Source organism: Chloroherpetonaceae bacterium (assembly GCA_025056565.1).
Taxonomy (GTDB): Bacteria; Bacteroidota; Chlorobiia; order Chlorobiales; family Thermochlorobacteraceae; genus Thermochlorobacter.
This window is the reverse complement of sequence record JANWWA010000002.1, coordinates 1-57,671: the sequence shown is the minus strand read 5'-3', so window position 1 is coordinate 57,671 and position 57,671 is coordinate 1. Positions and strand designations below refer to the sequence as shown.

The window sequence follows — 57,671 nt, the reverse complement described above, 5'->3', positions numbered from 1 at the left end:
ACTTACGGTGCAGGGTCTGCTTCCACCTTTCGCGTAGATAGCTTCCATGCACTGCAGCAAGCACTTTGGCAACTGAATCCTTCTGAGCAAAACGAAGTGATTGCAGAAGAATTTCTCACAGGTGAAGAGCATTCGCTGGAGACCGTGATGCAAAACGGTAAAGCTGTTTGGCAATCGGTTACGCGCTATTTGCCCAGTGCCTTAGAGGCAATGCAAAATCAGTGGATTCAATGGCGAATTCTGTCTCCTCGTGAAGCTGAAAGCGAGCGTTATGCCGATATTCGTGCTGCTGGTGCTGCAGCCCTGAAAGCACTTGGCTTAGATACGGGCATTTCACACTTGGAGTGGTTTCGCCGACCAGACGGTAGCCTTGCAATTTCAGAAGTTGGTGCCAGACCTCCGGGCGCACAAATTCTGACGCTGCACTCTCGCTCACACAGTGCCAATCTTTACGCAGAGTGGGTTCGCCTTATGATTTACGGAGAATTTAATGTGCCAAAGCAACGCTATGCCAGCGGTGTTGCTTTCCTCAGAGGACAGGGCAGTGGCACGGTCAAGCAAGTCATCGGTCTTGACGATGTGCAAAGAGAACTCGGCACAATGGTTACTGATATGTCCATACCACAATTTAACATGCCGCCAACTGGCACATATGAGGGTGAAGGCTTCATTATTGTTCGGCACGAGCGCACTGAGGCAGTCGAGCAAGCCCTGTCCTACATTATCAACACTGTGCGCGTGTTCTTAGGGTAGCTCCGTCAAGAGTAGCGCAGCCACTTAGCAATCTCATTTAGAGAGGGCTTTTTGCCATACATCAACACCCCGACTCGATAAATTTTTGCTGCAATCCACACCGCTGCATAGAATGTTGCTCCCATCAGCACGAAACTCAGTAGCACTTGCCACAGGGGCACATCGGTTACGCTTAGCCGCGCAATCATCAGAATCGGCGCAAAGAACGGAATGAGCGATAAAATGACCGCCGTTGCCGAGTCTGGCTTTGAGATTACCGACTGAATTACCAGCATCGGAATAATTGCTAACAGAGTAATCGGCGTCTGCAACGCTTGTGCGTCCTGCGTGCTCTCAAATGCAGAGCCTGTTGCGGCATAGAGTGTAGCGTATATCAGATAACCTAGCACAAAGTATAGCACAAAATACAGCAGCAGCTCAGGCGAGAGAGTGAAATTAATTGGTGGCGCAGCAGACGCGCCCAACCTTAGCGATAGTCCCGAGAGCGCTAAGGCGACCACAATCCAGATACTGTATTGCGTCAGCGCCACTAGCCCTACTCCTACGATTTTGCCAATCATCAGGTCAATTGGCTTGACAGAAGAAATTAGCACTTCCATCACCTTGCTTGCTTTTTCATCAATTACCGCCGATGAAATAACTGCCCCATAGCCTAACAAGGTCGCATAAATGAGCAACGACATTATGTAGCTCACAAGAAAACTGCCAATGCCCGAGTCTTCGCTTTTCTCACTGCTGCGCTGCGCACGGAAAATCACAGGTTGCTCCAACCTTGCAATTTCATCGTCCGAGAACCCTTTTTCTTTCAGGCTGAGACGCCTTACTGCCATCTTAACGCTGTTCTCCAAGCGCTCCATCAAATCGAAGTCCGTTACGCTTTTGCCTCGATAAGTTGCCAGCACTTTTCCCGAAGAATCTATCTGTAGCGTGAGTATGCCGCTTGGTGGCGCTTCTTTGCTTGCAAGCTCTTGCTCTCTTAGATAAATTTCTTTTTCATCTGCCGCACGCGCTACTGTAATGCGCATACTTTTTTCCTGCTCGAGAATTTGCCGAAGGGGCTGCTCCAGCCTGCCTGTTTTGTCTAAAAGAATAAGATGCGTGCCAGATTTATCGCTTAGCAGTCGCAGCACCAGCGGCACAACAATAAAACTTGACATCAAGACTGGAATGAGCACGGTTGCAAGGATAAAACCTTTACTCCGCACGCGCTCCAAGTATTCTTTGCGAATTATGACACCAATTTTGCTCATAGGCGAAGAGGTTTTCACTTTACGCCGCCCATCAAGTTACGAATTGGTTTTACTAGCAAAAAGAGAATGAGCGACGAGATACCAGCGGTTGCAAAGACCGATAAGAAAAGCTGCGGTAGCGGGAAAGTTTCAAAGAGACTGGCTATTTGCCCACCGGCAAAGTTACCGACCGATGCCCCAAGAAACCAGACGCCCATCATTTGTCCTGCCACGCGCTCAGGTGCTAATTTGGTTACAGTGGAAAGCCCAACTGGACTGAGACACAGCTCTGCAATAGTGTGAATTAGGTAGACCATCACCAGCCACATCGGGCTGACACGCATTCCTTCAGGCGCACTGGCTAAGGTGAGGGCCGGCGGCACCAAAATCACAAAACCAATACCTGCTCCCAGCAAGCCCAGTGCAAACTTAACAGGGCTTGAAGGCTCCAAATTCCGCTTTGCTAGCCAAATCCAGAGCCACGCAAACAGCGGCGCCAGCACGATTACAAACAGTGAGTTCAGTGATTGGAAATAGGAAGATGGGAAATTGAAGCCAAAGAGTGTATTGCGCGTGTAGCGGTCAGCAAAAAGATTGAGGCTTGAACCAGCTTGCTCAAAGGCGGACCAGAAGATTGCTGCACAAACAAACAACACTCCAACTACAATGAGGCGATTGCGCTCGACAGGTGTCCATTCCTGCGCAAACAGGGCCGCAAAGTAACCCATCGTTACAACGACATATCCTACACCGATAATAAGGCTGAGATTATCCGCATTAAAGTCCAACATTCCTGTGCCAAACACTACTATGCCCAAAGCCAGCAGTATCAGGGTGCCACCGATACCAAAGAGAAGTTGCTTTTGTGGTTGCTGTGCTCCACCGTCTCCCTGCGTGCGTGGCGGTGGCGCGCCTGCATTGCCAAGAAAATGACCTGTCAGCACAAACTGCACCAGTCCTAGGAACATTCCAACGGCTGCGGCTCCGAAACCCCAATGCCAGCTTGAATTAGGGTCAATTCCCCAGCCTGTTAGCAATGACTTAAATTGCTCTGACTGCGCCAGCGTGCCACACACCAGTGGTGCGGCAAACGCCCCAAGATTGATACCCATATAGTAAATCGAAAATCCTGCATCACGGCGCGCATCTTCAGGCGCATAAAGCTGACCGACCAGTGCACTAATGTTCGGCTTAAGCAAGCCTGTGCCCAGCACCACTAGCACTAACCCCACATAGAAGCTCACAACGCTTGGAATCGCTAAGGAGATATGCCCACACATAATGATGACGCCCCCAATGAACACTGAGCGGCGCAACCCTAAGAACTTGTCCGCAACCCAACCGCCGGGCAATGAGAGCAAATAGACGAAGGCAGTATAGATAGAATAAATTGCACCCGCATTGCGAGCATCGAAACCTAGTCCACCTGACGCTACTGGTGCTGTCATGAAGAGAATGAGCAATGCTCGCATTCCGTAGTAGCTAAAGCGCTCCCACATCTCAGTAAAGAAGAGTGTCGAAAGCCCACGCGGGTGTCCGAAAAATGCTGTGTCGGCACTTGTGCTAACAAGAGGCGCTGTAGTCGCAGCTTGTGTTGAAGGCATTTTGAGTGTTGTTTTGTTGTCGAGCTTTTCTGGGCGAAAGTAAGGATTTTTGTGCTTAGGCAAAAGTATGGCATCCTGCTGCTCCAAACTTCGGTGCTCACTCACCTCTCACGCCGATTTAGCCACACTTTTCACCTGATTTGACCACAATTGCTTCTCTTAGAATTGGCTTAGAGATTTAATATCTTTCAATTAAGCTGCGTCTAAGCAGCAAATCTCTATCACTAACACAACAACAAGGAGGACAGAATGAAACCTCGCTACAGGCGACTTACCCTGTACTGGCTCTATGTTCTGCTGACCACACTTATTGTTACCAATCTTCAAGCGCAAGAGACAGGAGATATTCGTGGTGTCGTTACTGATGCAGCAGATAGCTCCCCGATTATTGGCGCCAGCGTTTTTATCCCTGACTTGAAACTTGGCACCACCACAAATGTGAATGGCGAATTCATCATTCGCAAAGTGCCCGTTGGCACATATAATGTCGTAGCGCGCTACGTCGGCTACAAACCTCAAACCAAACAAGTTACGGTCAGGGCAGGCACTACAGTTGAAGTTGCCTTCAGCCTTGTGCAGAGCAGCGTGCAAGCTGATGAATTAGTTGTTACTGGACAAGGCACGGTCACTTCTAAACGGCAACTACCCGCTCCAGTCGAAACCATTTCTTCAAAAGATATTGAACGCACATCGGCGCAATCTATTGACCAGCTTCTTCAAGGGCAAGTGCCTGGGCTTTCTTCGTTCAATGCACAAGGGTTGCCGGGCACAGGTGCACGCATTCAAACGCGTGGCATCAAAAGCGCCCTCTCCAACACGACCCCTGTGATTTACATTGACGGCATTCGCGTCGACAATGGAGACAACTTTCGCCTAGCAAACGGCACAGGGGGCGCCGTCTCATCTGCATTAGCCGATATTGTTGTAGGCGATATTGAGCGCGTCGAAGTCATCAAAGGTGGTGCAGCCTCCACGCTCTATGGCTCAGAGGCCGCTAACGGTGTCATTCAAATCTTCACCAAGAAAGGCAGACCCGGAGAAGCAAAAGTGCGCTTCACCACTATCAACGGGGTCGATATGCCTGAAACGCGTTTTACTTTTGAGGAAGCTACGCGCACTACGCTCTACCGACCTGCGTTTTTTAACCGTCAAGCACTGAACATTACAGGTGGCAGCGAAGCCTTAACCTACAACGCTTCAGGCAGCGTGCAGCATACGCCCGGTGTCTTCAAAGGCGATGAACTCTCCAACACGCTCTACAACTTTACAGGCAGTCTTCGTGCCATTCTTTCGCCTAAGAGCGAAATGGAGTTCTTTGCGACCTACACACGCAATCAGTTTGGGCGTGCTTTGCTCAATAATGCCTACGATGCGTCACCGCTCTCTGCGATGGAAGCAGGTTCGTTTTTTGCGCCGGGCAATTATGTGGCAGGTGCGGGCTTTACGCAAAACCGCGATAGCATTTTGCAGTTTTTGCTTTTGCCAGATATGCGTGAGACGGTCAATCGCTTTACCAGTGGTCTCACCTTTGGTGTAACCCCCATCAAAGAGTGGACAAATACTTTCCGTGTCGGCGTGGATTATCGCAAAAATGAACAGCGCATTCTGTATCCAGTTGCAGCAATTGCCTCAGGGATTATTTCGCCACCCAGCTCACTTTCACGCTCCGAGCGCGACTATCTAACCTTGACGATTGAATATGCTGGCACGCTCAAGCTGCCTGACCTTGGTATCGTCTCGCAAACGCTGTCTTTCGGCGCACGCGGCTTTCGCGTCGAAGACCGAGAGTTCGATGCCGATGGGCAAAACATTGCGGCAGGCACAGATGATTTTGACAACGCAGCGATTATCAACTCACGCGAAAGCAATCAAGCTCTCTTCAACGGTGGCCTATACCTGCAAGACCAAATTGGCATCGCTGATAATCTCTTTATCAATCTGGCAATGCGCGTCGATATTAACACCACTTTCGGTGCTGATGTGGGCACGCAGTTTTATCCTACTGCCGGCATTGCCTACAACATTGGCGATGAAGCCTTTTTCCCTGCTGGTATTAAGGACATTCTTTCTAGCTTGAAGTTGCGCGCCTCATATGGGCGCACTGGCTTTTTCCCTACACCTTTTGCCCGTGACCGCACCTTTACTGTGGCCCGCAACACTGCCACCACGGCTGGCATTAACTTCGGCAATCCGGGCAATCGCAACTTGGGTCCTGAAATTACAACCAGCATTGACTTCGGCTTTGATGCTGGCTTTTGGAACGACCGCATCGCTGTTGAGTTTAGCTACTACACGCAAACCACTGACGCAGCGCTCTTTGATTTTCCGCAAGATCCGTCAGGTGGGCGCATTACGCAGTTGCAAAATGTCGGGCAAATCCGCAATCGTGGTATTGAACTCTCGGTGCGTGCAGCCGTCTATCAATCACCGACATTGGATATTGCCGTGCGCGGTGCCGTCTCGACGGTTGATAATCTCTTGGTGAGTTTGGGTGGCTCTGCACCTTTCACAATTGGTGGTTTTGCTTTTCTCCCGATGCGTGCCGAAGAAGGTTATCCGCTCGGCGTCTATCAAGTTACGGTGCCCAAACCCGACGCAGATGGGCAATACACAGGCGATTTTACAACTGAACTTTACGGCTCACCTACTCCGACAGTATTTGGCTCGTTTGGCGTTGACTTTACCATCTTCAAAGATCTCACCGTTTCGCTCTTTGGCGAGTTTGCGGCTGGGCACTACACGCTCAATCAAGCCTTAGACACCCGCTTCTATCAAGGTTACAGAGACCTGATTGGCGAGCCTATTCCCAGCAATGCCACACCGCAACAGCGAGCTGAAATTTCACGTCGCAACTACGAGAACGGCAAGCTGCCAAATGACAACTATGTGACGGATAATGCCAGCATTTTACTGGTGCAGCCCGCCGACTGGATTAAAATTCGTGAAATCTCTGCACGCTATCGCGTGCCGCAAAGTCTTATTGGTAACCTTCTCAGCAGTGTGGTTTTGAGTTTCAATGTGCGTAACCCATTTGTATTCGGCACGCGCGCTACAGGTGTAGATCCTGAACTTGGCACAGTTCGCTCTGGTCGCCAAGTGGATTTAGGGGGTGTAGCCAATTTGGCTGTCTCGCCGCCGATTCAATACCGTTTCGGCATTGAAATTACACCATAATGCTTCGCAAACTCACCACAACCAAAAAGTTTAAGGAATTAACAATGACTCAGACTCGCTTAAAAGTCATTACTCTGCTGCTGATGCTGAGCCTTGCGCTCAGTAGTTGTTACTTAGACCCTACAGGGGTTCAGAACCCATCGGTTACTGAGGAATCGCTGCTCTCGAATCCGAAGGGCGCAACGACCACGCTAATCAACGGCCTGCGCCGTCAATTTGCCTTTGCCTTAGGCGCAACGATTATTACAACGGATATTGTCTCCGACAATGTCGACCATGTGTTCGTTACGCTCTCACCGCTTATTGATGATCCGCGCTCAATTACACCGCTGGACTTAACCATTAACACCACTGGCTCAACAGGGTGCTACTTCAACTTACAGCGGCTCAAAGCACTTGCTGACTTTGGCTTAAAGGAACTTGTGCCGCGCGATCCAGACGCAACGCCTGCACAAGTTGCTGAGATTCGAATGTATAGGGGAATGGCACTTCTGATGCTAGCAGAGAACTTTACGCATTTCCCACTCACTGAGCTAGGGCGACCTGTACCAGCTAGCGTGGCAATTGATTCAGCTATCGTTGAGTTTAATGCTGTGCGTGCTCTTGCTCCTGCACGGGAACAGCAAGTTCGCATTGCACTTGCGCGTGCCTTTCGCTTAAAAGGCGACAAAGCTCAAGCCCGTGCAAACGCTCAAGCCGTCGACCTCTCGCCTACCAATACCAGTGGTATTCTGACAGCTTCTTTCACGGAAGGCATTCTAGATAACGACGTACAAGCATATGTTTTCTTGCGCACCTCAGAAGATATGCAGCCTTTGCCACGGTTGGATTTCCTTGATCCCAAATACCCTTATCGCGATACACCGCTGCAAGCCCTGAAGCCTGAAGAAGCGCCACTCATTTTGGCAGAGATTGCGATTTCGGACAACAACCTTGCCGAAGCGCGAAATCAAATGAAGGCGGCTATTGCGCTTGCACTTAGCCGACCGCCTGTGCGAAATCGTGCCACTGGTGATACGCTCATTAGCGACCCTGACCGTCGTCGTCGAGGGCGACCAAGTAACCCAGCCTTTCGCGTACGTGCCACAGGCGACCCCACGCGCGGAGATACCACCGCTCGCGCTGGTCTCATTCTGCGCCGTAACGGCAGCCTTGTGCCTATTTATAATCTCTCACGCACCAGCATTCGCAACGCTGATATTGATGCCCTTCCGCCTAATGATGTGCGGGCACATCTCCGTATGCTATATCTTCTGCGTCAGGAAATTTTCTTCCTCGAAGGCCGACGAATGAGCGACTTAGGCATTCGCCTGCCTGTCATGCAGCGCCAGATTGAAGGTAATCCGAATATGCCTGCTGGCAGTCCGGGCACAAGGGTTGTCGTGCCCGACTACATTCCGCCGGGCACCGAGTTAGATGCCTTCACGATTGATGCTGCAGCAAACCTTGTTACAGTGCGGCACGATATGAACTTTATTCTGGCGCAAAACAAGGTTTCACCATTCCCAATTCCATAAGCGGCTTTGGGGTGTTTATTTAAAGTCCCGCTTCGGCGGGACTTTTGCATTTCTCCCCACTGTGCGTCAAGCTATGATGAAATGAAATAGTGGCGCTCACTGTTTAAAGGTGTAGCGCTTATCCTTCTCAAAAAATCGGACACTCCAATTATGCTTGATTTCACATTCAAAACCATCACTGGTGAAACCAAAACATTCTCTGACTACAAAGGCAGAGTGATGCTGGTCGTGAATGTAGCCTCAAAGTGTGGCTATACGCCGCAGTATCGTGGTTTGGAAAAATTGCACGAGACCTATTCGCCCAGAGGACTGAGTGTGGTTGGCTTCCCGTGCAATCAGTTCGGTGCACAGGAGCCGGGCACCAATGAAGAAATTTTGCGCTTCTGCACGACGAACTATGGCGTGCAGTTCGACATGATGGAGAAAACTGAGGTAAACGGCCCCAATGCACATCCCTTCTACCGGTGGCTAACAGAAAACGCCAATCCACCGGGCAGAATTAAGTGGAATTTTGAGAAGTTCCTATTAGGTCGTGATGGAAGTATCTTGGCTCGTTTCGAGAGCAGCGTCTCGCCTGAATCCGCACAACTAAAACAAGCGATTGAACAGGCGTTGGCTAATTAGCGCAGAAATCGAAACCGCAATTGCGGCTCAGTGCCTTTTGTTTCTTGTGGCTGGTGTTTTACCTTTGTGTTTACTCAGTGTGGAGCTATTATGCTGGAGTCCTACTTACCCATCTTTGTGATGATTAGCCTTGCGGTTGCAGCAGGCATTGCCTTCTCCGCACTAGGCGTGGTGATTGGCCCCAAGCGCAAAACTCCGCAAAAGCTTACCACATATGAATCAGGAATGGAGCCAGTTGGCACAGGCAAGCAGCGCATTTCCGTTAAGTATTACCTTGTGGCAATGCTCTTCATCATCTTCGACATTGAAGTGGTCTTCATGTATCCATGGGCAACGAGTTTTCGCGAGCTTGGGCTTTCGGGCTTTTTACCGATGCTCACTTTTGTGCTGTTGCTTCTGGCTGGCTATCTCTACATTTTGAAAAAAGGTGCTCTGGAGTGGGACTAAAACGGCAAACGGTTACTGAGTGTTTCTCAAGCATAATCTTGTTGACAAATCAATCTGGTGAGAGCTATGACGCCGAATAATCCTTTTGGAGATGGGTTTCTGACCACGACTTTAGATGCGATAACCAACTGGGCTCGCTCCAACGCGCTCTGGCCAATGCCAATGGGACTTTCTTGCTGTGCGATTGAAATGATGGCTATGGCTGGCCCAAAATACGATGTCGCACGCTTTGGCTCAGAGGTGTTTCGTATGTCGCCACGCCAGAGCGACCTGATGATTGTTGCCGGCACCGTAACTTACAAGATGGCACATGTGGTCAAGAAAATCTGGGACCAGATGCCTGAACCTAAGTGGTGTATTGCAATGGGCGCTTGCAGCTCCACAGGCGGTATGTTTCGCTCCTATTCTGTGGTGCAAGGCATTGACCAATTTATTCCTGTCGATGTCTATGTGCCAGGCTGTCCGCCTCGCCCTGATGCAGTCTTACACGCCTTGATGGATATTCAGGAGAAAATCAAGCGTCAGCGTTACTCTTTCCGTGATGCCCTCTTGTCGGAAGAAAGGTTAGCCACGCTTGAGCAGCAAACTGAGCAAGACAGGCTTGTCTTGCAGAAATAATCTTCGGCGCAATACTCCTTGCGCTTAGGTATAGGCGTATCTTGCAGCACTCTTTGCTTCAAGTTTTTCTAGTGCAACTTCTTCTAACTTGTTAAGCACTGATGAAAGACATTCTTCAGGCGCTACAAGCTAAGTTTAGTCACGCCATCAGGGAAGTGACAGAGTTTCGTGGCGAAACCACGCTCTTGGTCGAAGTTGCTTCCCTTGTTGACATCTGCCGCGCGCTGAAAGAAGAGCACGGGTTTAATTACTGTGCAGACATTTGTGGTGCTGACCGCTTCACCGACGATGAGCGCTTTGAGGTGATTTATAACCTTACCAATCTCAATAAGCACTGGCGTATTCGCCTAAAAGTGCGTGTCAGCGAAGAAAACCCCGTTGTGCCAAGCGTTACTAGCATCTGGCCAGCTGCAAACTGGCATGAGCGTGAAACTTACGATATGTACGGCGTGCGCTTCGCTGGGCATCCTGACCTGCGCCGAATGTATATGCCGGAGGATTTTGAATACTACCCTCTGCGCAAAGATTTTCCGCTCATCGGAGTACCGGGCAGTATTCCTTTGCCTGCAATTGACCGCAAAGCCCCAAACAAAGAGGCAGGAGAGCGCTACAATCGTGGCGAGCAAATCTAACTCATACACTCTGCCCCTGTAATCCAGCCTCCAATCTGCATAGGCAACCTCCAATTCAGCAGCACTATCACAGTTTGCTCTACCAGCGGTTATAGTTCGGTTACTTGCTCATCTCACCTTGCACTGGCTTTTAAGCAAGCACAGTGTCAACTTAACTCTAACTTATTACTATGAAAGCTCTCTCTTTTATGTTGCGTTTTGCTGCTGCGCTGCTCTTTGCAGTGCCACTTCGGGCGCAGACCGATGTGCCTGTAGAGATTGTCTCATACAGCTTGCGTGAGTCTGGCGTAGGCTTTTTGATTGTGGTTGGTGAGGTGCGCAATACTTACCCCAATCCACTTTGCTTTGTGCAAATCGATATTGAGTATCTCGATGAGTCAGGTAAGCCAATTGGCGTTGACCGCTTTACAGCTAAGGACGCTGGCACAATGGCTCTTGACCAAGTAATGGCTTCTCGCGGCGTCATTCCGCCCGGCGAAACATCTCCTTTTGAGCGCGTGCGTGACGCGAGCAAAATCAAGGGGAAGGTTGCTTCCTGCAAAGTCACGGCAAAAGGCTTACGCTTGAAGGAATCCAATGCTGCTGCAACAATTACGAATGTGCAGGTTGCACGCGAAGGGAGTGACTTTCGCATTACAGGCACATTTAACGCTACTGGTAAAGCACCGTGCAAGAACCCAGTTGCTGTAGCGGCTGGCTACGACCAGAATGGCAAGATTCAAGTGGTCACCACGACTTACCTTACCAGTGACGGCACATCTCGCAGCACACCACTTCGTCAAGTAGATGCAGGTAAGAGCCAAGCCTTTAACTTATTGCTTCCAAACCGAACAGGCACGGTCACCAGTGTCAAGGTCTTCCCATCGTTTGAGTGTGATTAGGTCGTGCTGAAACTACGCTTACGGTGCGTCTGCTATGCTGGTGAGTTACCTCACCCCCACTCTCTCCTTCAAGAGGAAAGATAGACGATTTCAGCTCAGTTGGAATCGGGGGTGAGGTCTGGGAAACTTTGCACCGTTCTCTCGTTCTTATCGCTGAGCGTCTTTGTTCTCGCTACATTACCTGCTGGTTTTCTTTCCTAACTCTTCAATGCTCAGACTCTTTCAATTGCTGCTGCAGCGCTGCACGCACGACATCTCTGGGCAGCTCCTGCCCTGTCCAGATCTTAAAGGACTTTGCACCCTGTGCCAGTAGCATTTCAAGTCCTGAAATGATTCTGGCGCCGTGTGCTTGTGCCTCATACAAGAACGGGGTCATTTGTGGTCGATAGACAAGGTCGTAAGCAATCTTTTCAGGCGACCAAATTTTCCATTCGGCTGGAAACAGCCGGGCTGTTTTTAGCTGTGGTAATGCGGTGCTGTCGGTGCCAACAGGTGTCGCATTAATCAAAAGACGCGCAGTCCCCAGCACTGACTCGAGCGACGCTTTGTCGATGGCACACGCTGACAGTTTTAGACTTTTACTTCGCCGCTCAAAGTGTTCTTTCAGCAACTCAGCTTTCGCCTCATCGCGCGCAACAATCCAGACTTGCTTTGGTTTGAAGAATTGCCTCAGGGCCTGCACCACGGCTCGCGCTGCTCCGCCTGCTCCAAACACGACCACTTCGCTCCCATTGACCTGCGACTTAAAAGGCAGTAGTGGCTCAGCAAAGCCGAAAATATCCGTATTGTATCCAATCCACTGCCCATCTTGGTTCAAGAGCGTATTCACCGCTTTTACTTCCGATGCTTCGGCGCTCAATGCATCAAGGTAGGGCACAATTCGCTCTTTGTAGGGAATCGTTATATTGAAGCCTAAAAACCCTAGTGCTTTTGCACCATCTAATGCTGCAGTTAGCCGTTCAGGCGGATAGACTTCAAACAGCGTGTAGAAGTAAGGCAGGCCTAAGTGTTCGAACGCTATGTTGTGCAAAAATGGAGACAGTGAGTAACCGACTTGATGTCCTATCAAACCCAAAATTTTTTTTGCGTGCTTCATTATGCCGACTGACGGTTACTCACCGTTTCTATGCATCATTTGAAGCCCAAAGCCTCTCGAATCGCGCGATGCTTGTAAAGGTCGGGAAAGAACTTCTTGAACCAATCACGTGTGCGACTGTCGAGCGTAAAGGCGCGGTGCAAGGCTCGCACGGTATTTTCCGTATCGCCTAAGGCTTTGTAAGCACAGGCTAACTCAAAATGCACATCTGCCAGCGATGGCTCCAGTTCAATGACTTTCTTCAACGCTGTAATCGCTTCTTCGTGCCGCTCTATTTCCATCAGAGTGGACGCATAATCATACCAAACCTGCACATTGGTATCGTCTAATTGCAGCGATTGTCGGTATGCGTGTAGTGCATCTTCAATGCGGTCAAGCCCATATTCAATTTCGGCGCGGGCATACCAGTAATCAGCTGAGGTGCTGTCTAATGCAATTGCACGGTTGATGCATTCGCTAGCACGGTGCAACTCATTGAGCATATCATATGCACAAGCCAAGCCATACCATGCATCAGCATAGTCAGGCGAGATGTCTACGCACTTTTTGAGATATAGGATTGCCTCACGATAGTTGCCTAACTCATCATATGCGGTTGCGATGTTGAAGAGCGTTGCCACATCGTCGGGCTCAATGCGCAGTGTTTGCTTGTAGCTATCAATCGCTTCGTGCAAATTACCCATTGCTGCCAGCACATTGCCACGATTATACCACGCTGAAGCAAAATCGCTTCGGATTGCTATTGCCATATCGTAGCTCTGCACCGACTCCTGATAGCGTTCAAGTTTACTTAGCACAATTCCGCGATTATACCATGCATTGCTATTGTATGGATCTAAGTCAATATGCTTGTCGTAGCAGAAAAGACTTTCTTCCAGTTTGCCAAGCATATCTTTGCAGTATCCCAGTTCATACCATGCCTCTGGATGTTCGGGATTGAGCTCGAGGCAGGTTTCCAACTCTGCTTCAGCTTCTGCGTAACGCTCTAAACGTTCCAAAGAGATAGCACGGCAGAAATGAATCTCATCGTCTATTGGCGACAGCAATGCCGCCCGTTCATAGACCTCCAGAGCCGCTTCAGGTTTGCCAAGGTTATCAAGAGAGATGCCTAGGTGCATCAGTGTATCGAGGTCTGACGGATTAAGGGCTGCGGCTCTCTCGAAGGCTTCAACTGCACCTGCATAGTCTGACAGATTCGCCAGCGCAATTCCTTTCCGAAACCATGCATCACCGTTGTAGGGTGCAATGTCCACCAGATATGATGCTACACGCAAGGCACGATGGTAGTCTCCTTCTTCAATCAGAATGTTTGCAGCTTCTTCTAACTCATCAGGGTCGTGAACTGTCTGTAACAAATCTCGGTCAATCAGGCTCTGGAAGCGCTTTACAAATTCTTCACGGTCTTGTAGAGGCAGGTGTTCCGAGTCACTATCGAAGAAGTCCCTTTCGTCCATATAGCTGTCTTGAGTTGGAGTTTAGAGAGCATCTCTTGCAGCGCAATGCTTGCGCGCTAGGAATATACGCAAACAGGATTCGGAATTAAAACGATTCCCTGTTATGTTTGGTAACACGGCGTGAGAAAAACGCCGTTACCCTTTGCAAATCGAGTCGATTGTGTTTATTATCTCTACGTGAAAGTAGCGCTGCACGTGCAGCGACAGAGAGCGTCGCAGCGATTGAGCCCTGAGCGTTTGCGGTTCAAGCTATTAGCTCTTGGGCTGCTTAGGGTGTCAAAAGTGCACTTTCTGACCACTTGCTCAGGGAGAAAAAGAGAACTGACTTAACGTTGAGAGCTGAATTGGTTACTGTTTTACTCTTTTATGCTCCGTTGCGTTTCTTTAAGGGAAGTGCATCGCTCTATGTCGAGCGCTTTGCAAGCGCGTCAGCAGTTGCAGCAGATTGCGGGAAGCAAATTGCTAAACGAGAATATTATGACGATTAAACTGACAACAATCTATGGAAGGGAATTTCTCCAATAGGGTTCAAGATGTTATCCGATATAGTCGCGAAGAAGCCTTACGACTCGGCCATGACTACATCGGCACCGAGCATCTTTTGCTAGGGATTATTCGTGAGGGTGAAGGCATCGCTGTACGCATTCTCAAGAACTTAGGTTGTGACCTCTATAAGCTCAAGCGCGCAGTCGAGGACACGGTGCGCTCGACAGGTGGCACGCTTACGCTAGGCAATGTGCCACTTACGAAGCAAGCGGAGAAGGTTTTGAAAATTACCTATCTCGAGGCCAAAATCTGTAAGTCTGACATTATCGGAACGGAGCATTTGCTGCTTTCGCTGCTTAAAGATGAGGAGAATTTGGCGGCACAAATTCTGGCGCAATTTGGCATTAGCTATGCGACCGTGCGTGAAGAGTTAGAGAATATTATGAGTGGCAAAACTGGCGGTGCAGTTACAGCCGCTGTTGCTGGCGGGTCATCTGGCGGTAGCGGTCAATATCAACAACAATATGAATCACGAAAGATGGAAAAGTCAAAGACACCCGTTCTGGACAATTTCGGGCGTGATCTTACGAAGCTTGCCTTAGAAGATAAGCTCGACCCGATTATTGGGCGCGAAAAGGAAATCGAGCGTGTCGCCCAGGTGCTGTCACGGCGCAAAAAGAACAACCCCGTGCTTATCGGTGAGCCCGGCGTTGGCAAAACTGCTATTGCCGAAGGGTTAGCTTTGCGCATCGTGCAACGCAAAGTCAGCCGTGTGCTTTACGATAAGCGCGTTGTGGCGCTTGACCTTGCTGCGCTGGTTGCAGGCACAAAGTATCGCGGTCAGTTCGAGGAACGAATGAAAGCCGTAATGAATGAGCTGGAAAAGTCGAAAGACGTGATTCTCTTTATTGATGAACTTCACACCATCGTCGGTGCTGGCGGCGCATCTGGCTCACTTGACGCTTCTAACATCTTCAAACCTGCCTTAGCACGTGGCGACCTGCAATGCATTGGCGCGACTACCTTGGATGAATACCGTCAATACATTGAAAAAGACGGTGCTCTCGACCGCCGCTTCCAAAAAATTATGGTAGAGCCTACCTCGGTTGAGGACACCATTTCAATCCTGATGAACATCAAGGAGAAATACGAAGCGCATCACAACGTCCGATACAGCCGAGAAGCAATTGAAGCTGCAGTGCGCCTTTCTGACCGATACATTACCGATAGGCACCTGCCTGACAAAGCCATCGATGTAATGGATGAGGCTGGTGCACGCGTGCACCTCTCTAATATCCATGTGCCCAAAGAGATTCTTGACCTCGAACAGAAAATTGAAGACATCAAAGCCCTGAAAAATCAGGTGGTCAAGTCGCAAAACTTCGAGGAAGCGGCACGATTGCGCGACCAAGAAAAGCGCCTCATTGAAGCTCTCGAGCGCGCCAAGAACGAATGGGAAAAGTCTACTGCTGAGAAAATCTTTGATGTCACAGAAGAGAATGTCGCCGCCGTCGTCGCCATGATGACTGGCATCCCAGTTATGAAGGTGGCACAGTCCGAGACCGAAAAACTGCTCAAGATGCCCGAAGCTCTCAAAGCAGAGGTTATCGGACAAGATGAAGCGATTGAGAAAATCTCCAAAGCTATTCAGCGCACCCGTGCAGGGCTTAAAGACCCCAACCGCCCGATTGGGTCGTTTATTTTCTTAGGCCCAACTGGCGTAGGCAAGACAGAGCTTGCCAAAGCCCTCACACGCTACCTCTTCGACAGTGAAGAAGCACTGGTGCGTATTGATATGTCAGAGTATATGGAGAAGTTCTCCGTTTCTCGCTTGGTGGGTGCACCGCCCGGTTATGTGGGCTACGAAGAAGGCGGTCAGCTTACAGAGAAAGTGCGCCGCAAGCCATACTCAGTGGTGCTTTTAGATGAAATCGAAAAGGCACACCCCGATGTATTCAACATTCTTCTTCAAGTCTTGGACGATGGTATTCTGACCGATGGATTGGGGCGGCGTGTTGATTTTCGCAACACAATTATCATCATGACTTCCAACATTGGCGCACGTGACATCAAGAATATGGGTATGGGAATGGGCTTTACGCAGCCAAGCGAAAAAAGCAAATACGAGAACATGAAATCCACGATTGAAGACGCTCTAAAAAAGGTCTTCAATCCCGAGTTCCTCAACCGCATTGATGATGTGATTGTGTTCCGCCAGCTCGAAAAAGAGCATATCTATCGCATCATTGATATTGCTGCGGACAAGCTCTTCAAGCGCGTGCGCGATATGGGCATCACGATTGAGTTCACCAAGTCTGCTAAGGACTTCCTTGTCAATAAAGGCTACGACCAGCAATTTGGCGCTCGTCCTTTGCGCCGTGCGCTCCAGAAGTATGTTGAAGACCCAATGGCGGAGGAAATCCTGAAAGGTAAATTCACCGAAGGTAGCACGATTAAAATCAAATACAGCAAAAAGACAGACAGTCTCGTTTTCGTCGATACCACAAAAGAAACGGCTGACAAAGAGACAGACGAGACTGTCGAGGAGAAGTAATTGCTCAGTGCCCCTTTTGCACAAAAAGCCTGCTTGCGGCAGGCTTTTTAACTTTTAGAGGATGATTTGGAAAATCTTGCCAAGAAGCGTATAATTTGAAAACTTGTTCTATTGTCATCACGAAAGGCAGAGGGACGCGCCCTGTGAAGCCTTAGCAACCGTTCAGCTTCCAAGCGGCTGAAAAGGTGCTAATTCGCGCCTATCTATACGATGGGGGAGATGACAGAAAGACGCTATTGAAATGCCGAGAGCTATAAGCCTCTTTCTGCGCCCGTCGGAAAGAGGCTTTTGTTTTTCTCTTGCTGCAGCTCCTCTTTCCTGTGCAAAAGTGCGCTTGTTTCCTCGCCTGTAATTTTTTCTAACACACAACATTCTAACAATTAAACCACTACTACTATGTCAGCTGGAAACGGAAAACCGCGCCAATATCGCTTTGAGACCTTGCAGGTGCATGCGGGTCAGTCGCCTGACCCCGCTACCAACAGTCGCGCTGTGCCAATCTACCAGACTACCTCATATGTGTTCAACAGCTCGGAGCATGGGGCGAACCTTTTTGCGCTGAAAGAGTTTGGCAACATTTACACGCGCATTATGAATCCCACCAACGATGTCTTCGAGAAGCGGGTTGCGGCTCTCGAGGGTGGGGTTGCCGCATTAGCCACCGCAAGCGGGCAGGCTGCTCAACTGCTTGCTATTTCCACTATCGCACAAGCGGGCGAGAATATCGTCTCAACCAGCTATCTTTACGGCGGCACATACAATCAATTCAAAGTCTCCTTACCACGCCTTGGTATTCAAGTAAAGTTTGTCGAGGGCGATGACCCTAGCGATTTCAAAAAACTGATTGACTCCAAAACCAAAGCCCTCTACATTGAGACGATTGGCAATCCCAAGTTTAATGTGCCTGACATTGAGGCGATTGCCAAAATTGCGCACGAGGCTGGTATTCCTCTTATCGTCGACAACACTTTCGGGGCAGCTGGTTATCTTTGCCGTCCGATTGAGTGGGGCGCAGATATTGTAGTCCAATCTGCAACGAAATGGATTGGTGGTCATGGTACCAGTATCGGCGGTGTGATTGTCGACTCAGGTAACTTTGACTGGGGCAACGGCAACTTTCCAGTTTTCACTGAACCCAGTCCCGGATACCATGGTCTTAGGTTCAACGAGGTATTTGGCAAAGGCAACCCGAATGGATTTCCGAACATTGCTTTTATTATCCGCGCCCGTGTTGAAGGCCTACGCGACTTAGGTCCTGCACTTTCACCCTTTAATGCATTTCTCTTTCTGCAAGGCTTAGAGACGCTCTCGCTGCGTATGGACAGGCACTGCGCCAATGCACTGGCACTCGCAAAGTGGCTTGAACAACACGAAGCCGTTGAGTGGGTCAGTTATCCAGGTTTGGAATCACACCCCTACCACCAGAACGCAAAGAAATATCTACGCAACGGGTTTGGTGGAGTGCTGTCATTTGGTGTCAAAGGCGGGTTTGAAGCAGCACAGACTGTGATTAACAACGTGAAATTGGCTAGCCACTTAGCTAATGTTGGGGATGCTAAGACGCTTATCATTCACCCAACGGCTACCACGCACCAGCAACTTTCGCCCGAAGAGCAGCGCTCAGCAGGTGTAACCCCTGAACTTTTGCGCGTCTCTGTCGGTATTGAGCACATTGACGACATCATTGAGGATTTTGATTATGCGCTGTCGAAAATTAAGGTAACTGCATAGTGTGACTTCGCAGGCGTGCTCTCTTTCAGCAAAAGAGGGCACGCGTCTTTGAGATGAAGACCGATAAGCTCATCTACTTTCTCTTTCAGGTCGCACCGCAAGGCTTCTTCCTGCTAATCGGGCAACCACCTGACAAAGCCAATCGCTACACGGTGCGAGCCGTCGAGCTCAAGGAAAAGGCGTTCCGCATTGATGCCATCTTTGAGCCCATTGATGCAAACGAGACGACATACTTTGTAGAAGCCCAGTTCCAGTTAGATGAGAGCTTCTATGGGCGGTTTTTCAGTGAAATCTTTCTGTATTTACATCAGTATAAGGTCAGGCGCTGGCAAGGCGTAGTGATTTACCCTAATCAAGCAGCCGAGCAAAAAGATCTGGGCGCGCATCAGGCAGTCATCGCACGCCTTGAGCCAGACCTGATTCGGCGCATTTATCTCGATCAATTGCCGAGTGTGGAGCAACTGGATACACCGCTGGGATTTTTTCGCTGGTCATTGAGCCAGACTCGACTGCTCCAGCGGTAGCCAGAGCTCTTGCTGCGCGCTCACCCGACAGCCTTAACATCGTGCAGCAAATTCTCTTTGCTAAATTTGCTAAAAAGAGCAGAAAGGAGATTCTAGAAATGCTGGGTATTACCGAAGAGATTTTGCGAGACACACAAGCTTTCCAAGAGATTTTAGCCGAAGGGCGGGAAGAAGGGCGTGCGCAGGGGCTAGCACAGGGAAGGGAAGAAGGTAAGTTAGAGGCTGTGCCTATTTTGCGCGAAATGGGTCTTAGCGACGAAGTCATTGCAGAAAAGCTCAATCTTCCTTTGGAGAAAGTAAGGAGTGTGCCCTTGCGCTAAACTATCTGAAAAAGGTCTCTATGTGCATCACTTGGATATAGCAGCAACCCCTCTTCAGTGCCTAAAATGCCGCATACCTGTAAAGACCATTGCAATGTTACGTTCATCGGCTGCAGCGATGACCTCTTCATCGCGCACTGACCCTCCAGGCTGGATTACCGCGGTCGCCCCTGCTTCTGCTGCGACAATTAGTCCATCGGCGAAGGGGAAAAAAGCATCACTTGCCACGGCTGACCCGCTTAGGTCGAGACCCGCTGTCTCTGCCTTCCACCGAGCGATGCGAGCGGCATCCACGCGCGACATCTGCCCTGCTCCAATGCCCAGTGTTTGGGCATTCTTGGCATAGACAATCGCATTTGATTTTACATGCTTAGCCACAATCCATGCAAAGAGCATATCGCTTAGTTCTTGCTCTGTAGGTTGGCGTTTGGTTACGACGCGCAGCTCGTCACGCAGCACTGTTTTCACATCACGCTCTTGCACCAAGACTCCCATTGCTGTACCACGCAATTCCCAGCCTGGACGCCGCACCGTCTTTTTTTGCCGAATCAGGCGACGGTCTTTTTTCTTCATCAAAAAGTCCAAGACACCTTCATCGTAGTCTGGTGCAATGATGATTTCAGTAAAAATTTCATTGATGGCTTCTGCGGTTTTCATATCCAATGGATGATTGACCGCTACAATGCCCCCAAACGGCGCTTGCGTATCGGTCGCAAATGCTTTGCGGTAGGCTTGCTCGAGTGTAGCAGCCTGCGCTACACCACACGGATTTGTGTGCTTGATTATTGCCACGGTTGGCGGCTCATTTTCAAACTCATTGATAAGTGAAGCGGCTGCGGAAATGTCCAAAATGTTGTTGTAGGACAGCTCTTTGCCGTGCAGTTTTTCAAAGTAGTTACCAAAGCCTACTTCTCCTTCGCTGGAACGCAGCTTGTAGAAGGCAGCACGTTGATGTGGGTTTTCGCCATAGCGCATCTCGATTTCCTTAGTCAGCACCAGCAAGTAGCTTTCTTCTGCCTGTTTGCCGTTCTGCGCTGCTTTTCCGTCTTCCAGATTGGCGAGATATGTAGCGATGGCTTGGTCGTATCGTGCAGTTAGTGCAAACACTTTCTTTGCCAACTCAAAGCGAGTTTTTTCACTCGTTGCGCCTTTGCGTCTTTTCATCTCCTCGAGCACGCAGTTGTAATCTCCTGGGTCTGTGATGACCGTTACAAACTTGTAGTTCTTGGCTGCACTGCGTAGCATAGCGGGGCCGCCGATGTCAATGTTTTCAATGGCTTCTTTTAGTTTTACCTTTGGCTTTGCGACGGTTTGCTCAAATGGGTAGAGATTGACGACTACCAAGTCGATATGCTTAATTTTGTGTTTCTTTACTTCCTTTTCGTGTGCTGCATTGTCGCGCAGTGCCAGCAGCCCACCGTGAATCATCGGATGCAAGGTCTTGACTCTGCCATCTAAAATTTCAGGAAAGCCAGTCAGTTCAGTAATTGGCTTGGCTTTAATGCCAGCGTCCAAAAGGGTTTGGAGCGTGCCGCCCGTTGAGAAAATCTCTACTCTAAAGGCTGCCAGTCCTTTGGCAAAGTCCACAATGCCTGTTTTATCTGAGACGGAAATGAGTGCGCGCTGGATTTTGGGATTTGGCATTTTTTGTAAAAAGATTGTTTTTTTCTGCGCAACCGTTTCGGTTCTGCTGCGCAAGGCTTGCATAATTTAAGCAATGAACCTCTTCAAAAAATCAGACATTGTGCGGCTGGCTGTTTTTTGCTCTGGCACTGGCTCAAACTTCAAGGCGCTTTACCGAAACATTCAGGAGAGACATTTGCCCTGTGAGATTGTGATGTGTCTCTCGAACAACTCACAGTGCGGTGCGATGGCGTTTGCACGTGAAGTCGGCATTGATGCAGTGCATCTTTCCGCTAAAACGCACCCTGTGGAATCTGAGTATGTTGCAGCGATGCTTCACGAGCTTCGAGCGCGAGCTGTAGATTACATCTTGCTGGCAGGCTATATGAAGAAAGTGCCACGAGCAGTGGTCGAGGCATACCCCAAACGAATTCTCAACATTCACCCAGCGCTTTTGCCCAAGTTCGGCGGCGAGGGAATGTATGGGTTAAATGTTCATCGAGCCGTATTGGCATCGGGTGAGCGTGAGAGCGGTGCAACAGTGCACTTCGTAGAGGCTGATTATGACACTGGTGAAATCATCTTGCAGCGCCGTGTGCCTGTCTTCCCCGACGACACGCCCGAAACACTGGCTGCACGTGTGCAAGCTGTTGAGCATGTGCTTTACACTGATGCACTGGAAAAAGTTTTGCAGCACTCGTGATATATTTCCGCTCACTATCCACAATCAACAAAACCACTAACGCTATGCATAGAAACCTTGCTCTGCCTTTCTTTGCTTTCCAGTTCTTTCTTTTAGCACTTGCCCAATTGTTATGGGCACAACCCGACACCAACTTTGTTAGAGCAAACTATCAAAAGGCTGAATACCAAATTCCAATGCGTGATGGAGTAAAGCTCTACACCATCGTCTATACGCCCAAAGATGCTTCACCCACGAACACTTATCCGATTCTAATGCAGCGCACCTGCTACAGCATTGCACCCTACGGCAAGGATAACTATCCGCAAGAAATCGGTCCGTCTCCGATTATGATGCGTGAGAAATACATCTTCGTCTATCAAGATGTGCGCGGACGGTATATGTCAGAAGGCAAATGGACGAATGTTACGCCGCATATTCCGAACAAGAAGTCGGAGAAAGATGTCGACGAATCCAGCGATGCGTTTGACACCATTGAATGGCTCTTGAAGAATATCCCTTATCACAATGGACGTGTAGGATTATGGGGAATTTCATACCCAGGCTTCTATGCCATTGCCAGCGCTCTTTGCAATCACCCTGCGCTCAAAGCTGTCTCACCACAAGCGCCTGTAACGGATTTTTTCTTCGATGACTTTCATCACAATGGTGCCTTTACGCTGCAATACTTCATCACCTACCCAATCTTCGGTATTCAAACGCCCGGCCCAACCACCGAAGATTGGTGGGCTAGTCAGATGATTGCAGAGCCTTCTACTCGTGATGGCTATAAGTTCTACCTTAGTCTTGGCTCGCTCAAAAATGGCGACAAGTATTACCCCGACAACTTTTTCTGGAAGGAAACGGTTGAGCACCCTAACTACGATGAATTCTGGCAGAAGCGCAACATCATTCAGCATTTGAAAGACGTTCGACCAGCTGTGCTCACAGTAGGAGGCTGGTTTGATGCTGAAGACCTCTACGGCCCGCTTGCCGTCTACAAGACGATTGAGAAGCATAACCCAAACACGTTTAACATTCTCACAATGGGACCGTTTGGGCATGGGCGCTGGGCAAGAGAGACAGGACATACCTTGCACGGCGACATTTACTTCGGCGATAGCCTTGCCACATTCTATCAGCGAGAAATTGAAGCCAAATTTTTCCGGCACTTCCTCAAAGAAGCTGGGGACGGCAAAGTAGACTTGCCAGAAGCCTATTTGTTCGACACAGGCAAAAAAATCTATCGAAAGTTTGACAAGTGGCCTGTGCCCACTGCGCAGAAAAAGGCACTTTATCTGCACCGAAACGGTCGGCTTTCGTTTTCACCGCCTAGTGAAGCCAATGCTTTCTCGGAGTATGTCAGCGATCCAATGAAGCCTGTGCCTTCTAGCGAGGTGGAAGCTGAAATGTTTGGCTTTACGCCCTTCCTCTATATGTCGGAAGACCAGCGTTTTGCCTCAGCAAGACCTGATGTTCTGGTGTTTCAAACCGATGTGTTAGAGGAAGATGTAACCTTAGGTGGCGAGATAACTGCACGACTTTTCGTCAGTACCACTGGCACAGATGCCGATTTTTTCATTAAGTTGATTGACGTCTATCCTGACACTGCGCAAAATCACCCTTATTTGCCCAATAAGCGTGTGCTGCTTTCAGGCTACGAACAAATGGTGCGCAGTGAAGTTATGCGTGCTCGTTTCCGAAAGAGCTTTGAAAAGCCTGAGCCGATGAAGCCTAACCAAATCACGGAAATTACCTTTCGCTTGCAAGATGTGTTGCACACATTCAAGAAGGGGCATCGCATTATGATTCAAGTGCAAAGCACGGCGTTTCCGCTCTTTGACCGCAACCCACAGAAGTTTGTGCCCAACATCTACAAAGCTGACGAGAAGGATTTTATCAAGGCTACGCATCGTGTTTATCACGACCGCAAAAATGCCAGTCGCTTGGAAGTGGAAGTCCTTGACTAAGCTACGCTTGCGATTTGAGTAAGTTCCTTGATCAACCGCCCTCTCTAAGCTGAAGAGGGCGGTTTCGTCTTCTGTGCCATCCGCATCACCTTCCCGACACGCTGTTAGTGGTTTCAACTTCCGAGTAGTGCAACCCTTTTGCAGGGGTGTGAGAACGACTTTTCGTATTTTTGCTTTCTTATTTCGAGAAAAGCCATGAAGGTTCTCAAATTTGGTGGTACCTCCGTCGGCACACCACAGAGCATTGAACAAGTTATTCAGCTCTCGCTGGAAGCACGCAAGCACAGCAAAATTGCGGTCGTTGTTTCTGCTTTCAGCGGGGTTACCGATGAGCTTCTCTCGCTGACGCATCTTGCGGCAGAAGGCGATGAGCAATACCGCACAAAGCTGCAACAGCTCGAGAGCCGTCATCTTGATGCTGTGAAAGCCCTTATCCATGTGCAGCGTCAGAGCAGTATTCTGGCTGGTGTCAAAAAAATGCTCAATGAGCTGGAAGAAGTGCTCAATGGCGTGTTCCTTATCAAGGAATACACGCCGCGCACAATGGACTTTATTTTGAGCTTCGGTGAGCGACTCTCAGCTTACATTGTTACCGAAGCCTTCAAAGAGCAAGGTGTCGATGCAGAATACTTAGATGCGCGCTTGGTTGTCAAGACTGACGACAATTTTGGCGCAGCGCGCGTAGATGCCGAGACCACTTACCAAAACATTCGCTCTTACTTTGGGCTGCGTCCCGCGCTGCAAGTCATTACAGGCTTCATTGGCTCGACGCCGCAAGGTCAGACCACGACTTTAGGGCGTGGCGGCTCAGACTACACGGCCGCGCTTTTCGCTGCGGCTCTCGGCGCAACGGAAATTCAAATCTGGACAGATGTTAATGGCTTTATGACTGCTGACCCCCGCAAAGTGCCCGATGCGTTTCCAATTCCGCAAATGACTTACAACGAAGCCTTGGAGATGTCCAACTCTGGTGCAAAGGTGCTTTATGCTCCCACCATTCAACCTGCAATGAGCGCTGGTATTCCGATTCGCATTCTTAATACTTTTAATCCTGCGTTTGAGGGCACGCTAATTTGCTCAGAGTTGCCCAACCGTCCTTTCCCTGTCTGCGGCATTTCTTCACTTGATGATGTGGCACTCTTGCGCGTAGAAGGCACAGGACTTGTGCGCGCATTAGGCTCTGCCAAGCGGCTTTTCGGCGCACTGGCTGATGCCAAAGTAAATGTCATTTTCATCTCACAAGCCTCTTCGGAGCATTCAATCTGTGTAGCAGTTGCACCAAAAGATGCAAAGGCAGCCAAAGCGGCGATTCAGAAAGAGTTTGCGCTTGAGATTGCGGCTGGCAAGCTGCACGATGTTGAAGTAGAAACCGACCTTTCTATCATTGCCGCAGTTGGGGAAAATATGCGGCGCCGCACAGGGATTGCTGGCTGGTTCTTTCAAACATTAGGCAAAAATGGCATCAATATCGTTGCAATTGCACAAGGCTCTTCGGAGCTAAACATTTCTGTTGTGATTGATAAGCGCGATGAATCCAAGGCGCTTAATGCCCTGCACGAAGCCTTTTTCCTGTCAGAGAAAAAAACGCTCAATGTGTTCTTAGTCGGCACAGGGCTAATTGGCGGCACACTGCTGCGGCAAATCAATGCCCATCGTGAGACGCTACGCAAGGAAAAATCGCTTGAAATTCGCGTGATTGCCCTTGCACGGCGCTCACAGATGGTTTTCAACGAGCGTGGTATTAATCTGAATTGCTGGCAAGAGACGCTGCGCACACAGGGCGAGCCAACAAACCTTAAAAAGTTTGTTGCTAAAATGAAAGAGCTGAATCTCCCTAACAGCATTTTTATTGATTGCACTGCTAGCGATGAAGTGATTGAACACTACGCCGAGATTCTCTCTTCCAGTATTTCAATTGTTACGCCAAATAAGCGTGCAAATTCTGGACCATTTGAATCGTATCGCACCCTTAAGCTCCTTGCCATCAAAAATGATGTTAAGTTTCTCTATGAAACCAATGTTGGCGCAGGCTTGCCTGTTATCAACACTTTGCAAGATTTACTCAACAGTGGGGATAAAATTTTGAAAATTGAAGCCGTGCTTTCTGGCTCACTTAGTTACATTTTCAACAACTTTACAGGCTCACGGCTGTTCAGCGAGGTGGTGCGGGAAGCCAAAGAAAAAGGCTACACTGAGCCAGACCCACGTGAAGACCTGAGCGGTATGGATGTAGCGCGCAAAGCTCTTATTTTGGCAAGAGAAATTGGCTGGCCGCTGGAGCTACATCACGTTGAGGTTGAAAACTTCCTTCCACAAGCCTGCTTAGACGCTCCTTCGGTTGAGGATTTCTTCAAGGAGCTGGAGCGCGCCAACCCGATTTTCGAAGCACGCAAACAGCACGCTGCCGCGCAGCACAAAAAGCTTTGTTTTGTTGCTTGCTTGGAAAACGGCCGTGCATCGGTGCGCTTGCAAGAAGTCGACAGCTCACATCCTTTCTACACGCTCTCTGGTAGCGACAATATCATTTCATACACGACGGAGCGCTACTACGACCGTCCGCTTGTGGTCAAAGGTCCTGGGGCCGGTGCAGAGGTTACTGCCGCAGGGGTCTTTGCGAATATTGTCTGGATTTCAAACTATCTATCGTAAAAGTGCCGCTATGCACGAGGATGCCATCGCAGCGTTTGCGCCTGCAACCGTCGCTAATGTGGGGGCAGGGTTTGATATTCTTGGCTTTGCTCTGCATCAGCCCGGCGACATTGTGGTTGCTCGCTTCAACCAAGTCGGCACGGTGCGCATTACGCAGCTTACAGGCAACAGTAGCAAATTGCCGCGCGAAGCCTCGCTGAATACAGCGGGCGTGGCTGTTATTAAGTTACTCGAACACTTGAGCATTCGTCAAGGCATTGACCTTGAGCTTCATAAGCGAATGCCTTTAGGTAGTGGTTTAGGCTCCAGTGCAGCGAGTGCAGTTGCCGCCGTTGTCGCGGCCAATGCACTTTTAGGCTCTCCGCTTAAAAAAATTGACCTTTTGCCCTTTGCGATGGAAGGTGAGCGCGTGGCTTGTGGCGCAGCGCATGCCGATAATGCTGCCCCGTCGCTGCTGGGTGGCTTTGTGCTAATTCGCAGCTACGCCCCGCTTGATGTCGTAGAGCTGAACACGCCAGAACGACTTTATGCGGTCGTGGTGCATCCACATATTGAAGTTAAAACGCAAGACGCTCGCGACATTTTGAAGAAAACGCTTTTGCTTAAAGATGCAATTGTGCAGTGGGGCAACATTGCTGGATTGGTTGCAGGGCTCATGAAATCTGACTATGCGCTGATTGGTCGCTCACTTAGTGATGTGATTGTTGAACCAGTGCGTGCCATTCTCATACCGGGCTTCTCGGACGTCAAAGCCGCTGCGCTTCGGGCCGGTGCGCTCGGCTGCAGCATTTCGGGCTCAGGACCTTCTGTGTTCGCATTGGTGTGCGATGCCCACATTGCTGAGACCGTTGCGCAAGCGATGCAAGATGCCTTCGCAGAGCAAGGCATTTCCAGCGACCGCTACATTTCCAAAATCAATCAGGAGGGGGCATACGTCTTGCCTTATTCACAGTATGCGGCTTTATAGCTCTAATCGCAAAGTGCCTTCAGTTTCTTTGCAAGAAGCAGTATTGCAAGGATTAGCGGCAGACAGCGGGCTTTTTATGCCTGAGCATATCCCCGTGCTACCTGCAGAATTTTTTCGGCGCTTGCCATCGCTCTCAATCCATGACATCGCATTTGAAGTGTTGCAGCCTTTTGTGGGCGGAGCTATCCCTCCCGATGAGCTTTCTTCCATGCTTGAGCGTACTTTCAACTTTGATGCGCCGCTGGTGGAACTGGCAGAAAACCTGTATGCGCTCGAGCTTTTCCATGGACCGACGCTTGCTTTTAAAGACTTTGGCGCCCGTATGCTTGCAGAGTGGCTGCGCTACTTCCTTCGCAAAGAAAAGCGTCCACTTCTGGTGCTGGTGGCTACTTCGGGCGACACGGGGAGCGCAGTCGGGCACGCTTTTCTCGGTATGCCAAACACGTATGTGGTGCTGCTCTACCCGAGTGGAAAGGTCAGCACAATTCAAGAACAGCAACTTACCACTATTGGCGGCAATGTTGTCGCTGTAGAACTCCTTGGCACATTTGACGACTGCCAACGACTTGTGAAAATGGCTTTTCTGGATAGCGACCTTCGGACACAGTTTCTTTTGTCGTCCGCAAACTCTATCAACATTGCACGCCTTCTGCCGCAGATGGTCTATTACTTTCGCGCCGTAGCGCAACTGCGCCGTCCTGACTTGCCTACGGCAATTGCAGTGCCCAGTGGCAACTTCGGTAACCTCACTGCGGGACTTTTTGCCAAGCGAATGGGGTTGCCTGTTCAAATGTTCATTGCTGCAACCAATCAAAATGATGTCGTGCCAACTTATCTGCGCACAGGGCGCTTTGAGCCACGTCCGTCGCAGCGCACGCTTTCAAATGCGATGGATGTAGGCAACCCGAGCAACTTTGCCCGAATGACGGAGCTGTATCCCACACTGGACGCTATGCGTCAAGACCTCTTCGGCATTAGCTTCTCTGACGAAGAAACCGCGCGAGCAATTCAGCAGCTTTACCAGCGTTACGGCTATCTTTCCGAGCCACACGGTGCAATTGGTTACTTAGGTCTATGCGCTTATGCTGAGCAACAACCCATGCCGATGAATCGGATTTTTCTTGCCACTGCACATCCCGCCAAGTTTGCTGACATTGTTGAGCCGCTTCTCTCTGTAAAGATTGAAGTGCCTGCCCGCTTGAACGCTGCACTTAATAAACCTAAGCAAGCTGTGCGCCTTCCTAACGACTTTTCCACCTTTAAGGCTTGGCTGCAGGCACACGCCACAACCTACGCCAAGCCGCTTTGATGCGTAGTTACAGCCAGAGCGATTATGCTTACGGCACTGAGACTCTACCCAACACCTTTCTTGGACGCTGAACAGGCTGCTCCGAGAACTTGATAGCTGCTTGCAAGCGCGCTGTAACGGGCGGCAGTGCAGCTTTGCGGTCCGTAAAAATTTCTGCAATGCAGTCGCCTGCTTGCACGGTGTCGCCCACTTTTTTCCGAAATACAATTCCTGCTTTGGGGTCAATGCGGTCGTCTTTTTTCATTCGATTTGCACCTAAGAGCGTGGCGGAAAAGCCTACTTCTAGCGCATCAATCTCAGCAATCCAGCCACTCTGTGAGGCTGCTATTTCAGCGCGATACTTGGGCTTAGGGTAAGTATGTGGGGCTTTCAGGCACGAGACATCTGCGCCTTGCGCCTTTGCAATTGCAAGAAATTTCTCAAAGGCTTTTCCGTTCTGCAACTGTTGCTGGCTTAGCTCAATTCCCTCTTGTAGCGACTCGCATTTTCCGCCCAGACGCAACATCTCACCCGATAAGGTGAGCGTTACTTCCAAGAGGTCATCAATTTTGCGCCCCTGCAAACACTCCAGGCACTCTTTCACCTCCAGCCAATTGCCAACCGCGTAGCCCAGCGGTTCATTCATATCAGTGAGAAATGCCGAGACGCGCTTTCCGTAATGCTCGCCGATCCTTACCAGCATCTGCGCAAGCGCACGCGCCGCATCTGGGTTCGGCATAAACGCTCCTTTTCCTGTTTTCACATCCAGCACCAGCCCATCTAAGCCTGATGCGATTTTTTTGGACATAATGCTGGTTGCAATGAGCGGAATCGATTCAACTGTTGCCGTTACATCACGCAAAGCGTAGAGCAATTTATCTAACGGCGCCAGTGCGGCCGTCTGACCTATTAGTGCGCAGTGATGTTGCTTGAGCATGCGGCGATATTGCGAAAGTGAGAGCGCGACATTGAAGTGCGGAATCGACTCGAGTTTGTCTAAAGTGCCACCCGTGTGTCCTAAGCCGCGCCCTGAAATCATCGGTACCGCCACGCCCAATGATGCGACGATTGGAGCCAGTATCAACGAGGTTTTATCTCCGACGCCCCCAGTTGAGTGCTTGTCAATCTTGGGCACGGGAATTCCTGACAGATCGGCTACTTTGCCGCTATGAATCATCACATCGCAAAGCCGCAGCATTTCGCATTCAGATAAGCCTTGAAAGTAAATTGCCATCAGCATCGCCGACATCTGGTAATCTGGCAGTTTGCCTTTCAAGTAGGCAAGAAAAAATTGCTCGACTTCAGAGTCAGACAGCACTTGCCCATCGCGCTTTTTGCGAATCAGTTCAACTGGGTTCATTGCGTTGCTACGGTGCTGCGCAGTTTTTGCTAATCGGTTTGCCAGACTAGATTTGGTGGTGTTTGCCCAGCAAAGGCGGCTATCAAGTTATCGGCACAGAGTCTTGACATTGCTTCTCGCGTCTCGACCGTTGCCGCCCCAATGTGTGGCATCATCACCACGCGCTCAAACTCGAAGAGTTCAGCTGTTACAGTTGGCTCAAACTCATAGACATCGAGTCCGACACCGAAAAATCGTCCTGCGCGCAGTGCTGCCACCAAATCGGCTTCGTTGATGATGGCTCCGCGAGCTGTATTGATGAGTATGGCGTTGGGCTTCATCTTTTCGAATTCTCGTCTACCGAAAAGATGACGCGTGCTCTCAGTCAGCGGGGTGTGGATGGAGACCACATCACTTTCTTGCAACAGCGTCTCGAAACTTACTTGCTGACCTAAGTCGGTTGTCAGGGGGGTGCGTTTGGTAAAGAGTATTTTCATTCCGAAGCCTTTAGCGCGTTGGGCTACAGCTTGCCCGATTCGGCCGAAGCCCACGATACCCAGTGTTTTTCCACGCAGGTCTATGCCCAAGTTTCGCAGCGTCGCCCATCCGATAAAGCTCTTGCCGTCGCGCATCAGGCGCTCAGCTTCGCGGTAGCGACGTGCCACTGCCAGTATTAGCATCATTGTTATGTCCGCCGTCGCATCGGTGAGCACATCAGGCGTATTGGTCACGAAAATACCTTTTGACCTTGCATACTGCCAATCAATGTTATTGAAGCCCACACCAAAGTTTGCAAAGATTTTCACGCGCGAGGCGGCATCGATGATGGCACGGTCAATTGAATCTCCAATTGAGCAAAGCACCGCATCAGCGTCTTGCACGCGTTGCCGCAACTCTTGATGTGTGAGCAGTCGCCCAGTTGTGTTCTGTTCAATCAGAAAACCAGCTTGTTCTAAGCGCTGTAGTGCAGAAGGACGAACTAAGTCTGTGGTAATTAGTAGCTTCTTCATTGCTTTAAGCCAGGAAAAGTTTAACAAAAAGTGGCGTGAGTAGTGCAGTTAGAATTCCGCATAGCGAGAGTGCCAGTCCTGCAAATGCGCCTTCGATTTCTCCCTCTTCCATCGCTCGCGCTGTGCCAATGCCATGCGATGCTGCACCAATAGCCAGCCCAATCGCATACCGACTCTGAATGCGCAGTAGGCGTAGAAACGGCACGCCAATAATGCCGCCCAACACACCGGTCACAACAGAAAATGCAGCCGCTAATGGCGCAAACCCACCCAGTTTTTCTACAACTGCCAGTGCAATCGGTGCAGTGGCTGACTTTGGTGCAATCGTAATGACCAGCGTCTTCCCCATGCCCAGTAGCGCCGCTAACCCTGCTGCCGTGATTATGCCTACAAGACTTCCTACTGTAACCGAAGAAAGAATCGCTAAGCGCTGTGCTCTGATGTCCGTGAGCCGTTCATAGAGTGGCACTGCTAAGGCGACCACTGCTGGCGCTAAGAAAAAGGAAATCAGCTCACCACCTTTCATATAATCTTGATAGCTGATTCCAAATGCATTGAGCAGCGCAATCAATGTCGCCATCGAGAGCAGCACGGGATTGAAGAGCAAAAAACGCGTGCGCCCATAGAGCCACTGTGCCCCTACAAATACGACCAGCGTCAGTGCCACGAAAAAGAGCCGTGATGACAAAACCACTCGCCACTCTTCCATCATCGTTCCCCTACTCACAGCATTTTTTCTAAGCGCTCTTGCATCAGTGCAACAACTGCCATTACTGCCAGCATACTGAGCACAATCACCAGTAAGATGACCCACACGTATTGGCGTAGCGGTTCGGCATAGAGCATTAAACCTACGCCCGGCGGCACGAAGAATAGCGATAAATTCCTCAGCAGCACATCGGAGGCTGGCTTAATCCACTCCAGCTTGACCGCCCCCACAGAAAGGCTTAGCAGCAAAAGCAGTAGCCCGATGATACTTCCTGGGATTGGCAATCCCAGCGTTCGCGAAATGATTTCGCCCGCTAACAGCAGAAGAAAAAGGATAGCAAAGCCTTGAACCATTTTGAATATGTGTTTTTTGTTGCTGGCTTGCGCAGCTCTTAAGTTACATCTGCGCCCGAATGGTCTATATTGAATTAACAAATCACTGCCTCTTCTGCAAAAGCCCATAGCACCAGCTTTTTTTAACAGAGTGCTCAAAATGGGGTTTTAATTTTTTAGCGTGTTTTTTACTTTCTTCTCAGTTCTTCCTCACTGAAGTTTTGTAGAAAGGAGTTGTGGTGTATGCGCACAGGTTCTTGCGTCAGGGGTGATGTCTTTCTGCCTTCTTCCCGCCCCTTGCCTCCTATCCACTCAAAGCAAATCAATTTGGTGCTGAACTATATTCGCAAACATCTCTGCGAATCCTTGCCTATTAAGATACTTTGCAAAGTGGGCTGTATGAGCCGCGCTAACTTATTTCGCAAGTTTAAGCAGGAAGTTGGGCTAACGCCTATTGCTTTCATCAACCGTGAGCGTGTGCGGCGCGCTGCGGAGTTGCTTTTGCGCACGTCTCTCAGAGTTGCAGATATTGGCTATCAGGTTGGGTTTAGCAGCGTTAGCTACTTTACGCGGTGTTTCAAAAAATGTATGGGCATCACGCCGAGTCAATACCGATTGCAACTTGCAGCGATAAGCTGAGTGCAGCTCTACTCTGCATTAGAGCAAATTGAGTGCTTGCCTCACCCCCTGATTCTGACACGGCTAGACCGTTCTCTTCTTTTCACAAAAAGGAGTTAGGGGGTGAGGTCTACAGTGCTCCCTTTGTGCCAAGCCTTGCTTAAAGCGCGATGATACGCCCTGCAGCCCGTCGCGTCGGTGACTTTGTTTCTCGTAGCCCTATGCCCTTCATTTTGGCGAATTGCTTAGGCAGCATAACTTTGCAGCCTACTTAGCCAATCTGAAAATAATGCGCCCTGCGCATGGCATTATGCAAAAAGCCAAGTTACCGATTCTTTCGTCCTTATTTTTTTTCTGTTTGGTATGCGTTTTGCCCCATTTGTTGGAGGCGCAACCACGAAAACGAAAAGTGATCGTAGATCCTACGCCCACATCTTCTCCAGCAGCCAGCAAGCCGATTAGCGCTGCTAAAGCGACTAAGCAAAAGCCTCAGGAGCTTATCAAAACCCCCAGTCAACTGCTAAATGCAGCGATTGCACAGTATCGCAGCGAGAATTATGCGATAGCAGAAAGTCTACTGGTGCGCTATGTTGCGCTCTCGGCTGAAGAGCCGCTTTCGGGACGTGAGCTATCGCAGCTTATGTTAGCCAAGACGCGTTTCAAGCTCGGGCAACGCGCAGAGGCAAAAGCCCTCTTAGAGGCGCGCGTGAACTTTACCAGTGAACCCACCCGCCTTGAAGCAGATTTCGACGCAGCAGTTATTGATTTTTATGAAGGAGCTTATTTCAGTGCTGCGAAAGGTTTCTTGCGCCTTGCAGGTTCAAATTGGTCGCCATCGGTGGAAAGTGCGCTTCGGCGCAAAGCCGCTATGCATCTCTCGCTGCTGGCAACAGCGTTTCTCAGTCCATCTGAAATCACTTTGCTGCTTCAGGCAGCAGAATCGCCATACTTGCGAGCCTTACTCTTAGATGCCCTAACCTGTCGCACACTCGCTAATGCATCGCCATCAGATAGCCTTGTTCGCCTTTATGCTGACTTTGAAGCCCGATTTGCTTCCTTGCTTTCACCAGCCTATCGCACCCTAATAGAGACACAGCGTCAGCAACTCACTTTGCGTCGTACAGCTGGCGCGCGTCGCCTGAAAGTTGCTGTGCTTCTGCCTCTTACACTTGATGTTTTCGACGGCACTGACCTTCCCAGCTTTGGTGAAGCCATGCTCTTTGGCGCTTTGCAAGCCGTTTCTGCCTACCACCAGCTTGCCACGACTGCATATCTGGACTTGTTGATTGAGCCTTGCAATACTGATGATTCGCTATCGTTGCGTGCGATGCTGGAGAATTTGATTGATCGGCGCGGTGCGCAGGTTATGTTAGGTCCTGCTTACAGTGCTCAAGCCGTGAAGGTCTCGCAAATCTGTGCAGCCAAAGGGATTCCGATGCTCACGCCCACTGCCACTGACGAAAATATCACGCGTGGGATTCCGACCAGCTTTCAGCTTAACCCCACTTATGCTGTGCGCGGCAAAGTTATTGCAGAATACCTGATGCAGACTTTAGGCGCTAAGACATTCGGCGTGCTTGCACAAGATAGCACCTACGGCAAGCAGATGGCAGAAGGTTTTCGCGAAGCCGTTCAAGCTGCAGGTGGAGAACTTAAGTTCTACGGTATTTTGCCTTCTTCAATGAAGGGCATTGCGCAAGCCCTTGCCCCACTTAAGCTAAAAGCAGACCCCAAGAAAGGATTTCCTGAGACCTACATTGACGCGGTCTATGTGCCCCTTTCCAATTTTGAAGCAATTGCGATTGCCGTCGAGCAGCTCAAGTTCTACAACATCAAGACGCGCATTATTGGCTCGGGCGATTGGCATGACCCTGTTCTGCTTAGCCAGTATCGCCAAATTGGCGACAGTGTCATCTACGCTATTGACAGCCATGTTTCACCCGACCGCCCAGAAACGCAGCGCGTCGCCAATGTCTTTAAGGATAGATGGGGCACTGCACCAACCCTGCCTTTCTGGTTTGGCTACGATGCGATGGATTTCCTGATTGCCGCCACTGTGGAAAAAGGCATTGTGGAAACCTCGCTATTAGCCAATGCAATTCGTAACGCGCCGCTCTATCACGGTCATCGTAACGATATCTTCTTCGGTGGTGGCAATGTTAATCTCAGGATGAACATTATGAAGTTTCAAAATGGCACCCTCACTCAGTTGCAGTAGGGCTGGCATTAGCGTGGGAAAGGTAGCGGTCTCCAGAAATCCACATCGATGTTGACGCTGTCGGTAAGTTGATTGGGGCGCACAATCAGTGGCTTGCCACGCGGGTTCTCTGGGCTGCCGCCATAGACGCCTACGGGTCGCCAGTCGTTTGGGTTAAGCACAAACCCCCGAAAGTGTTGCGCCACAGCCACATACTCATAGACTCCTGCTGCGATAGTGCGTTCATAACGCAGTGCTGGCACATAGAACGGGCGCAGAAACATCGTATCCGCCAAAATGTTCAGGTCAAGGAAAGTCTCTGGACTTGGTGCAGTGCGATAGACCACCAGCAAAAGTTCTCGCAAGCTATCAGGGCGTAAGCTATCTGGCACTGGTGGTGGAAAGTTCTTGAAGGTAATGACGCCACGAAAAGTGCCTCGGCCTGTGCTTTCTGCTTCTCGATACGCTGGCGTGAGTCCTTGGTCGCACGCTGTCAGAAGCACCAGTATGCCCACGATGCACTGAATCCAGACCCTCGACCTATCAAGTTGCGACATTGGACAGCGGCACGATTTTCATTGAAATATCCATTGCACTCACACTATGTGTCAGCTCACCCGCCGAGATAAAATCTACACCCGTTTCCGCAATTGCACAGAGCGTCTTTTGTGACACGCCGCCAGAGGCTTCTAAAAGTGTCGTAGGGCTTTTTGCGCGTGCAAACGCTACAGCTTTTTTCAAATCTTCAATTGAGAAATTGTCAAGCAGAACTATATCTGGCGCAAACCGCAAGGCCTCTTGCAGCTCTGCGTGAGAGCGCACCTCTATTTCTATTTTGACATCTAAGCGTTTTTGCTTGCGGTATTCTTTTGCGCGTCGCAGCGCTTCTGCCACGCCTCCTGCCGCATCAATATGGTTATCCTTGATGAGCATCATATCATAGAGTCCGAAGCGGTGATTGTGTCCGCCCCCAATTCGGACGGCCTCTTTGTCAAAGTAGCGCAAGCCTGGGGCAGTCTTTCGTGTGTCAAGGAGCTTGGCGGGAGTGTGAGCAATGAGCGCCACCCACTCAGCTGTCTTAGTTGCAATGCCTGACATTCGTTGCATAAAGTTGAGCACAGTGCGCTCACAAAGCAACAGCGTCTCTGTGCTGCCTGTGATTTCTGCAATTACATCGCCTGCCTGCACATGCTCCCCATCTTGCTTTCGCACCACCACGTTCATTTTGTTCTTGGACATTGAAAAAATCTTTTCCATCACCCGCACGCCTGCAATCACTCCAGCAGATTTTGCGCAAATGATGGCACGACTGCGGTGCGACTTTGGCACGATTGCTTCAGTTGTGATATCGCCCTCGTAGAGGTCTTCGAGCATTGCTAGCTCAATGGCTTCCGTTTCGCAGTGGGTGCGAAATTCAGCAAAGGCGTCGGCAGGCAACGGACGGCTCATCGTGCACAGCGGATTAAAAATCCAGCGAGCGGAGATTCTTGAAGTGCCCATTTGAGCGCACCCGCCGTTTGATTTCTTCTGTGCGCTCAATGTCTGGAATAATTTTTTCAAAGTGCTCAATCAGCATTTCCAGACGGCGATTTTCATTCGTCATTTCCAAAATGCGCTGCTTTTGCAACACATCAAATCCTGCGGAATGCGCTACTCGAAACGAGACGCGCTCATTAAAATCGTACTCCTCGACGGTTGTCTCGCCTTGCAGAAGCTCAATAAACTTCAGGTGCAAGGTAATGACACGCTGACGCAGCGCCGTGTCGACTGGCTCGCCGTCGTCATCAAAAAATTCTACCGCCGCGCGCATATACGGCTTGTCTTTGTAGGTCTCCAGCATTCGATAGCGCATTACGCCAACTGTAATGATGTCCAAGCGACCGTCTGGATACTCTCGGACAATCTCTTCTAACTCAACTGCGCAACCTATTTGGTAGAGCTTATTGTTATAAGCTAACGAGACACCAAATGGCTTGTTTTCACTGCGGCAGTAAGCAATCATTGCTTTGTATCGTTCCTCAAAGATGTGAAGCGGCAAGGTCTCTTCAGGGCAGACTACCACAGGTAGCGGGAAAATCGGTATGATGCTTTTCTCAGCCATAGTTTGTTCTCGTCAGTCGTTGCGAAAGAACTACAAAGTTAGCCAAGCCTGCTTGCAATATCAAGCATTTACGGCCGCTGCCAGCAGCTGAAAAGGGCAGACTACCTGCTTATTCACTGAGGTTCGATTGAGTTTCACTTGAAAGCTCACATCTGCGAGACCTGACGAACACTGTGAGAAGGGATTACCTCTCAATCAATTGCAGGGACTTCCAAGCAAATGTTACATTTCGCCAACAAACGCTCCAGCCAATTTCGTATTCAGCCAGCGTGGCGTGAAGCGCTCTGCAAATACAAGCAAGTTGTTCAGCCAACCTGTCACGACCACTGTTTTGCCCTGCTCAAAGGCTTTGATAGCTGTACGCACCACTGCTTCTGGCGATTGAATTGGTAGCTTAAAGCCCGTTTGCTTGTAACCAGCACGCTCGAAAAAGTGTGTTGCTGTGCCGCCCGGACAGAGTGCCATCACACGTACTCCCGTGCCAGAGAGTTCTTCCGCCAGCGCTTCGGAAAAGGAAAGCACAAAGGCTTTCGTGGCTGCATAGACACACATATTTGGCGTGCCTTGAAATGCCGCTACTGATGCTACATTGATGATGCCCCCTGATCTGCGATGCAGCATCGCAGGCAAGAAAAGGTGGGTAAGTTTGACCAGCGACATCATATTGAGCTGCATCATAGATTCAATTTCACTAAGGCGCTGATGCACAAAATCGTTGCTCAGTCCCACACCTGCATTGTTGATGAGCAGGGCAATCTCAAGGCGCTGCGTTTGGCAGTAGTCAAAAAGATGCTGTGGTGCGTCGGGGAGTGATAAATCTTGTGAGAAAATTTTTACTTCAACTTGAAAGGTGCGGCAAAGTTCATTGGCTAAGGCAGCCAGTTTATCAGCAGAGCGTGCAACCAGCACAAGCGGACGCCCCTTAGCTGCATACTGCCGAGCAAAGGCTTCACCAATTCCGGTTGAAGCCCCTGTGATAAGCACAAAGGACATTGTGAATCCTGTTTTTTCAAAATAGACGGTGCAGGCGTATCTTGCAAACCTTCTGCAAGGCTATGAGCACACAGTCTTCTGCATCATACTCAGAACTGGTGGAAAATTATCTTCGCCTTGCGATTCGTTTCGATAAGCACCTCTGCGGGTTTGTTGACGCGGCATTTGGCAGGGCTGCCTACTGGCGCAAGGCACTTGAAGCAGAGCCTGCTCTTCCACTTTCTGAGCTGCACCAGCAGGCAACCATGCTCCTTTCGGCTCTTTCTGGGGAGCAGAGCGAGCGCGCGCAGTATCTCTGGCAGCAGACACAAGCCATCAAAACAATGATTGAAAAAAAGCAGGGCATCACCTTTCCCTTTCGAGAAGAAGCACGTCTCTGCTTGGGTATCACACACATCGCTTGGCAAGAGGAATCGGAAATAAGCAAGCATCTTGAACGCCTTAGCCAGCTCCTGCCTGCCAGTGGCTCGCTCTCAGAACGTTTCGTAAAGTGGCGTCAGCGCTTTGAGCTAAAAGGCGAAGCCATTGAGCGCTTTATTCGCGTTGCGCTCGACGAAGCCAAAGCTCGTGCTCATCAGCTTTTTCCCTTGCCTGAAAACACCATTGAGGTGCGATTGGTGCATAATAAGCCTTGGGCGGGATACCACTGGTATCAAGGCGGCTTTCATTCCATCTATGAACTCAACATTGATGTGCCCACTACCATCTGGAATCTGTTACACACCACCACGCATGAGGCTTTCTGCGGACACCACACTGAAGCAATTGTCAAGGAAGCCGAGCTGGTTAATGCCTGTGGCTACGATGAGTTTTCAATTAGCCTGCTTGGCACGCCTGCTAGCCTGCTTTCAGAAGGCTTGGCGGAAGCTGCTGAGTTGCTCATCATCGGCGGTCTGAGCGACACGATTGAGTGGCTGCGCGCGCATAAAGACCTGCACCACTGCACACTGACTGACGAGGACGCCGAAATTCTCGCTGTCTTAGAAGGTCTGGGACGGAAAGCCACCGTTAATGCAGCGCTTCTTATGCACGAGCAGCACTACAGCGACGATGCGGTATTTCTTTACCTGCGCCGCTTTTCGCCCAGCGAAGATGAATTATTGCATCGCATCATTGCGCGCCTGCGCGACCCAGATTACCGAACCTATATGCTGACTTACCCAATCGGAAAAGAGCTTGTCTTACAACGCTTGCAACAATCGTCCAATCCCACGCAAACATTCTATGAAATGCTCAAAGCCGTCTATTGTCCACTTTCATAAGTCCATCACACGCCTCTTAGCGCAAAGCTGGATTTGGCTGCTCACCTTCTGCCTTGTGGCGTGCCACACTAAGCCGAAGCCCAACGGCAGACTTTTACCTGTGAAAATCAACGACAAGGTGGGGTTCATTGACCAGACAGGGCAAAAGATTGTAGAACCCATCTACAGCGATGCACAAGAGCCGTCAGAAGGTATGGCACTGGTGATGGAAGAGCCTGAGAAATTTGGCTTTGTTGATGCCACAACCGGTGATGAGCGCATCCGTCCACGCTTTCTTTCAGCATGGAGCTTTTCAGGTGGATTGGCACAGGTACGCATTGGGAAAAACATTGGCTATGTCGACAAAACAGGCGATGTGGTGATTGCCCCGCGCTTCGAAGATGGACTTAGCTTTTCTGAAGGATTAGCCGCCGTGCAAGAAAATGGCAAGTGGGGCTACATTACGCCTTTGGGACTGTATGCCATCAAACCACAGTATGAAATGGCTTGGTCCTTCTCAGAAGGCTTGGCTTGGGTCAAACTGGGCGGCAAATGCGGTTACATTGACAAAACAGGCACAATGGTCATTAGCCCACGCTTTGATTTAGCACGTTCATTTTCCGATAGCCTTGCTGCGGTCTGCATAGAAGAGAAGTGGGGTTTCATCGGTCCTGATGGTCAGTGGCGCATTCCACCTACCTTTGACCAATGCGGGGCTTTCAGCGAAGGGCTTGCCCCTGTAGCCTTCAAGGACAAGGCAGGAAAACTCAGGTGGGGCTACGCCAACAAACTGGGTAGACTCACCATTGACACCACCTACGAAGGTGCACGCGAGTTTTCCGAAGGCTTTGCTGCTGTGCGCAAAAACGGCAAATGGGGACTTATTGACAAAGGCGGCAACGAAATGCTCTCATTCGAGTATGACTTCATCGGTCCATTCAAAGATGGAATTGCCAAAGTGCAGACGGGTCGTCGCATTGGGTACATCAACCGCTCTGGCAAATTTATCTGGGAGCCAACTTCCTAAAGCCACGCCACTGAGCATCGCTGAAGCGAAGTCCCGCTCAGACTTTTTGCCTAACCCCGATTAGGTGGCAGTAAGTTGCTTCGTTTGCAAACTTGCTTTATTGCAGCAAAACTCTTTTCTTGTTCTATCTCACAGAACCCAAATCTGGAGGCATCAGTATGTCGGCACAAGTTCTCTCTCCTGTGCATATTTCGCCTGAGATGGTGCATGAACGGCTCGCACAAAGCATGCTGGTTGACGGATTAGAGATGGTCTTGGATTTGGAGCGTAGCAAAGGCAGTTACCTTTACGATGCTCGCACACATCGCGCTATGTTGGATTTTTTCACCTTCGTCTCCTCTGCACCTGTGGGGGCTAATCATCCAAAGATATGGAGCGATCAGGCTTTTTTGAACAAACTACTTTATGCGGCGGTGGTCAACCCCTCCAACTCCGATGTCTACTCGGTTGAGATGGCAGAGTTTGTGGAGACCTTCCGGCAACTGGCTATGCCCAAAGGTATGAAGTATGTCTTTTGGATTGCTGGTGGGGCTTTGGCTGTAGAGAATGCACTTAAAGCTGCCTTTGATTGGAAGGTGCGAAAAAATTTTCGCAAGGGCTATCGCACGGAACGCGGTCACCACGTCATTTACTTTCGTGAAGCCTTTCACGGGCGGAGTGGCTACACGCTTTCTTTGACCAACACTGACCCCGTCAAAACCGACCTTTTCCCAAAGTTTGCTTGGACACGCATTCAGAATCCCAAAATTACTTTTCCGCTCACAGATGAACGCCGTGAAGCACTCGAACGCATTGAGCGCGCAGCCATAGAAGACATCAAGCGTGCTTTCCACGAACACAAAGACGATGTGGCAGCTATCATCATTGAGCCAATTCAAGGTGAAGGCGGCGACAATCACTTCCGCCGCGAATTTTTCCAAGCCCTGCGTGTGCTTACTTTGGAAAATGACGCGATGCTCATCTTCGACGAAGTGCAGACAGGCATTGGACTCACTGGCACAATGTGGGCGGCTGAGCAAGTGCTGGCTAATCCCGTGGCTGAGCCATGCATGCTGCCCGACGGAGTAACCTGCACCTTTCGTAACGACGGCGGTTGCACGATGCACGAAGATTTATGCCTGCCTGATATGATTGCTTTCGGCAAGAAAACCCAAGTGTGCGGCTTTATGGCCAGTGCCCGCATTGATGAGGTGGAAGATAACGTTTTCCATGTGCCAAGCCGCATCAATTCAACGTGGGGTGGCAACTTGGTCGATATGCTACGCTGCAAAAAGTATCTTGAGATCATTGAAGAGGAACGCTTGCTCGAGAACGCACGCCAAGTGGGCGCCGCCTTGCTAAGAGAAATACAAGGGCTGTCGGAAGAATTCGGAGGCGTTGTAACCAATCCGCGCGGGCGTGGGCTAATGTGCGCATTTGACTTGCGCACCAAATCAGAGCGCGACCGCTTCATTCGTCAAGCCCACAAAAACGGGTTGCTCATTCTGGGCTGCGGCGAGCGTTCCGTCCGATTCCGTCCGCCTTTGAATCTTTCGCTTAGTGAGATGCACGAAGGTATGTCGCTCATTCGAAAAACGCTCAACGATGTGCTGAGCGCCGAGTCAGCCTCGCAACAGTGAGACCTCATTTGTGCTTCAAGTGAGCGGTGCTTACACACCCCTTGTCGCATTCTCTGCGTGCATAGTTGGAATCGCTAAGCCAGTCCAGTGTGTTTTGTGTATGGTATAGCATAGAACCGTTACGTGCTCGCTTAGCGTTAGCATAGGCAGCTAAGATATTGAGGCAATGCTGAAGGTTAATGAAATCTTTTTCTCCATTCAAGGTGAGTCAAGCCGAATGGGCTTGCCGTGCGTCTTTGTGCGCCTTACGGAATGCGACTTGCGCTGCACGTATTGCGACACGGAGTATGCCTTTTATGAAGGCGAGGAACGCTCACTGGAAAGCATCATTGAGACCGTGCAATCCTACGGCTGCAATCTTGTGGAAATTACGGGCGGCGAGCCACTGCTTCAAGATGAGGTCTATCCACTGATGAGCCGCCTTTGCGACTTAGGCTACGATGTGATGCTGGAGACTGGTGGGCACATTTTAGTCGACAAGGTTGACCCACGTGTCAAGAAAATCATCGATATGAAAACCCCTTCATCGGGGATGCTGAAAAGAAACGACTATCGCAACTTGGAGATTGCCTCACCCAGTGATGAAATCAAATTCGTCATTGGCTCTCGACTTGATTATGACTGGTCGAAAAAGGTGATGGAAGAATATCGCTTGGCTGAGCGGCTGACGGTGCTGATGTCAGTGGTCTTTGGCGAGCTTTCGCCACAAACGCTCGCAGAGTGGATTTTAGCTGATCGCCTTCGCGTGCGCTTTCAACTGCAGATGCACAAATACATCTGGAGCCCCGAGACGCGCGGCGTATGAGCGAGTGCTTGCAATTGTGCACTGAAGCGCTTACTTTTAGCCAAGCAAGGCAAAAGGGTACTGAGGAAAAGAAGAGTTTATTAGACACTTTAAGCATATTTCGCAGGAACATTACACTGAAGTATCACATTTGGAGTATGAGCAGTGCAAATTTGTCCTTCCCTTCTCGCGCCGTTGCGCGCAAGTTTTACCAGAGCCTTACCGTCTCCCTTGCGATACATAAGCCTGTTACGCTTACGCTATTCGTTTCAGCCGCTGTGCGCTTCATAGAGTTCATCATTTGCGTGTGTTTCTTTGCGCACACGGCTTCACCCTACTTTGTTACTCCTATCCCAACCCCGCTAAATGGAGAAGAAAGTTTCTTATATGCCCATTCTATCATTCGGCAATATGGCTTCTTTGCAGGGCAACTTGCAGTGCTGGCGATTTTTATTGCCTCTCATCCTGCACGCTACCGACCCTTTATTTCCCTGTTAGCGCTGTCGCATCTGCTGGTTGCAGGACTTGGCGTCTATGTCTACCTTACACAGCATCTTCTCCTTGCGCAGTTGCTTCCATCTTTGTGCTTGAATGTGCTAATCGCTGGGGCGCTGTGGCGCTGGCAACCAGAGCCGCAACCGCTACCTAACAATCTTGATGAGATGGCCTTGTGCACAATTTTTGGGTTTTCTCTGCCCGCGCAATGGCAGCAAGGTAGCTTGCGACTGCTTTGCCTCATCGCTGGTGGGCTTTGGGTGCTCTGGGGATTAGGCTCTACTGTCTTTTGGGAAATCGGGACGGCCCAAATTAGCAGCGACCGCACAATGGCACAAAACCTGCTTGCCGCCATGCAAGCCAATAGCGTGGTGCGAAACCAGCAAGGCATGATGCTGCTTAGCATTGGCTTGATAACGGCTTGGGCTGCACGGCACCCTTTCGCATACCAGAAAATCATTGATTTCGTGATGGTTCAGCAAGTTATCAATGCGCTGAGCGCAGTTGTGGAGCTTTGGTTCGGTGCAATTATCTGGTCTCAATTTTTGACGGTCTTTTCAGCGCAAGTGCTCACCTTGACGCTCTTCTGGATACTGTATCCGTTGCGCACCATTGAAAAGACGAAAAGCGAGTTGGCGTCACTGAGTCAGGGTCAAGTAGTATGAGAAGTGTGGCGTCGGAAGAAGAAGCCAGAGCATTGCGACGGCAGCGGCGTCTGGTGCAGGTTATCTTTGTTGCCATCAATTTGATTCTGGTTGATAGCCGTTTGCCGAGCGTGGTGTGGGCAGTGGTTGGTGGAGCATTCTGGCTGGCGGTGGTCGTTATCACAATTACGAATGGACCGATTGTCTGCAGTTGGGTGTGCTGGCTAGGCGCTGCACAGGATTGGGCAGAACCACTAGCAAAGCGCCGATGGAAACCAAATCCCAGCTTTTGGCGACCGTTTGTATTGCTGGTCGCTATTTTTTGGGCGCCTGTTTCATGGCTCATTCGTCCTGAGGTAATGTATTCACTTACAGCCCCTTTCGGTTTCGATTACACGGCTTTGGAAGCGCACATCTTGCAGGCAGTGTTTTTCATCGTTGTGGGGTTGTCAGTAGCTGTTTTGGGTAAGCGTGGAGCGTGCATTGCATTTTGTCCGTTGCTGCTGGTCGCACGCCTGATGCGCCTAAAAAACTGGCTACCGCAGTTGCGATTCTCCTACTGGCTTCGCAAACCGATTATCATCAACGGAACGCCTGCGCCCTAAAAGTTTTTCCTGTTCTTTCTTTCACTAACATTTAACCTGATAAAATGGAGGTAAGTAATATGAATCGTGAAACCAAAATCAAACTGCTTTCTGGCTTGATGTGGGTGTTAGCAGCGTGGGAGCTGCTGAATGCCTTAGGCTCTACCATTTTCCTGAACTGGGGAGCGGCACTTTATGGCTGGCAAAACTATGCTGAGAATGCACAGTCAGCCATCGTGTTCCACCAGTATGGAATGGTGCTTTATGTTCTGGCGGTTGCTTACGCCATCATTGCGACCGATGTGGTCAAGTATGAGAAATTGCTTTGGATGGTGGTCGTAGAGCAGGTCGCTGGCGCAATTACCTCGACCGTTGAGGTGCTGAATGCACAGCAAATTATCAGCTGGTCAAATTTTGCGCTGGTGCATGTGCCGCAGGTTATTATTGTTGCACTGCTATGGTTCCTGCGACCTTCTGGGGCATCGAACCAGTCAGGTCAGCCTGCCCCAGCGACCAACTAAGCCCACTAAATTCACGTTTCCTGCAAAAGCCCGATAATTATCGGGCTTTTCTATTTTGGCGCATCGCAGCGTCGCGTGAAACCCCCTTTGGCAAATGCAAGGCACCAAACAGCACTTTAACCTCAACCCTCTTCTTGCGAGGAATGTAGGTTCTGTATTTTTACCACACGCCGCAGTGTTGAGGTTCGGTGCAGGACAGGCTTTGTGGGGAGTTAAGATTTCCCACTGGGAATGAAGAATGAGTAGCTAACGGGGCAGGTCTATCGCTCGCCTCGATACCAACCCGCACAATACAGAGTTCATTTTGAGACACTTTAATTCGCAAACTTGAATGAGCACTGCGACATCTCTCTTCAGCGCACACGAAATCTGCGATTGGGTTCAGTCTCAACCGATTGACCCCACGTGGTCATTTGCTGGTTATGCGCCGTCGCAAACGGGCAAATGGACGCATGACTATCACCGCTACCCCGCGAAATTCATTCCGCAACTCGTGGAAAAACTTTTGGACGAATACATCTCTCAACCCACTGCCCACATTAACGACCCTTTTATGGGAAGCGGCACGACAATTGCCACCGCTATCTCTCGTGGCTTTATGGCAAGCGGCACGGACATCAACAAAATCGCTTATCTCATCAGCAAAGTCAAAGCGCGTCCGATTGAACCCTCGCTCTTGGAAAAGAAAATTCGGAGACTCTTATCACGGCTTGATGGCATCAGCAGCGACGGGCTTTTTTATGAGCTAAACCCGCTTCCGCCTCTTGTTCCTGAAAAGCATCGTGAGCGCCTTGCGTATTGGTTTCCCGAAACAAACATTCTTGCGCTCGGCAAAATCAAATCCCTTGCTCAAAAGCGAGATTGCAAAAGGCATTGTGGAGAGAATGGCGGCGGTCGATAAGAAAATCGCCAAAGAAATCGAGGCGTTCTTTGTCGATATGCAAGAGGTCATCGCCGAGAGTTACCGCATCTTAAAGTTCGGCGGCAGGTGCGCCTATGTGATTGGCAACACGAAGTTGCGGGGCGTGGAGATTCAAAACGCCGAAGTCTTCGCCGAGCAAATGCAACTTGTGGGCTTCAAGTTAGAACGCGTGATTGTGCGCGAGATTCCCTCCAAAATCTTGCCGCAAAAACGCGATGAAAAAACAGGTCGATTTGCTTCCAACGACATCGCTGATACGGAAGCCTACCCGATTGAATACATCATCATTGGCGCAAAATGACCTTCGAGGATTTGAAAGAGCTTTACTTGAAGAAGAAAGCCGAACTTGGCAATGATGCCTACCAACACATTTCCGCAATTTTGAAGGAAGCCAAGAAGCGACACAAGACAGATTGGGAGAAAAAACCGACTTCGGGCGGCGACCACGAACAAAGTTGGCGCGCTTTCAAAGGCAAAAATATGGAGAAACTCATTCTTTACATCATTCAGGACAGCGTGGAAGCAATAGGCTTAAACATCGTGAGCGGCAACAGTCTTGAACGCGCTAAAACAATTAGCGACGAACTTGCCCAGATTAAAAGGAAGTTATGCATTGACTACGGCGAACAGGAATGCACTTGCCCGATGTCGATATGGTGATTTATGAACCAAAATCTCTCAAAATTTTGTGCGTGATTTCGTGCAAGGTTACGCTCCGAGAGCGCACTGCGCAAACAGGTTACTGGAAACTCAAATTTTTGCAAGAGGCGTCTCAGAAACACATTGCCGTGTTTTTCGCCACGCCCGATGAAGACCAAACGTTGAAATCCAAGTCCAAAGGCTTAGTTAAGAAAGGGCGCGCCATCGTGGAATGCGACACCGATGGTTGTTACGTGCTTTCCGAAAACGAGTTCGAGGAAAGCGCCAAAGTCAAACCCTTCTCGAAATTCTTCGAGGATTTGCAGCAGCTTGTCAAGTCGTAGCGATCTGAATGAGATGCGAGAAATCTTGCATTATCGCAGCGAAAAACCACAGCGCATCAGGCGTTTCATTCAGTGTGTTCTTCATGGTGACCAGCCAAGTGACAAGCCGCCCCATGGCAGCACGCCCAACTCACCCGTTGAACGATTTGTCGCAATGAGTGGCGTAAATCCCAGTCGCAAGAGAAATCCGCCATCAGGCTGCTGGAAACGGTATCCTAAATGCAGCGGAAAGTAGACGCGTGGATCTGGCGGTGATGCGCTTCCTCCGCCACCAAGGAGGTTGAATTCCAATGCCATCAACCCGAGACCCCCTCCAACTTCAAGGTGATGAGCACCGCCTGGATTTGTCAACATAAAGCCTTGAATAAAAAACCAATAGTTCTTACTATCAATATATCCCCCAACTCGAGCGCCATATCCGTTACTCCAATATCCATCAGCGTTGAGAGAAAAGAATAGCCCACTACCAAACAGTTCTACATAAGCGCTATACCTTCCACCGCTAGACTGAGGCGAATTCTGTGCATAACTTTCTGTCCATCTTACGATTACGCTCGCCCCTGTAAGCATAAGCGAAATTATTAGCCACATATGTGTTGGCTTCTATGCGAAAGATTAACCCTGCGCTCGGATGCTGCATTTGCCTCTTTCTTATGAAACCAGCATCACCCACAGTGTAATTAGCACTGGCGCACACAGCGCAAAAAATCCACCCAGTCGGCGAAAGTCTTGTTGCTCCAAGTATCCCGTTGCGAAAGCAATTGCATTTGGTGGTGTAGAGACAGGAAAGAGCAGTGCCGTTGAGGCAGAAAGCCCAATCACAATCCCTGCCTGCATTGCATACTCAGGGGTAATTAGCGCACCAATTGGAATGAGCACGGTTGCTGCTGCCGTATTGCTCATCACATTCGAGACCAGCGTTGTAATGTAGCCCAAAAGCAAAATCACCAAGTAGGGACTGACACTTTCCAGACGCAGCAAGTTTGCGGCATACTGCGCCAGCCCTGACTTCTCGATAGCCAGTCCGAGCGACAAACCGCCTGAGACCAGCATCAGGCAATCCCATGAAAGTGCTCTGAGGTCTTTTGCGCGAATAATACCGCTTACGGTCAGTGTTACGATAGGAATTGCGCCAATTGCGGCAACATGAATGCCGTGCAGCGTCGTGGTCATCCAAAGTAGCAGCGTCAGCACCAGTGTGCCTGCCATCACGATTTTGGGCAGGCGTGCCATTTCAGGGTGCTCGTGGTGGCAAGGCTCAATAGCTGGAATATGCATGACCTTGCCCACCAGCGAGCGAGAGAGTATCCACCACGACGCAGCTAACAGTGCAACCGCTACAGGCAAGCCATAAAGCATCCACTGCACGAAATTAATAGAGATACCCACATTTGCCAGTGCGCCGACTGTGATTGCATTAGGGGGCGTACCGATAATTGTGCCCATTCCCCCTACTGCTGCCGCCGCAGGAATGCCCAAGAGCACATCTTTTGCCAGCGGGTCGCTTTTACTTGACTCCTTTAGCAGCGGCAAGATTGCTGCAATCATCATTGCCGTCGTTGCAGTATTCGACATTATCATTGATATCACTGCGGTCACACTCATCAACCCTGCTAATAGACGCGGCGCACTGCCACCAAATGACCTTAGCGCAAAGTTAAACAGCGTTCTATCCAACCCTGTTCGCTGCAAGCCTTCGGAGATGAAAAAGCCGCTTAGCATTAGCCAAATCACTGGGCTTGACCATGTATTCACAAACTGCATCACATCAATTTGCTCGCCTTCGGCACGAAGGCTCCCAATTGCAAACACTAAAAACGCCATAATGAGAATGCCGACGGCAAAAGGTGGGATTGCCTCCGTTATCCATAGTGCAACAGCGGTAACAAGAATGAAGAGCGTGTAGAGCGCTGGCTTTGGCAGCTCTCCCTCTGGCACAAGGGCAACCGCCAACAGTCCAAGCGTCACCGAGAGCAGAAACAGCGTTACATTTCTGCCAAAAGGCCAGAGCCGACGCACATCAAGATAGTGCGCTGTTTCAGTGCGGGAATCGTCATGCATACTACTTTACTACCAAATGTTCAAACTCTAATGAAAAAGAACACTGCTGTGGCTTTACTTCTGCACCGCCACGCCTTCTTTACCGCGTTCCACATAGAAGTTTAGTACGGGGTCAATGTCCCGGACGGTGAGCTGCGTGCGAATAGGTTTGTCGGTGAGTTCTACAGTCTGGAAGAGAATCCCACTTTGACGCTCTGCATCGTAGCCACTCATCAGCACGTATTTGCCGGGCATAAGGGGCGCACCTAAGGTTTTCGTATCAAATCGGAACTTGCCCTGCTGGTCCGTTTTAATACCCTTGATTTTTGGCAGGCGCAAAATCAAGGTTTTTAGCACATCACCTTTGTATTTGTTAGCCGTGAGATAAAAAAGATTTAGCGTGTCGTTATAAGCCTTAAAGGCTTTTTCAAGCGCTTCGGTATTTTTGCCTGCATTTGCAATCGCTTTGCGCAGGCTATCAATTGTAAACTGAATGCGTTGCTCTGCGCTGTCAATGATTTTCAGTTCCTCTTTGAAGCCTGCACGCCACTGCTCTAAGCCCCGCGCTACAGCCGTGTCCGCCATTAAAAAGACAGGGTGGTCAATTAGTACCTTGTCAGGGGCGTTAGCGTAGCTCATTACAATCTCACCCTCAATAAACAGCTCTTGCTTGGCACAACTAGTAAGAGTGGCAAGTAACAGTGCGGAAAAAAGTGCTGCGAAAGGTATGCGGTTCATAGTTACTCCTCGTCAGGTGGTTTTGGTGCAGCGAACTCATCGTATTGTTCGCGCCGAATGCGTGCGCCTAATTTACGAAGTTTTTGCTCGATTTTCTCGTAGCCCCTATCGAGGTGATAGACGCGCAGGACTTCCGTTGTGCCTTCTGCAGCCAATCCTGCTAAGATTAGGCTGGCCGAAGCACGCAAGTCCGTTGACATCACTTTTGCACCCCGCAACCGCTTCACGCCACGCACCACTGCAGTGTTTTTCTTCAGTTCAATGTCTGCGCCCAAGCGATTGAGTTCAGGAATATGCTTGAAGCGCTCAAAGTAGATGTGGTCGGTGATGCGGCTTGTGCCTTCGGCTTGCGTCATCAGTGCTGACCACTGCGCTTGCATATCCGTTGGAAACTTTGGAAAGGGGCGCGCCTCCACATTTGTAGGCTCTAAGACTTTGGGTGCCGTGAGCGTAATGCAATCATCGCTCACTTTCACTTCACAGCCTGCCGCTTGAAATTTCTTTAGCACGGCCTTCATATCCTTTGCATCAACGTGAGTGAGCGTAATTTGTCCGTGCGTAATTGCTGCAGCGGCCAAGAGCGTGCCGGCTTCAATGCGGTCACAGATGTTTTGCTCTCGTGTGGCATACAGCTCATCGACGCCTTCAATTTCCAGCGTGGGTGTGCCAATGCCTTCAATCCTTGCCCCCATTTTAACCAGAAACTTTGCTAGCGCAGTAATCTCGGGTTCAATCGCTGCATTGGTGATTTTGGTCTCTCCTTTTGCCAAGACTGCAGCCATCAAGGCATTGCCCGTCGCCCCTACGGAGACCAGTGGGAAATCAATTTTCGCTCCGACTAATCGCTTGCGCTTGGCTTTGGCGACGATATAGCCCTCATCAAGCTCAATTGAGGCGCCAAGGAGTTGCATCACCTTAATGTGCAAATCCACTGGACGTGGCCCAAATGCACACCCACCCGGCAGTGACACGCGTGCCCTGCCAAAACGCCCTAAAAGTGGCCCCAAGACATAGATGGAAGCACGCATCTTTTTTACCAGCTCGTAAGGCGCTTCAAAATGGGAGACATTTGCGGCTGAAATGGTCAGCGTGTGGTCTTCAAAGTCCACGCGCGCCCCAGTGATGCGAAGCACATCGGCAAGCGTATGCACATCGCGTAGGTCTGGCACGCGCTGCAAAATTGTTTTGCCTGAGGCAGGCAGCAGCGCTGCAGCCATCAGCGCCAGTGCAGCATTCTTGGAGCCAGAGACTTCCACGCTACCGCGTAGTGGCTTGCCACCCTGAATGACCAGTTTATCCATCTGCGTTTAGCGCACCGTTACTTGCCGTTGCGGTAAGGCGGTCTTTTCTGCGGACGATTTTCACGGGGTGGATGTGTTTCTGTGTTTTCGGGTGGCGGCATCAGCGCTTTCATCGAGAGGCTATACTTCGTCTTGCCCGTCTTCGGATCTTGTTGAATGCGAATCAGTTTGACGGAGACTTTCTCACCAGCCTTCAGGGCTTCGCTGGCTTTTCTGATGCGCTTGTGAGAAATCTCGGAGATGTGTAGTAGCCCCGTGATTTTAGGCAAAAATTCCACAATTGCACCCAGCTCGTCACGCACCTCTTTGACTTCGCCGCTATAAACTGACCCTTCTTCTGGCTCAGCGGTTAGCCCTTTGATGATCGCAATTGCGCGCTCTGCTGATTCCTTATCCGTTGCCGCAATTGTAATCGTTCCATCGTCTGCGATGTCAATTTCAGTATTGGTTTGCGAGGTAATGCTACGAATGGTCTCGCCGCCCTTGCCAATCACCGTGCCAATTGCCTCGACAGGAATTTGAATAGTAGTAAGGCGCGGTGCATACTTAGATAGCTCGGGACGCGGCGCAGCAATCGCTTCCGACATTATTTTCAAAATCTGTAGGCGCCCCACTTTGGCTTGCTCGAGCGCTTTGGCTAAAATGTCGTAATCCAGCCCATCAATTTTGATGTCCATTTGGCACGCTGTGATGCCTTCGGTCGTGCCCGCCACTTTGAAGTCCATATCCCCCAAGTGGTCTTCGTTGCCCAAAATGTCGGAGAGAATTGCATATTGGTCACCCTCTTTGATAAGACCCATTGCAATGCCTGCTACTGGGCGCTTCATTGGCACACCGCCATCCATAATCGCCAGTGTGCCACCGCACACTGATGCCATAGACGATGAACCATTGGATTCCAAGATGTCAGAGACCACGCGCATCGTGTAGGGAAAAACGCTTTCATCAGGAATCATATTCTTCAAGGCACGCTCCGCAAGGTTACCGTGTCCAATCTCGCGTCGCCCCACACCTGTGATGCGCCCAATTTCACCAACGGAGAATGGCGGAAAGTTGTAGTGCAGCATAAAGCGCTTCTCAGGGTCTTCGGTGAGTGTGTCAATCAGCTGCACATCTTTCTTCGTGCCAAGTGTCAGAAAGACCAGCGCTTGGGTTTCGCCACGTGTGAAAAGTGCAGAGCCGTGTGAGCGTGGAATTAGCCCCAGTTCGATACTAATTGGTCGAATGTCCGTCAAACCTCGCCCATCGAGACGCTTTCCTTCAGTCAAAATCGTGCGGCGCATTGCATCGCGCTCAAGGTCATGAATCACTTGCTTGATGAGCTTTTCATTGAGGTAAATCGCTTTCTCGGGTGCAGCGGCTAACACTTCCTCAGTAAGTTCTGCTCTGTATTTCTCCAGCACGGTCTTAATAGTCTCATCGTAAATCTGCTCGGTTTTTTCGGCACGTGCTTCTTTGGAGAGCGCCTCATGTGCCAGTGCGTAGAGCTTGTCGTAACACACTGACCGCACAAATTCTCTCATATCGTCTGGTGGCAGAATCGGCTTAAATTCACGCTTGGGTTTGCCAACCTCTCGCACCAGCTCCTCCTGCACAGCGCAAATTTTCTTGATGGCTTCATGCCCGAACTTGATTGCCTCGAGCATATCTTGTTCGGAAATTTCTTTCATCTCACCCTCGAGCATGCAAATCGTGTCTTTCGTGCCACCAATGCAGATGTCCATATCGCTATGCTCGAGCTCTTCGGTGCTGGGGTTGATAATAAAGTTACCGTTAATTCTGCCTACACGCACCTCTGCCATAGGTGTGTAGAAGGGAATATCAGAAATCATTAAGGCGACAGAAGCTGCCACACCGCCCAATACATCACCGTCATTAATTTTATCAGAGGAAATCACGGTTACAATCACTTGCGTCTCGCTAGTGTAGCCATCTGGAAACAGTGGACGCAAGGCACGGTCAATAAGGCGTGCGGAGAGAATTTCTTTCTCGGTCGGCCTTCCCTCGCGCTTTACAAAGCCGCCCGGAAACTTCCCCGCTGCTGAGTATTTCTCACGAAACTCTACTTGCAGCGGCACAAAGTCTTGTCCAGGCACAGGGTCATCCTTTTTTGCGACCGCAGTCGCCAGCACCATCGTCTCTTCCAATCCTACCACGGCGGCACCATCGGCTTGCTTGGCCAGTTTGCCTGTTTCAATACGCAGGATTTTACCTTGCCCTAAATCCACTTCTTTTTTGATTACCATTGTTGTTCCGTGTCTGTTATATTGTGTAGAAAGTTGATGCTTTGTGATGCTTGCGTATAAGCCTGCCTTAGAGGATAAGTTGCGAATATAGGGAAATTTTTAGGATTGCATAGCGGCAAGGCGCCACTGCACCGCTCAGTAGAGATTGCTACCTTGAGAGCAGCTTTCATCTCGCTTTCAATCCTAGTCTTCAAAGGAATGAGTGATACCAAACAGTCGTTCCAATTCTCTCTGTGCTACTCGAGTGACGGAATTCTTAAACACGACCGCTCCGTTCTATGACGCTCGTTCGCATGCTCCTCTGGGTTGTTCTTTCTGGCGCACTTGCCTATGTGCTTTATCGTCCCATTGGCACGATACCTGCAGTTGGCTCTTTCTTTAATCCTTTTGGTGGATTTTGGACCAATCATCGTGGGCTGGATTCACTGCCGACGCGCCTTGAACTGCCCCAGCTTATTGCCCCCGTTGAAGTTCTCTGGGATAGTCGGCATGTGCCACACATCTTCGCCCACAATTTGCACGATCTCTACTTTGCGCAAGGCTATCTGACGGCTCGTCATCGGCTTTGGCAGATGGATTTCCAAGCCAGAGCCGCATTAGGACGCATAGCCGAAGTCGTCGGTGAGCGCGCGCTGGAGTTTGACCGCTTTCGTCGTCGCATCGGTATGCCTGAGCTTGCGCGGCGCGCTGCCCAAAACATCAATCTGCATCCTGAAACCCGTCTGGCGGTTACGGCTTACGTCGAGGGCGTAAATGCCTGGATTGCCTCACTGACCGAACAAACTTTACCCGTTGAATTCAAACTGCTTGGCTATCGTCCAGAAGAGTGGTCAGTTGAAAAAACCGCAGCCCTTTTTGCTAGTTTTTCATTTGACCTTACATTCCGCAACAACGACGCAGCATTTAGCAAAGCAATTGCGGTTCTGCCTGAACAAACTTGGAAAGCGCTCTATCCAATCGTGCCTCCCTACGCACAGCCTATTGCCCCCAGCGCACAAATGAACGCCGATACGCTTTTGCCATCTCGCATTGCTGAGCCTGACACGGCTCGCATTCTTAGCGACACCGTCAGTACCCATTCAAGTTGCCACTGTCAACCACTCTTCTCACCAGACCTCTTCTTCGGTAGCAACAACTGGGCTGTCTCTGGTCAGCATACCGCAACAGGGAGACCTATTCTTTGCAGCGACCCGCATCTTAGCCTGAACTTGCCTGCTATCTGGTATGAAGTTCAACTCGTTTGCGACAGTGCTGGATTAAATGTCTATGGTGTTTCGGCGCCATCGGTACCTGGTGTGATTATCGGCTTCAACCCTCACATTGCTTGGGGACTGACCAATGCTGAGTCTGATGTGTTAGACTGGTATGATGTGCAGCTCGATGAAGCGCATGCCACATATCGCTACGGCAACAGCGTCTTGCCACTGGAACGCGTCGTAGAGGAAATCAAGGTGCGTGGTAAGCCGAGCGTGATAGATACCATCTACTACACACGCTTTGGTCCTATTCCTTACCGAAATCACGAAACGCCTTTCGACGAACGTGTGCCCAAAGGCAAAGCCATGCACTGGCTTGCTTTTGAACCGAATAATGAGCTTCTGACATTTCTTAGGCTCAATCGTGCTCGGACATATACCGACTACTTGGAGGCGCTATCACACTACAATGTGCCAGCGCAAAACTTCGTCTTTGCGAGCAAATCTGGCGACATTGCTATCTGGCACAACGGAAATTTCCCGCTTCGCAAGCCCTATCAGGGCGCCGCAATTTTAGACGCAACAGACTCGCTCACACACCTTAGCGAGCGTGTGCCGCGTGAGGCTTTGCCGCATCTGCACAATCCTACATGCGGTTTTGTCAGCTCTGCTAATCAGCAACCCAGCGACACAGGCTACCGATATTACTTGGGCTGGAATTATGCACCGTTTGAGCGCAGCATGCGCATCAACGAGTGTTTGTCGGAATGGATTGCCAAAGGTCAGATTACGCCTGAGCAGATGATGGCGCTACAAACCGACGCAGTTAATCTCTATGCCCGCCTAATTTTGCCGCCACTTCTCAGTGCTTTGCAAGCTGCGCCACTCTCAAGCGTGGAGCAGCAGTGTCTTGATGAACTTCGTCGCTGGAATTTTGAGCATCGCCCGGACCTTATTGCCCCTACAATTTTTGAGGCTTGGGCTACGGAACTCTCCTCTGCGATTTGGAGCGATGACTTACCTGAGGGTTCACCTCGACCGCTTAGAAATCTCACTGCTTGGCAGATTGCTGGCAATCCTCCGCTTTCATTCTTGGATAACACGCGCACGCCTCAGAAGGAAACTTTGCAAGATATTGCGCTCACCTCGTTTCGTGCAGCCGTAGATTCACTCATCAAGCGCTACGGTGAATTCGGGGCTTTATGGAAGTGGCAAGCTACGCGCCAGACCACTATCCAGCATCTTGCACGAATTGAGGCCTTCTCACGCACGCTGGCTACTCCTGGCAACTACAACACTGTGAATGCGACTTCACAGCGCTCCGGCCCTTCATGGCGAATGGTGGTGCAACTGGGCGACACCGTCCAAGCGTGGGGCATTTATCCGGGCGGACAGTCAGGGAATCCGGGTTCATCACTTTATGATAATGCAGTGATAGACTGGGCAGACGGGCGCTACTACTCTCTATACTTCTTACGCACTGCCTCATTCGCTCAAGGCATTGTAGCCAGAACGGCACTATTTCCGGGTCATTCCAGCAGCTGGCTTAGTCGAGTTTTGCAGTGGTTTTCCGCACAGTGGATAATCTGGTGGGGAGTTGCTTTACTTGCCACATTGCTCTTTATTGAGCGTGTCAAAAATGGCTTTATCGCTGGTGCTTTGCTAATTGGTGTGATTTGGGCAGCTGCTGCCGTCTACTTCACCTCTCACGCCAGTGACCTTATTGCGGCGAAAGTAGCAACCCTGCTAAGGCTTGGCAGTTCACTGTGGCTGTCGGTGCTGACTGGTTTGATAGGTGCTCTGGTGGGCGCGGTCGGTGGCGCCACAGGCAGTGCGATGCGTGCGCTGTGGTTAAACACAAAGCCACCTGCTGCACCCAATTGAGTAGCGGTCTTTAGATACAGGAGATTAGAGAGTCTCTCAAAAATCAGCAAGATCGATTTGGAAAATATCGCTCCATGTGCTAATTTTCTGACCCTTTCTTGCGATAGGGCTTTCGGTACGGGCGAGGGGGAGCAGAGGATTTGCAAGAAAAAGTCGCAAGGCTCTTGACAAACCCAAAAAAGTGCCGTATATTTGTAGCCCTTTCGCACAAAAAGCGGAAGAAAAGATTTAAGCAGTTCTTTGAAAAGTTGTTGCAAGAAGCCAAAAGTCAATTGCTTTGAGGAGAGTTTGGCTGGGGCACTCCAGTCAAGCAACCTAAAAGCGGTTCATTGCGATAGTTTCCTCAGCAGGAGACTTTCGCAATGTGTGTAGGAGCTCAGAAGTTCAAACTCTTTTACAACGGAGAGTTTGATCCTGGCTCAGGACGAACGCTGGCGGCGTGCCTAACACATGCAAGCCAGAGGAAAGCAGCAATGTGAGTACTCGGCGCAAGGGTGCGTAATGTATAGGTTATCTACCCCTCGGTCTGGGATAACCCATCGAAAGATGGGATAAAACCAGATGATGAGGCAACTCCAAAGGTAACGCCGAGGGATGAGCCTATATCCCATCAGGTAGTTGGTAGGGTAACGGCCTACCAAGCCGACGACGGGTAGCTGGTCTGAGAGGATGATCAGCCACACTGGAACTGAGACACGGTCCAGACATCTACGGATGGCAGCAGTGAGGAATATTGCTCAATGGGTGAAAGCCTGAAGCAGCAACGCCGCGTGGGCGATGAAGGTCTTCGGATTGTAAAGCCCTTTTGCAGGGGACGAACAACTCGCTCAGCGAGCCTGACGGTACCCTGCGAATAAGCCACGGCTAACTCTGTGCCAGCAGCCGCGGTGATACAGAGGTGGCAAGCGTTGTCCGGATTTACTGGGTGTAAAGGGTGCGTAGGCGGATTTGTAAGTCGAGGGTTAAAGCCCTTCGCTCAACGAAGGAATTGCTCTCGATACTGCAAGTCTAGAGTGCCGGAGGGGAGACTGGAATTCCCGGTGTAGCGGTGGAATGTGTAGAGATCGGGAAGAACACCAGTGGCGAAGGCAGGTCTCTGGTCGGTAACTGACGCTGAGGCACGAAAGCGTGGGGAGCAAACAGGATTAGATACCCTGGTAGTCCACGCCCTAAACGATGGATGCTAGATGTTGGCCTTCGGGTCAGTGTCGCAGCTAACGCAGTAAGCATCCCACCTGGGGAGTACGACCGCAAGGTTGAAACTCAAAGGAATTGACGGGGGCCCGCACAAGCGGTGGAGTATGTGGATTAATTCGATGCAACG

The 57,671-nt window shown here is 50.1% G+C and carries 48 protein-coding genes, 1 rRNA gene, 1 pseudogene and 1 riboswitch (1 of these 51 running past the window's edge); of the genes and pseudogenes, 32 read left to right on the top strand and 18 right to left on the bottom strand.

All coding sequences use genetic code 11. The features are described from left to right. Positions 1 to 753, top strand: partial view of an ATP-grasp domain-containing protein gene (locus NZM05_02480; GenBank protein ID MCS7012486.1) — the 3' portion only. 468 nt of this gene lie to the left of the window's left edge; 753 of the gene's 1,221 nt are visible here — the last part of the coding sequence; the start codon falls outside the window, past its left edge; it ends in the stop codon at positions 751 to 753. A 5-nt stretch (positions 754 to 758) separates the two neighbouring features. On the opposite strand, the gene NZM05_02475 is transcribed toward NZM05_02480, so the two are convergent. Together NZM05_02475 and NZM05_02470 are read right to left on the bottom strand one after the other, a co-directional pair. Then, entirely contained in the window at positions 759 to 2,003 is a 1,245-nt protein-coding gene (locus tag NZM05_02475) for an ABC transporter permease (protein MCS7012485.1), read from the bottom strand. Positions 2,004 to 2,017: 14 nt separating this feature from the next. Continuing rightward, positions 2,018 to 3,673 (bottom strand): peptide MFS transporter, encoded by a 1,656-nt coding sequence (locus NZM05_02470; GenBank protein ID MCS7012484.1) that lies wholly within the window; start codon positions 3,671 to 3,673, stop codon positions 2,018 to 2,020. A gap of 162 nt (positions 3,674 to 3,835) precedes the next feature. On the opposite strand from NZM05_02470, the gene NZM05_02465 reads away from it, so the two are divergent. The 7 genes and pseudogenes from NZM05_02465 (at position 3,836) to NZM05_02435 (ending at position 11,479) form a co-directional block, all read left to right on the top strand. Further along, positions 3,836 to 6,760 (top strand): TonB-dependent receptor, encoded by a 2,925-nt coding sequence (locus tag NZM05_02465; GenBank protein MCS7012483.1) that lies wholly within the window; start codon positions 3,836 to 3,838, stop codon positions 6,758 to 6,760. A 44-nt stretch (positions 6,761 to 6,804) separates the two neighbouring features. Then, the gene (locus NZM05_02460; GenBank protein ID MCS7012482.1) at positions 6,805 to 8,277 is read left to right on the top strand and encodes a hypothetical protein; all 1,473 of its coding nucleotides are present in this window, start codon (positions 6,805 to 6,807) and stop codon (positions 8,275 to 8,277) included. 150 nt (positions 8,278 to 8,427) lie between these two features. Next, positions 8,428 to 8,901 (top strand): glutathione peroxidase, encoded by a 474-nt coding sequence (locus tag NZM05_02455; protein MCS7012481.1) that lies wholly within the window; start codon positions 8,428 to 8,430, stop codon positions 8,899 to 8,901. 90 nt (positions 8,902 to 8,991) lie between these two features. Further along, positions 8,992 to 9,348, top strand: coding sequence for an NADH-quinone oxidoreductase subunit A (gene ndhC, locus NZM05_02450; protein ID MCS7012480.1), 357 nt, complete (start codon positions 8,992 to 8,994; stop codon positions 9,346 to 9,348). Positions 9,349 to 9,414: 66 nt separating this feature from the next. Continuing rightward, positions 9,415 to 9,966 carry an NADH-quinone oxidoreductase subunit NuoB gene (gene nuoB, locus NZM05_02445; GenBank protein ID MCS7012479.1) on the top strand — a complete coding sequence of 184 codons (552 nt, stop codon included), beginning with the start codon at positions 9,415 to 9,417 and terminating at the stop codon, positions 9,964 to 9,966. Between the two features lie 101 nt (positions 9,967 to 10,067). Continuing rightward, positions 10,068 to 10,493 (top strand): annotated as a pseudogene (locus NZM05_02440) (NADH-quinone oxidoreductase subunit C). A gap of 275 nt (positions 10,494 to 10,768) precedes the next feature. After that, the gene (locus NZM05_02435; protein MCS7012478.1) at positions 10,769 to 11,479 is read left to right on the top strand and encodes a DUF3426 domain-containing protein; all 711 of its coding nucleotides are present in this window, start codon (positions 10,769 to 10,771) and stop codon (positions 11,477 to 11,479) included. Positions 11,480 to 11,684: 205 nt separating this feature from the next. On the opposite strand, the gene NZM05_02430 is transcribed toward NZM05_02435, so the two are convergent. After that, positions 11,685 to 12,575 (bottom strand): shikimate dehydrogenase, encoded by an 891-nt coding sequence (locus NZM05_02430; GenBank protein MCS7012477.1) that lies wholly within the window; start codon positions 12,573 to 12,575, stop codon positions 11,685 to 11,687. Between the two features lie 35 nt (positions 12,576 to 12,610). Next, entirely contained in the window at positions 12,611 to 14,029 is a 1,419-nt protein-coding gene (locus NZM05_02425) for a tetratricopeptide repeat protein (protein ID MCS7012476.1), read from the bottom strand. A 502-nt stretch (positions 14,030 to 14,531) separates the two neighbouring features. On the opposite strand from NZM05_02425, the gene NZM05_02420 reads away from it, so the two are divergent. From NZM05_02420 to NZM05_02405, 4 genes are all read left to right on the top strand, one after another. Beyond that, positions 14,532 to 17,069 (top strand): ATP-dependent Clp protease ATP-binding subunit, encoded by a 2,538-nt coding sequence (locus NZM05_02420; protein ID MCS7012475.1) that lies wholly within the window; start codon positions 14,532 to 14,534, stop codon positions 17,067 to 17,069. 111 nt (positions 17,070 to 17,180) lie between these two features. Beyond that, positions 17,181 to 17,295, top strand: a riboswitch (SAM riboswitch). A 170-nt stretch (positions 17,296 to 17,465) separates the two neighbouring features. Continuing rightward, positions 17,466 to 18,800 (top strand): O-acetylhomoserine aminocarboxypropyltransferase/cysteine synthase, encoded by a 1,335-nt coding sequence (locus NZM05_02415; protein ID MCS7012474.1) that lies wholly within the window; start codon positions 17,466 to 17,468, stop codon positions 18,798 to 18,800. A gap of 53 nt (positions 18,801 to 18,853) precedes the next feature. After that, positions 18,854 to 19,324, top strand: coding sequence for an Rpn family recombination-promoting nuclease/putative transposase (locus NZM05_02410; protein MCS7012473.1), 471 nt, complete (start codon positions 18,854 to 18,856; stop codon positions 19,322 to 19,324). Between the two features lie 98 nt (positions 19,325 to 19,422). Further along, positions 19,423 to 19,644, top strand: coding sequence for a hypothetical protein (locus NZM05_02405; protein MCS7012472.1), 222 nt, complete (start codon positions 19,423 to 19,425; stop codon positions 19,642 to 19,644). 54 nt (positions 19,645 to 19,698) lie between these two features. On the opposite strand, the gene purH is transcribed toward NZM05_02405, so the two are convergent. After that, positions 19,699 to 21,288: a bifunctional phosphoribosylaminoimidazolecarboxamide formyltransferase/IMP cyclohydrolase gene (gene purH / locus NZM05_02400; protein MCS7012471.1), complete on the bottom strand. Its 1,590-nt coding sequence runs from the start codon at positions 21,286 to 21,288 to the stop codon at positions 19,699 to 19,701. Positions 21,289 to 21,361: 73 nt separating this feature from the next. On the opposite strand from purH, the gene purN reads away from it, so the two are divergent. The 5 genes from purN to thrC all read left to right on the top strand — a co-directional run bounded on the left by purN (position 21,362) and on the right by thrC (position 28,844). Beyond that, positions 21,362 to 21,970: a phosphoribosylglycinamide formyltransferase gene (purN, locus tag NZM05_02395; GenBank protein MCS7012470.1), complete on the top strand. Its 609-nt coding sequence runs from the start codon at positions 21,362 to 21,364 to the stop codon at positions 21,968 to 21,970. 44 nt (positions 21,971 to 22,014) lie between these two features. Next, complete coding sequence (locus tag NZM05_02390) at positions 22,015 to 23,919, top strand: CocE/NonD family hydrolase (protein MCS7012469.1); 1,905 nt, start codon at positions 22,015 to 22,017, stop codon at positions 23,917 to 23,919. 195 nt (positions 23,920 to 24,114) lie between these two features. After that, positions 24,115 to 26,568 carry a bifunctional aspartate kinase/homoserine dehydrogenase I gene (gene thrA / locus NZM05_02385; GenBank protein MCS7012468.1) on the top strand — a complete coding sequence of 818 codons (2,454 nt, stop codon included), beginning with the start codon at positions 24,115 to 24,117 and terminating at the stop codon, positions 26,566 to 26,568. 10 nt (positions 26,569 to 26,578) lie between these two features. Next, a complete protein-coding gene (locus NZM05_02380) occupies positions 26,579 to 27,535 on the top strand; it encodes a homoserine kinase (GenBank protein ID MCS7012467.1) in 957 nt (318 codons plus the stop codon). Next, complete coding sequence (thrC, locus tag NZM05_02375; GenBank protein ID MCS7012466.1) at positions 27,522 to 28,844, top strand: threonine synthase; 1,323 nt, start codon at positions 27,522 to 27,524, stop codon at positions 28,842 to 28,844. The genes NZM05_02380 and thrC overlap by 14 nt, the downstream gene beginning before the upstream one ends. A gap of 28 nt (positions 28,845 to 28,872) precedes the next feature. Here thrC and NZM05_02370 read toward each other — a convergent pair whose 3' ends face one another. Genes NZM05_02370 through NZM05_02355 form a run of 4 tightly spaced genes read right to left on the bottom strand, consistent with a single transcriptional unit; the run spans position 28,873 to position 32,234 of the window. Further along, the gene (locus NZM05_02370) at positions 28,873 to 30,183 is read right to left on the bottom strand and encodes a thymidine phosphorylase (GenBank protein ID MCS7012465.1); all 1,311 of its coding nucleotides are present in this window, start codon (positions 30,181 to 30,183) and stop codon (positions 28,873 to 28,875) included. Positions 30,184 to 30,212: 29 nt separating this feature from the next. Beyond that, positions 30,213 to 31,172 (bottom strand): D-glycerate dehydrogenase, encoded by a 960-nt coding sequence (locus NZM05_02365; GenBank protein MCS7012464.1) that lies wholly within the window; start codon positions 31,170 to 31,172, stop codon positions 30,213 to 30,215. Positions 31,173 to 31,176: 4 nt separating this feature from the next. Beyond that, entirely contained in the window at positions 31,177 to 31,884 is a 708-nt protein-coding gene (locus NZM05_02360; GenBank protein MCS7012463.1) for an LrgB family protein, read from the bottom strand. Positions 31,885 to 31,895: 11 nt separating this feature from the next. Then, a complete protein-coding gene (locus NZM05_02355) occupies positions 31,896 to 32,234 on the bottom strand; it encodes a CidA/LrgA family protein (GenBank protein ID MCS7012462.1) in 339 nt (112 codons plus the stop codon). 222 nt (positions 32,235 to 32,456) lie between these two features. Between NZM05_02355 and NZM05_02350 the strand changes: the two genes are divergently transcribed. Further along, positions 32,457 to 32,852 (top strand): AraC family transcriptional regulator, encoded by a 396-nt coding sequence (locus tag NZM05_02350; protein ID MCS7012461.1) that lies wholly within the window; start codon positions 32,457 to 32,459, stop codon positions 32,850 to 32,852. A gap of 388 nt (positions 32,853 to 33,240) precedes the next feature. After that, positions 33,241 to 35,049: an ABC transporter substrate-binding protein gene (locus NZM05_02345; GenBank protein MCS7012460.1), complete on the top strand. Its 1,809-nt coding sequence runs from the start codon at positions 33,241 to 33,243 to the stop codon at positions 35,047 to 35,049. Between the two features lie 8 nt (positions 35,050 to 35,057). Here the strand turns inward: NZM05_02345 and NZM05_02340 are convergent, their stop codons facing one another. The 4 genes from NZM05_02340 to NZM05_02325 all read right to left on the bottom strand — a co-directional run bounded on the left by NZM05_02340 (position 35,058) and on the right by NZM05_02325 (position 38,122). Continuing rightward, positions 35,058 to 35,585: a hypothetical protein gene (locus tag NZM05_02340; GenBank protein ID MCS7012459.1), complete on the bottom strand. Its 528-nt coding sequence runs from the start codon at positions 35,583 to 35,585 to the stop codon at positions 35,058 to 35,060. Further along, complete coding sequence (gene nadC, locus NZM05_02335) at positions 35,572 to 36,528, bottom strand: carboxylating nicotinate-nucleotide diphosphorylase (protein MCS7012458.1); 957 nt, start codon at positions 36,526 to 36,528, stop codon at positions 35,572 to 35,574. The genes NZM05_02340 and nadC overlap by 14 nt, the downstream gene beginning before the upstream one ends. Further along, positions 36,491 to 37,129: an LON peptidase substrate-binding domain-containing protein gene (locus NZM05_02330; protein ID MCS7012457.1), complete on the bottom strand. Its 639-nt coding sequence runs from the start codon at positions 37,127 to 37,129 to the stop codon at positions 36,491 to 36,493. Before NZM05_02330 ends, nadC begins: the two co-directional genes overlap by 38 nt. Before the next feature lie 222 nt (positions 37,130 to 37,351). After that, the gene (locus NZM05_02325; GenBank protein MCS7012456.1) at positions 37,352 to 38,122 is read right to left on the bottom strand and encodes an SDR family oxidoreductase; all 771 of its coding nucleotides are present in this window, start codon (positions 38,120 to 38,122) and stop codon (positions 37,352 to 37,354) included. Positions 38,123 to 38,184: 62 nt separating this feature from the next. Here NZM05_02325 and NZM05_02320 point away from each other — a divergent pair, with 62 nt between their 5' ends. From NZM05_02320 to NZM05_02270, 11 genes are all read left to right on the top strand, one after another. Then, complete coding sequence (locus NZM05_02320; protein ID MCS7012455.1) at positions 38,185 to 39,384, top strand: DUF885 domain-containing protein; 1,200 nt, start codon at positions 38,185 to 38,187, stop codon at positions 39,382 to 39,384. Further along, a complete protein-coding gene (locus NZM05_02315) occupies positions 39,347 to 40,390 on the top strand; it encodes a WG repeat-containing protein (protein ID MCS7012454.1) in 1,044 nt (347 codons plus the stop codon). The genes NZM05_02320 and NZM05_02315 overlap by 38 nt, the downstream gene beginning before the upstream one ends. A gap of 158 nt (positions 40,391 to 40,548) precedes the next feature. Next, on the top strand, positions 40,549 to 42,009 hold the full coding sequence (locus NZM05_02310) for an aspartate aminotransferase family protein (protein MCS7012453.1): 1,461 nt from the start codon (positions 40,549 to 40,551) through the stop codon (positions 42,007 to 42,009). 166 nt (positions 42,010 to 42,175) lie between these two features. Beyond that, a complete protein-coding gene (locus NZM05_02305; GenBank protein ID MCS7012452.1) occupies positions 42,176 to 42,814 on the top strand; it encodes a 7-carboxy-7-deazaguanine synthase QueE in 639 nt (212 codons plus the stop codon). A 137-nt stretch (positions 42,815 to 42,951) separates the two neighbouring features. Next, entirely contained in the window at positions 42,952 to 43,953 is a 1,002-nt protein-coding gene (locus NZM05_02300) for a hypothetical protein (protein ID MCS7012451.1), read from the top strand. Then, complete coding sequence (locus NZM05_02295) at positions 43,950 to 44,537, top strand: 4Fe-4S binding protein (GenBank protein MCS7012450.1); 588 nt, start codon at positions 43,950 to 43,952, stop codon at positions 44,535 to 44,537. Before NZM05_02300 ends, NZM05_02295 begins: the two co-directional genes overlap by 4 nt. A gap of 44 nt (positions 44,538 to 44,581) precedes the next feature. After that, entirely contained in the window at positions 44,582 to 45,037 is a 456-nt protein-coding gene (locus NZM05_02290) for a hypothetical protein (protein ID MCS7012449.1), read from the top strand. 331 nt (positions 45,038 to 45,368) lie between these two features. Beyond that, positions 45,369 to 45,938 carry a site-specific DNA-methyltransferase gene (locus tag NZM05_02285; GenBank protein MCS7012448.1) on the top strand — a complete coding sequence of 190 codons (570 nt, stop codon included), beginning with the start codon at positions 45,369 to 45,371 and terminating at the stop codon, positions 45,936 to 45,938. Next, complete coding sequence (locus NZM05_02280; GenBank protein ID MCS7012447.1) at positions 45,922 to 46,260, top strand: hypothetical protein; 339 nt, start codon at positions 45,922 to 45,924, stop codon at positions 46,258 to 46,260. The genes NZM05_02285 and NZM05_02280 overlap by 17 nt, the downstream gene beginning before the upstream one ends. Beyond that, entirely contained in the window at positions 46,257 to 46,619 is a 363-nt protein-coding gene (locus tag NZM05_02275) for a hypothetical protein (GenBank protein MCS7012446.1), read from the top strand. The genes NZM05_02280 and NZM05_02275 overlap by 4 nt, the downstream gene beginning before the upstream one ends. Continuing rightward, on the top strand, positions 46,592 to 46,942 hold the full coding sequence (locus NZM05_02270) for a BsaWI family type II restriction enzyme (GenBank protein ID MCS7012445.1): 351 nt from the start codon (positions 46,592 to 46,594) through the stop codon (positions 46,940 to 46,942). Before NZM05_02275 ends, NZM05_02270 begins: the two co-directional genes overlap by 28 nt. Before the next feature lie 81 nt (positions 46,943 to 47,023). On the opposite strand, the gene NZM05_02265 is transcribed toward NZM05_02270, so the two are convergent. The 5 genes from NZM05_02265 to NZM05_02245 are packed head-to-tail and all read right to left on the bottom strand — an operon-like array spanning position 47,024 to position 53,267. After that, positions 47,024 to 47,533 carry a hypothetical protein gene (locus NZM05_02265; GenBank protein MCS7012444.1) on the bottom strand — a complete coding sequence of 170 codons (510 nt, stop codon included), beginning with the start codon at positions 47,531 to 47,533 and terminating at the stop codon, positions 47,024 to 47,026. Positions 47,534 to 47,593: 60 nt separating this feature from the next. Beyond that, on the bottom strand, positions 47,594 to 49,003 hold the full coding sequence (locus tag NZM05_02260; protein MCS7012443.1) for a DASS family sodium-coupled anion symporter: 1,410 nt from the start codon (positions 49,001 to 49,003) through the stop codon (positions 47,594 to 47,596). Positions 49,004 to 49,057: 54 nt separating this feature from the next. Then, positions 49,058 to 49,720: a hypothetical protein gene (locus NZM05_02255; protein MCS7012442.1), complete on the bottom strand. Its 663-nt coding sequence runs from the start codon at positions 49,718 to 49,720 to the stop codon at positions 49,058 to 49,060. Between the two features lie 2 nt (positions 49,721 to 49,722). Further along, positions 49,723 to 51,021 (bottom strand): UDP-N-acetylglucosamine 1-carboxyvinyltransferase, encoded by a 1,299-nt coding sequence (gene murA / locus NZM05_02250; protein MCS7012441.1) that lies wholly within the window; start codon positions 51,019 to 51,021, stop codon positions 49,723 to 49,725. Positions 51,022 to 51,038: 17 nt separating this feature from the next. Continuing rightward, positions 51,039 to 53,267 (bottom strand): polyribonucleotide nucleotidyltransferase, encoded by a 2,229-nt coding sequence (locus NZM05_02245; protein MCS7012440.1) that lies wholly within the window; start codon positions 53,265 to 53,267, stop codon positions 51,039 to 51,041. A gap of 278 nt (positions 53,268 to 53,545) precedes the next feature. Between NZM05_02245 and NZM05_02240 the strand changes: the two genes are divergently transcribed. Continuing rightward, entirely contained in the window at positions 53,546 to 56,347 is a 2,802-nt protein-coding gene (locus NZM05_02240) for a penicillin acylase family protein (GenBank protein ID MCS7012439.1), read from the top strand. A gap of 396 nt (positions 56,348 to 56,743) precedes the next feature. After that, a 16S ribosomal RNA gene (locus NZM05_02235) occupies positions 56,744 to 57,671 on the top strand; the annotation flags it as partial.

What these genes read in the sequence shown, in the direction of transcription:
- NZM05_02475 (MCS7012485.1), bottom strand. Translation starts at nt 2,003, where the DNA reads ATGAGCAAAATTGGTGTCATAATTCGCAAAGAATACTTGGAGCGCGTG.
- NZM05_02465 (MCS7012483.1), top strand. Translation starts at nt 3,836, where the DNA reads ATGAAACCTCGCTACAGGCGACTTACCCTGTACTGGCTCTATGTTCTG.
- NZM05_02460 (MCS7012482.1), top strand. Translation starts at nt 6,805, where the DNA reads ATGACTCAGACTCGCTTAAAAGTCATTACTCTGCTGCTGATGCTGAGC.
- NZM05_02455 (MCS7012481.1), top strand. Translation starts at nt 8,428, where the DNA reads ATGCTTGATTTCACATTCAAAACCATCACTGGTGAAACCAAAACATTC.
- ndhC (MCS7012480.1), top strand. Translation starts at nt 8,992, where the DNA reads ATGCTGGAGTCCTACTTACCCATCTTTGTGATGATTAGCCTTGCGGTT.
- nuoB (MCS7012479.1), top strand. Translation starts at nt 9,415, where the DNA reads ATGACGCCGAATAATCCTTTTGGAGATGGGTTTCTGACCACGACTTTA.
- NZM05_02435 (MCS7012478.1), top strand. Translation starts at nt 10,769, where the DNA reads ATGAAAGCTCTCTCTTTTATGTTGCGTTTTGCTGCTGCGCTGCTCTTT.
- NZM05_02430 (MCS7012477.1), bottom strand. Translation starts at nt 12,575, where the DNA reads ATGAAGCACGCAAAAAAAATTTTGGGTTTGATAGGACATCAAGTCGGT.
- NZM05_02425 (MCS7012476.1), bottom strand. Translation starts at nt 14,029, where the DNA reads ATGGACGAAAGGGACTTCTTCGATAGTGACTCGGAACACCTGCCTCTA.
- NZM05_02420 (MCS7012475.1), top strand. Translation starts at nt 14,532, where the DNA reads ATGGAAGGGAATTTCTCCAATAGGGTTCAAGATGTTATCCGATATAGT.
- NZM05_02415 (MCS7012474.1), top strand. Translation starts at nt 17,466, where the DNA reads ATGTCAGCTGGAAACGGAAAACCGCGCCAATATCGCTTTGAGACCTTG.
- NZM05_02410 (MCS7012473.1), top strand. Translation starts at nt 18,854, where the DNA reads ATGAAGACCGATAAGCTCATCTACTTTCTCTTTCAGGTCGCACCGCAA.
- NZM05_02405 (MCS7012472.1), top strand. Translation starts at nt 19,423, where the DNA reads ATGCTGGGTATTACCGAAGAGATTTTGCGAGACACACAAGCTTTCCAA.
- purH (MCS7012471.1), bottom strand. Translation starts at nt 21,288, where the DNA reads ATGCCAAATCCCAAAATCCAGCGCGCACTCATTTCCGTCTCAGATAAA.
- purN (MCS7012470.1), top strand. Translation starts at nt 21,362, where the DNA reads ATGAACCTCTTCAAAAAATCAGACATTGTGCGGCTGGCTGTTTTTTGC.
- NZM05_02390 (MCS7012469.1), top strand. Translation starts at nt 22,015, where the DNA reads ATGCATAGAAACCTTGCTCTGCCTTTCTTTGCTTTCCAGTTCTTTCTT.
- thrA (MCS7012468.1), top strand. Translation starts at nt 24,115, where the DNA reads ATGAAGGTTCTCAAATTTGGTGGTACCTCCGTCGGCACACCACAGAGC.
- NZM05_02380 (MCS7012467.1), top strand. Translation starts at nt 26,579, where the DNA reads ATGCACGAGGATGCCATCGCAGCGTTTGCGCCTGCAACCGTCGCTAAT.
- thrC (MCS7012466.1), top strand. Translation starts at nt 27,522, where the DNA reads ATGCGGCTTTATAGCTCTAATCGCAAAGTGCCTTCAGTTTCTTTGCAA.
- NZM05_02370 (MCS7012465.1), bottom strand. Translation starts at nt 30,183, where the DNA reads ATGAACCCAGTTGAACTGATTCGCAAAAAGCGCGATGGGCAAGTGCTG.
- NZM05_02365 (MCS7012464.1), bottom strand. Translation starts at nt 31,172, where the DNA reads ATGAAGAAGCTACTAATTACCACAGACTTAGTTCGTCCTTCTGCACTA.
- NZM05_02360 (MCS7012463.1), bottom strand. Translation starts at nt 31,884, where the DNA reads ATGATGGAAGAGTGGCGAGTGGTTTTGTCATCACGGCTCTTTTTCGTG.
- NZM05_02355 (MCS7012462.1), bottom strand. Translation starts at nt 32,234, where the DNA reads ATGGTTCAAGGCTTTGCTATCCTTTTTCTTCTGCTGTTAGCGGGCGAA.
- NZM05_02350 (MCS7012461.1), top strand. Translation starts at nt 32,457, where the DNA reads ATGCGCACAGGTTCTTGCGTCAGGGGTGATGTCTTTCTGCCTTCTTCC.
- NZM05_02340 (MCS7012459.1), bottom strand. Translation starts at nt 35,585, where the DNA reads ATGTCGCAACTTGATAGGTCGAGGGTCTGGATTCAGTGCATCGTGGGC.
- nadC (MCS7012458.1), bottom strand. Translation starts at nt 36,528, where the DNA reads ATGGGCACTTCAAGAATCTCCGCTCGCTGGATTTTTAATCCGCTGTGC.
- NZM05_02330 (MCS7012457.1), bottom strand. Translation starts at nt 37,129, where the DNA reads ATGGCTGAGAAAAGCATCATACCGATTTTCCCGCTACCTGTGGTAGTC.
- NZM05_02325 (MCS7012456.1), bottom strand. Translation starts at nt 38,122, where the DNA reads ATGTCCTTTGTGCTTATCACAGGGGCTTCAACCGGAATTGGTGAAGCC.
- NZM05_02320 (MCS7012455.1), top strand. Translation starts at nt 38,185, where the DNA reads ATGAGCACACAGTCTTCTGCATCATACTCAGAACTGGTGGAAAATTAT.
- NZM05_02315 (MCS7012454.1), top strand. Translation starts at nt 39,347, where the DNA reads ATGAAATGCTCAAAGCCGTCTATTGTCCACTTTCATAAGTCCATCACA.
- NZM05_02310 (MCS7012453.1), top strand. Translation starts at nt 40,549, where the DNA reads ATGTCGGCACAAGTTCTCTCTCCTGTGCATATTTCGCCTGAGATGGTG.
- NZM05_02305 (MCS7012452.1), top strand. Translation starts at nt 42,176, where the DNA reads ATGCTGAAGGTTAATGAAATCTTTTTCTCCATTCAAGGTGAGTCAAGC.
- NZM05_02300 (MCS7012451.1), top strand. Translation starts at nt 42,952, where the DNA reads ATGAGCAGTGCAAATTTGTCCTTCCCTTCTCGCGCCGTTGCGCGCAAG.
- NZM05_02295 (MCS7012450.1), top strand. Translation starts at nt 43,950, where the DNA reads ATGAGAAGTGTGGCGTCGGAAGAAGAAGCCAGAGCATTGCGACGGCAG.
- NZM05_02290 (MCS7012449.1), top strand. Translation starts at nt 44,582, where the DNA reads ATGGAGGTAAGTAATATGAATCGTGAAACCAAAATCAAACTGCTTTCT.
- NZM05_02285 (MCS7012448.1), top strand. Translation starts at nt 45,369, where the DNA reads ATGAGCACTGCGACATCTCTCTTCAGCGCACACGAAATCTGCGATTGG.
- NZM05_02280 (MCS7012447.1), top strand. Translation starts at nt 45,922, where the DNA reads ATGGCGGCGGTCGATAAGAAAATCGCCAAAGAAATCGAGGCGTTCTTT.
- NZM05_02275 (MCS7012446.1), top strand. Translation starts at nt 46,257, where the DNA reads ATGACCTTCGAGGATTTGAAAGAGCTTTACTTGAAGAAGAAAGCCGAA.
- NZM05_02270 (MCS7012445.1), top strand. Translation starts at nt 46,592, where the DNA reads ATGCACTTGCCCGATGTCGATATGGTGATTTATGAACCAAAATCTCTC.
- NZM05_02265 (MCS7012444.1), bottom strand. Translation starts at nt 47,533, where the DNA reads ATGTGGCTAATAATTTCGCTTATGCTTACAGGGGCGAGCGTAATCGTA.
- NZM05_02260 (MCS7012443.1), bottom strand. Translation starts at nt 49,003, where the DNA reads ATGCATGACGATTCCCGCACTGAAACAGCGCACTATCTTGATGTGCGT.
- NZM05_02255 (MCS7012442.1), bottom strand. Translation starts at nt 49,720, where the DNA reads ATGAACCGCATACCTTTCGCAGCACTTTTTTCCGCACTGTTACTTGCC.
- murA (MCS7012441.1), bottom strand. Translation starts at nt 51,021, where the DNA reads ATGGATAAACTGGTCATTCAGGGTGGCAAGCCACTACGCGGTAGCGTG.
- NZM05_02245 (MCS7012440.1), bottom strand. Translation starts at nt 53,267, where the DNA reads ATGGTAATCAAAAAAGAAGTGGATTTAGGGCAAGGTAAAATCCTGCGT.
- NZM05_02240 (MCS7012439.1), top strand. Translation starts at nt 53,546, where the DNA reads ATGACGCTCGTTCGCATGCTCCTCTGGGTTGTTCTTTCTGGCGCACTT.